Genomic DNA, 57,671 nt, shown 5'->3' on the forward strand with positions numbered 1-57,671 from the left:
ATCCGCCCTACGGGGCCCTCGTCGACCTGGCCCGGGACCTGATCGACGGAAAGACCGACGTGTACGGCGCCGCCGACCGGCTGCGGTCCTGGCAGATCTGAGCGCACCGGACGGCGAGGCTCTCCGGGGCCGCCGGCCGAGGGGCGGGAGGAACAGGGCCGGCGGCCGTTTCGCGCAGGAGAGTCGCTCTCCCGCGCGGGGCCCTGGAGGAGGGGCCCACCCCAGTCCACTACGGCTCGCCGCGCGCCGGGAACGTGTGTGTCACGCCGACGCGTGCACGTCTTTCACACGGGGCGCGGGAACCACGCGCAGGCGGGCGAAAAGCGGCGCCGGACGAACATGACGACATCACATCCGAGAGAAATGCGGGACGTCCCGAACAACGGAATTCGGGCGGCGAAATCGACGCCCCCTTATCGACATTCTTTCAACAGTGGCCGGGAATCTCCGGCGGCTTGTTGCGTGCGACTCGGTTGTGCGAGGGTGAACCACTCGTGCGGGGGGCCGGGGCGGGTATGCCCCGCGTTTCGCCGGCGGAGGCGAACGCGCGCTCCCCGCCGCGCCGAACAGGTACGTACCAAAGGAAGCCGCTCAGTGCTCACCCCCCCTCCCCCTCGCCCTCCCTATCCCCCGCCCGGCGGGGGACCCGGAGAATCCGACGAGTCCCTCGCCGCGGGAGTGCGCGGCGGCACGGACAGCGAAGTCGGCCAGTCCACCGCGCTGCTGATCGCGCGGCACTGGCAACCGGTGCACGCGTACGCGGTGATCTGCCTGGCCTCCTCCACGGACGTCGCCTCCATGGTCACCACGGCCGCGTTCCACCAGGTTTTCGACCGGCTGAAACTGGGCGAGCCGGGCACCGCGCTGCGCCCCCGGCTGCTGGTGACCGTGCGGGACACGATCCGGCTGTGGGCCGCCGACGAGGGGCTGTCCGGTGTCCTGCCCGACCTGCGCAAGCCGGCCGGCGCCCGCGGGATGCGCGCCGCCAAGTCCATGACCCCGGAGAACCGGGTGCTCACCGAACGCGCCTTCCACGGACTGCCCCCGGTGGCCCGCTGCGTCCTGTGGCACGTCGAGGTCGAGGCCGAACCGATCACCGTGGCCGCGGGCCTGCTCGGCATGGACACCGACATGGTCGCCGCCGCGCACGAGCAGGCCCGGGAGAAGCTCCGCGAGGGCTGTGTGCGCGCCCACCGGGAACTCGCGCCCAGCAAGGACTGCCGCTTCCACAACCGGCTCCTCGACGTCCCCATGCGCCGCGGCGGCGACCTCCTGCCGGACGTCCGCCAGCACCTGGACGCCTGCCGCTACTGCCGGTCCGCTGCGGAGCAACTCGGCCATTTCGAAGGCGACTTGGGCGTGCTGCTGGCCGAGGCGGTGCTCGGCTGGGGCGCCCGCCGCTACGCCGAGTCACGTCCCGGCCGCGCCGACGGGCAGTCCGTACGCCTCAGGGGTTCCGCCCGGCACCGCGGCGGGCGGTCGCGCGGGAGCCGTCGTGCCACCCTGCTCGACCGCATACCGTCCGCGCGCCGGCGCGGACCGGGCGGCCCCTCGCCGCGGGCGCTGATGACGGGCGTCGGCCTCGCCTCGGCCGGACTGCTCACCACCCTGCTCGCCACCGGCACGTGGTCGGACGACGGCGGCGCCGGCCCGGCCGCCTCCACCAGCGCCACGGGCGGCGGCGCGGCCTCCGGCACCGACTCCCGGTCCGCGCCCACCGTGACGCCCTCGGTCCCGGACACCGCCCAGCTGCCGACCGCGCCGAGCCGGGCCAGGCTGCGCAACGCCGCCGCCGACCTGTGCCTGGACATCCGGGACGAGGTGACGGCGGGCGCTGCCCTCGAACTGGCGGCCTGCACCTCCGAGGCGACCCAGCGGTGGTCGTACGGGAACGACGGGCAACTGCGCAGCGCCGCCGATCCCGAGCTGTGCGTGGACTCGCACGCGGACGCCGGTGTGGTCATCCTCGGCGCGTGCGCCGAGGCCGGTGACGCCCGCGCCGCCGACGTCCGCTACGACCTCACCGTGCAGGGGGAGCTGTTGCCCCGCTGGGACGAGACGCTCGCCCTCGCCTCCACCGGCGAGGACCCGGGCGCCGACGTCGTCGTCAAGGTCCGCGACCACTCCACCGGGCAACGCTGGCTGACCGACGCCGTCACGGCCAGCCCCGGCTCCCTGGAGATCACCGGCAGGGAGACCCTGCCGGCACAGCCCGTCGACCTGGCCGACCGCAGCGCGTGACGCACCGACGGCCCCTCGGGCGGGCCGTCATCCGGCGTCCTCGACGAGGTCGTCCGGGCCGGCGGTGGCCGGGGTGGCGTGGCCGGAGAGGGCCAGCGTGAGGTCGAGTTCGGCGAGCAGGCAGCGGATCACGTGCTCGACGCCGGCCTGTCCGTCCAGGCCGAGGCCGTAGACGTACGGCCGTCCCAGCAGCACCGCGCGGGCGCCGAGGGCGAGCGCCTTGAAGACGTCGTCGCCGGTGCGCACCCCGCTGTCGAACAGCACCGTCAGCCGGTCGCCGACCGCCGACGCGACGCGGGGCAGCGCGTCGGCGGCCGCGATCGCGCCGGCCACCTGACGGCCGCCGTGGTTGGAGACCACCACGCCGTCCACCCCGGCGTCCGCCGCCAGCAGGGCGTCGTCCGGGTGCAGCACGCCCTTCAGGACGATCGGCCCGTCCCACTGCTCCCGCAGGAACGCCAGGTCCGGCCAGGTCTTGCCCGGGTCCGCGAACAGGCTCACGAAGTGCAGCACGGCCGCGTTCGGGTCCTCGTGCACCGGCTTGGCCAGGCCCGCCCGGAAGGCCGGGTCGGTGAAGTAGTTGGCGGTGCCCACGCCGTGCAGGAACGGCAGGTACGCCTGGTCGAGGTCGCGCGGCCGCCACGCCAGCAGCGGGGTGTCGAGGGTGACGACGAGCACCGTGAAGCCGGCCGCCCTCGCCCGGCCCAGGAAGCTGCGGGTCACCTCGCGGTCCTTGGACCAGTACAGCTGGAACCAGCGCTCGGCGTCGCCCATCGCCTCCGCCACCTGCTCGATCGGCGTGCTGGACGCCGACGACAGCACGAACGGCACCCCCTGCGCGGCCGCCGCGCGGGCCGCCGCCCGCTCGGCCTCCGGATGCATGATCGACAGCACGCCGACCGGGGCCAGGGCCAGCGGGGCGGGCAGCGAGCGGCCCAGCACCTCGACCGACAGATCCCGCTCGGCCACGTCCCGCAGCATCCGCGGGACGATCCGGCGGCGCCTCAGGGCCGCCCGGTTGGCGAGGGCCGTACTGCCGTCGCCCGCGCTGCCCGCAACGTACCCGACCGGTCCCGGCCCGAGCCGCTGCTCGGTCAGCTCCTCCAGCCGGGTCAGGTCGGTGGGCAGCCGGGGGACCGCGCCCGTCATGCCGTTCAGGTAGATCTCGTACTGGAAGTCCGCCCAGTGCTTCGCCATCCGTCCCTGCCGCCCCTCGTCGTCGCGTCGTCGAGCCCGTGCCGCAGGCGACCCTACCGGCCGGTAGCGCGCTCAGCGGCCCGCGGCCGACTCCCGCAGGATCCGGGCCAGTTCGCGGGGCCGCGAGAACATCGGCCAGTGCCCGGTGTCCATCCGCACCAGCTCCCAGCGGTCGCCGGCGAGCAGCGGCGCCACGGCGGGCATCGGCTCGTCGCCGTCCAGCAGGCACTTGACGTACGTCGTCGGCAGGTCGGCCGGTGAGCCCTGCACCGCCGCCGCCTCGACGAGGGTGGCGCCCGGGTGCGGGGTCGCGCCGTCGACGATCCGGCGGATCTGCTCATCCGTCAGGCCCTGGCCCGCGAAGTCGTCCGCGGCGAGCGGGGGCCAGAAGCCGTCGTGGGCGGCGATCGCCTCCCGCACGGGACCGCTCGGCCAGCCCGACAGGAACGATTCCCCGTCGACCGGCACGTTCGCGTCGACCAGCACCATCCGGCGCAGCCGGTCACCGATCCGCTCCGCGGCCAGTGCGACCGGGATCCCGGAGTAGCTGTGCCCGACCAGCACGACGTCCCGCAGACCGAGCCGCCCGACCTCGTCGACGACGTCCCGGACGTGCGTCTCCAGTCCCGCCGGGACCCCCTGCTTCTCGGCGAGCCCGGAGAGCGTCAGCGGATGGGCGTCGTCCCCCGCGGCGCGCAGCTCGGCCGCCACCTCGTCCCACGCCCACGCACCGAGCCACGACCCCGCCACCAACACGAAATGAGTCATGTCCGCAAGGTAGCCGGGGGGTCCGACAACGGCCCCTCGCCAACTCCCGTGCCGGTTTCCGGTGATCGGCGGCACCGGCACCTCCACGGCCCTGGCCGGCCGCGGCCCGTCGGGCCCGTACACCGCGCGGGGCTCCGGGAACAGCCGCAGCAGGGCCAGGTACAGCACGGCGGCGACGCCCAGCGACAGGGACAGGCCGATGTCGACGCCGTTCGCCAGATCGCCGAGCGGACCGACGAAGTGTCCCGGGACGTCGGTGAACAGCACGCCACGACGGCGGACACCCACCAGGCGGTCGTGCCGCGCCAGTTCCAGCCGTGCGCGAACCAGTAACGGCTGCCGCGCTGACGGCGGTTGAAGACCTGGAGCGCCTCCGGGTCGTACCAGCCGCGCCGGGTGTGAAAGCCGAGCATTCATCACGACCATCCAGGGCGTCGTACAGGTGATGATCACCGTGGCGAACGTGGAGATCGACCGGACGAGGTCCAGGCCGAAGCGGCCGGCGACAATGAACGCGATCGACACCGCGCCGACCAGCAGGGTCGCCCGCACGCGCGACAGCCGCGGGAACACCGGCGAGAAGTCCAGGCCCGTGCCGTACAACGACGTCGTGCCGGTCGACATGCCGCCGATCAGGGCCAGCAGGCACACCGGCAGGAAGAACCAGGCCGGCGAAATCGCCGGCAGCCCGCCCACGAAGTCGGGGGCGGCGGGATCGACGTACTCGGGGGCCTGGGTCGCGATGACGCTCGCGGTCGACAGGCCGAAGAGGAACGGCAGCAGGGTCGCGACCTGGGAGAGGAACACGGCGCCGACCACCCGGCGGCGCGGGGTGGGCGCGGGGATGGAGCGCGACCAGTCACCGAGGAACGCCCAGAACGACACGGGGTCGGACAGCACGATCAGGGCCGAGCCGATGAAGGACGGCCAGAACAGGGACCGGGTCGCCCGTCCGCGGAGTCGGTGAAGACACCCGCGTACGAGGGATCGAAGTCACCCGCGAAGGCCACCGCGCCCAGCAGGAACAGCACGGTCGCCGAGGTGACCGCGACCTTGTTGACGAACAGCATGAACCGGAACCCGTACACGCAGACCACGAGCACCAGCCCGGCGAACAGCGCGTAGGCGACGGCGTACGACAGATCGCCGCGGCTGAGGCCGAAGAGCCGGTGGGCGCCGCCGACCAGGGCGTCACCGGAACTCCACACCGAGAGGGAGAAGAAGGCGACGGCGGTCAGCAGGGAGAGGAAGGAGCCGGCGACCCGTCCGTGCACACCGAGGTGCGCCGACGAGGAGACGGCGTTGTCGGTGCCGGTGACCGGGCCGAAGACCGCCATCGGGCACAGGATCAGCGCGCCCGCGACCACGCCGAGGACGGTGGCCGCGAGGCCCTGCCGGAAGGACAGTCCGAACAGGATCGGGAAGGCGCCCAGGACGCAGGTGGAGAAGGTGTTCGCGCCGCCGAAGGCCAGCCGGAACAGGTCGAACGGGGTCGCGGTGCGTTCCGTGTCGGGGATGCGGTCGACACCGTGCGTCTCGGCCTCGGTGAGGGACGCGGAGGGCGACGGCGGGGTGGGGGCCGGGGTGGACGGCGAGGTCGACGAAGGCTTCGGCGGGCGGACGACGGGGGAGCGCGCGGGAGCGCGCGGCGGGCTGAACGGCCGCTGCCGCGGCGGGGTGGGCGGCGCGTGCGGACGGCGTCCGGAACGGGGTCCGGCGAATGTACGGCACCGGGCGAGACCCCGGCCAGAGGACGATTCCTCCTTTCTCAGCGGCCCGGATGGAGGAAACGACCACCGTCGGGTGTTCCCGCGGGGCGGACGGAAGGAGGCCACGGAGTGGGATGCGGCAGGAAAGCGGAATGTTTCCGGACGATTAACGACCCTATGGAAACCGGTCAGCCAGGCGGGCCGCAGGATCATGAAGCGCTTGCTTACGGGGTTGGAACGTTCGAACTCCGTGACTTCACGCCACTGATTCAATACGCAAGGTTACTGAAAGCGGTGGGGTCGATGTGAGTTTCGGCGACGGACTCGGCAGGATCGGCGTCGCCGCGTCGGGCACCGATCGCGCCGGACCGGCACACCCCCGAATCAAGCGGAAGGATGCACACAATGCGGAACACCGCGCGCTGGGCAGCGACCCTCGGCCTCACGGCCACCGCCGTCTGCGGACCCCTGACCGGGTCCGCGCTCGCCGCTCCCGCCGCCCCGGCCTCGCTGTACGCCCCGTCGGCCCTGGTGCTGACGCTGGGCCACGGCGAGAGCGCCGCCGCCGTCACCCCGGCCCGTGCCGTCACCCTCAGCTGCGCGCCGACGCCCTCCGGCACGCACCCCAACGCCGCCATGGCCTGCGCCGAACTGCGCGCCGCCGACGGCGACCTCGAGGCCCTGACGGTCGCCGGCGACGCCTGGTGCACCAAGCAGTACGACCCCGTCGTCGTCACCGTCGACGGCGTGTGGCAGGGCAAGCGCGTCTCCTACGAGCGCCTCTTCTCCAACGAGTGCGTGAAGAACTCCTCCGGGAGCAGCCTCTTCGCGTTCTGAGACCGGGATCGCGTGGCTTCCGTGGACGCCGCGAGAGGCTCGTGACGTGGGGAGTGCGAGCCACTGACACGGGACCACCGCGATCTCGCACCAGGGGCCGGCCGGGCGGAGTGGGGCCGCCCGCCGGCCCCTGGGATCACCTCGTCAGAGCGCCGGGCGGCAGTGAGCCGTCCGGCGCGGTGTCAGGCCCGGTCGCGGTGGCTGGTGTCGCACCACGGATAGCGGCGGCTGCGCCGACAGGTGCACAGGGCGACCCGGAAGCGGTCCGAGGTGACCGTGGAGCCGTCCTCCAGCTCCACTTCCACCGGCCCCTCCACGAGCAGCGGGCCCCGGCGCTGGACGGTGATCCTGCGGGCTTCGCCGGCGGGGGAGTGCGGCTCGGCGGGCCGGGGCGGTCCGGTGGTGGAGTCCGGGCTGGTGGTGCAGTCCGGTCCGGCGGCGGAAGACCGCCGCTCGGCGCCGGAGCGCGGCTCAGCAGGGGAGTTCGGCACGGACGACCACCAGTTCCTCGTTGTCCTCGTCGGCGGAGAGCAGCCCCTGCTCGCGCAGCCAGTCCTCGCGTGAGCGCATGACCGGTCCGAAGGGTATGCGGCGGCGCCGGGTCACCGAGGCCTTCAGGCCGGTCGCGCGCAGATGCGCGAGGGTGCGGTCCGGGTCGCTGAGCGCGGAGTGCACCACCAGCAGCACCCCGCCGGGCCGCAGCAGCTCCGGCGCCTCCCGGCAGATCCGGTCCAGGACCAGTCGGCCGTCCCCGCCCGCGTCCCAGGCCCGGGCCGGACCGCGCGGCTCCCGGCCGGCCGCCGGGGCCGGCACGTACGGCGGATTCGTCAGGATCAGGTCGAAGGACTGTCCCTGCACGGGCTCGAAGAGGTTGCCGTGCCGTACGCGCACCGGCAGCCGGGCCCGCCACGCGTTCCAGCGCGCCGCGCACACCGCCCGCCGTGACACGTCGACGGCGGTGACCCGCCCGCCGCGGCGGGCGGCCTCCAGGGCGAGCGCGCCGGAGCCCGTGCCCACGTCGAGAACCTCCGCGCCCGGTGGGAGCGGTTCATCGGACAGCGCCCCGGCCAGCAGGTCGGTGTCCTCCTGAGGGGCGTAGACGCCCGGAAGTACCAGCGGATTCACTCTGACCAATTACCCCGACATTCAGGATATATGAGCCATTTCGGCGGACAGGGGAGCGTGCAGGGAGGTCCGGCCCGCCCGCCAGGAAGTGAGCAGACGTGCGGCGAGACGGTCCTCCAGCAGGCCGGTGACGTCGATGCCGAAGACGATGTCGGGAGCCAGGTGCGGCTCCTCGTCCAGCAGACCGCCGATGACCTCGTGCCGGACGATCTGCTCGTGGACCGCGTCGGCCTCGACGTGCTCGTCGTAGAAGTACGCGGCGGCCGGGCCGGCGTCCGTGCGGCGCATCGCCTCGGCGAGCCGTCGGGAACCGGGGGAGGAGGTGATCTCGACCGCCGCGAAGTGACCCACGAGCGCTCCGCGCAGGGAACGGTGCAGGCCGAGCAGGGACATCAGGTTGACCGTGGCCAGGACCTCGGCGCACCCGGCGTCGAGATAGCGGCCGTAGGTGGTGTCCAGGCCCAGGTCCGTCATCAGGTTCGCGAAGAGGCGGGCGTGGACCCGGTCGGGGCGGCCGCCGCCGTACTCGTCGAACTCCACGGCCGCCATGGCCGCCTTCGCCCGGCCCCACAGCCGGGGCAGCACCCACGCGTGCGGGTCGGCCTCCTTCAGGTGGTACAGCGAGCGCTGCGCGGCGTACTCGCGCAGGTGCCACAGCTCGCCCTCGTCGCGCAGGAAGTGCGAGACGCCGGTGCCCTCGACGGGCTCGACGAGCAGGTCCGCGAGCGCCTCGTCGAGGCTGTCGTGGACGGGGGTGTCGGCGCGCAGGGCGGTAAGGAAACGATCCTCCAGCGCCGCCCGGGTCCGCAGCAGGTCCGGGTCCCACTCGCGGTCCGGGCTCACCCCGGCGAAACCGCGGTAGTGCAGTTCGTAGCAGAGGTACAGGGCCAGCTGGAGGTCGTCACCGTACGCGGACGCGCCCGCGACCGCCTCGGCGGGCGGCAGCGGGCCCGTGCCCAGCAGGTAGTCGCGGACGGCCCCGGAGAGCGGGCCCCGGGCAGCCGGCAGACGTGGTCCTTCGTTGGGTCCTTCGAGCGCCATGCGACCCGTGTACCCCGTGGTCAGCGGGACATCCCCGTGTGGTCGAGGGGCTGGTGGCGGCGGTGGGGCGGAGCGGACGCAGGGCTCCCCGGGTTATGGCACGGGCTTGCGGGGTGCGTGACGGGGGGCGTGTGACGGGGTGCCCGTCTCGTGGGCGGTCGTGCGGGCGCGGCAGGCGTCGCCGGTGGTGAGGCAGGTCCGGGTGGTCGCTGGGGCCGGTGCGGGCGTGAGCGCGTGGTCGTCGGCGGCGGGGGCGCGTGGTCGGCGGGACATACGGCGGGAGGGCGTGCGTGGTCGTCGGGATAGGCGCGGTGGCGCGTGCGTGGTCGGCGCGATGCGTGCCGGGGGACGCTTGCTCGTCGGGGCGCGGGGCGGGATCGCGTCGTCCGGTGCGCGGCCGGGGCCGGGCGATCGCGGGTGGACCGCCCGGCCGGGGCCCGGTCGTCAGTCGCCCTTCGACTGTTCCTGGGCGTGGGTGTTGGGGGTGATGGCCTCGCCGGCCTCGCCGTCGTGACGTCGCTCGTCCCGCGGGGCGTCGGTGCGGCGCTCGGCTTCCTCGATCTCCCGCAGTACCTCTTCGAGCGCGGTCCCGGGGCGGTCCTCGGGGTGCTTGGCGTCGCCGGACATGGAGCTCCTTTCCCTGTGGGGCAGTGGTCAGTTCTTCCCGGAGGCGATGCGCAGGGGGACCGGCTCCGGGGGCGCGCTCTCCTCGGCGAGCCGGGTGACCTCCGCCCACCAGGACGCGCCGTCCTCGATGTGGCGCAGCATGATGCCCTCGCGGATCGCCCACGGGCAGAGGGTGACCGTCTGCAGTCCGATCAGCTTCATCGCGGTGTGCCCGACCACCGCGCCCGCCAGGCTCTGCGCGGAGCGCGGCGCGGAGATGCCGGGCAGCCGGGCGCGTTCGGCGGCGGGCAGGGCGGCCAGCCGTTCGACGGCCCGGCCCAGGTCACGGCTGTCCAGCGTGCGGTCGACGAACGGGCCGTGGCGTCCGGGCGGCGCCCCGCACAACCGAGCCAGCTGCTGGAACGTCCGGGAAGTGGCCACGGCGGTGCGCGGGCCCTCCCAGCGGATCCGGGCGGCCACGTCCCGCAACTGGTGGCGCACCTTGCGCCGCAGCGCGCGGACGCTCTCCGGGGACGGCGGATCCTGCTCCGCGAAGAACTCGTGGGTCAGCCGGCCGGCCCCGAGCGGCAGCGAGGCCACGAAGTCCGGCAGCCGGCCCCGCCCGAACGCGACCTCGAACGAGCCGCCCCCGATGTCCAGGAGGGCGAGCGGCCCCGAGCGCCAGCCCATCCAGCGCCGGGCGCCGAGGAAGGTCAGCTCGGCCTCCACCTCGCCCGGCAGGGTGCACAGCGGCACACCCGTCCGGGAGCGGACCGTGCGCAGCACCTCCTGACGGTTCGGTGCGCTGCGCACCACGGCGGTGGCGAACGCCAGCGGGCTCGTCGCCCCCCACCGGGTCGCGGTGCGGCTCGCGGCGGCGACCGCGTCGACGAGCCGCTCGACGGACTCGTCGGGGATGGGCTCACCCGGCTTGACCTGCGTGGACAGCCGCAACCGCCACTTGGCCGTGTGCACGGGCAGCGGTACGCCGTCCTCCGCGTCCGCCACCACGAGCCGCACCGTGTTCGACCCCACGTCCAGCACGCTGATTCTCATAACCGGCGAGTACCCAGGCGCGCACCGTCATGCCCACGCCGGGGCGTACGCCGCCTACGTCCGAGCACCGAGCCACGAGGGGACGGCGCGGTGCGAGGGCGCCGCCCGGACCGGGCGCCCCGTCAGGCCAGCTGCCGGCGCACCAGCTCGTGCAGCCGGCCGCCCGTGTCGGCGAGGAGCCGGGCGGGCGGGCCCTGCTCGGCGACCTTTCCGTTCTCCATGACCACGACCCGGTCGGCGTCCATCACGGTCGACAGCCGGTGGGCGATGACGATGCGGGTGGCGTTGAGCTTGCGGGTGCTCTCGATGACCGTGCGCTGCGTCGCGTTGTCGAGGGCGCTGGTCGCCTCGTCGAAGAAGAGGATGCGCGGCCGGCGGATCAGCGCCTGGGCGATCATCAGCCGCTGGCGCTGGCCGCCCGAGACGGACCCGCTCCCGGAGACGATCGTGTGCAGCCCCATCGGCATCCGCTTGATGTCCTCCGCGAGCCCCGCCAGCTCGGCCGCCGCCATCGCCTCCTCCGGCGTGTACGACCCGGTGCCGCAGATGACGTCCAGGAGGGAGCCGGTGAACGGCTGGGCGTGCTGCAGGACGACCCCGCACTGGCGGCGCACCGCCGACTGGTCGAGGGCCGCCAGGTCCTGGCCGTCGTACAGCACGCTCCCGGAGACCGGCTTGTCGAAGCCGATGAGCAGCCTGAGCAGCGTGGACTTGCCGCAGCCGCTCGGGCCGACGATCGCCACGAACTCGCCCGGGCGCACCTCGAAGGAGACGTCGTCCAGGACGAGCGGCCCGTCGTCGGAGTAGCGGAACGACAGCCGGCGGGCCTCGACCGCGCCGGACAGCGGGCCCGGCCGGGTGCTCGCCGCCCGCACCTCGGGGGTCGCCTCCAGCACCGGGCGGATCTCCTCGAACAGCGGCAGCGCCGCCACCGCCGACACGAACGCGCCGGTCAGCGAGGTCACCGAGGTGAGGAGCATGGTCATCGAGGTGTTGAAGGTCAGGAAGTCCGCCGCCGACAGCGCCCCGCGCGCCGGACCGGCCAGCAACATGAACATCAGCAGGGAGCACAGCGGCAGGTACACCGCCCCGAGCACCGCGTTGAGGTTCTTGATCCGGCCGAGCCGCTGCTGCAGCTCCCGGCTGCGGGCGAACCGGGCGGCCCAGGCCGCGTACGCGTAGTTCTCCGCGGCCGCGATCCGCAGCTTCGGCAGGCCCCGCAGGGTCTGGAACGCCTGGTTGTTCAGCTTGTTGGAGAGCGTCACCAGCCGCCGTTGCCAGCGCACCTGCCACAGTCCCAGCCCGAGGAACACCGCGGCGATGACGACCAGCATCCCGACCGCCGCCATCGCCATCGGGACGCTGTACCACAACAGCAGCCCCAGGTTCATGGCGCCGATCGTCACCGACTGCGCGACCGACGGGCCGATGCCCGCCAGCAGGCGGCGGATCGCGCTGATGCCCATGGCGGCGCTGGCCAGTTCACCGGTCGAGCGCTCGGCGAAGAACTTCGTCGGCAGCCTGAGCAGCCGGTCCCACACGGCCGGCTGGAGCGTCGCCTCGATCCGGCCCTCCAGCCGCAGGATGGTCAGGTTCTGCAGCAGCAGGAACGCCGCCGCGACCACGCTGCTGACCATCACCGCCAGACAGACCTGCACGATCAGGTCCTGCTGGGCCCGGGGCACGTACTCGCCGAGCACCTTGCCGGTGGCGATCGGCACCAGCGCCCCGATCGCCACCGTGACCAGCCCGCTGAGCAGCAGATGCGTCAGGTCCCCGGCGGTGCCGCGCATGCTGAACCGCAGCAGCCCGAGCGGGCTCAGCCCGCGCTCGGGCAACGGGCGGTAGAACATCACCGCCCGCGGCTCGAACTCCTCCGCGTTGGCCTTCTCGACCGGTGTCTCCCGCCCGGTCGCGGGATGGACGGCGACATAGCCGCCGCGCCGCCACAGCAGCGCGACCGGCGCCCCGGACAGCGCCCGGTGGCCGACCAGCGGGCCGACGTCGTCCCGCCACCAGCGGCCGTCCAGGCGTACCGCGCGGGTGCGCACCCGGGAGGCGAGGGCCACCTGCTCGACCGGGTCGAGGCGGTCGTTGCCGGCGCCCATCCGCGTGGGCTCGACGAGGGTGATTCCGGCGGCCTCCGCGACCAGCTTGCAGGCGGCGAAGGTGGCGTCCGCGTCGGCGGCCGTGGTGCGCTGTCCGCCCTTCTTGCCGATCGACGCCAGCAGGGTCCGGTCGGCCTGGGCGCGGACCGCCTCACCGGCCTTGATCCCGGCGGCCGTGCGGGTCTCGTGGGTGCGCTCCAGCTGCTCGATCCAGCGGTCCAGCGTGGTCAGCAGGCGGTACTGCTGGTCGACCATGGACTGCCACACCGCGGGGTCCATCAGCAGGTCGGCGGCCGCCTCCGCGCCGTACAGCGAGCCGTACTGGACGCTGCCGGGCGGCACCTGCATCCAGAACACGTCGTCGTCCGTGACGCCCGCGGCGGCCTCGCCGGCCATCGGTGCCTGGAAGAGGACCGACAGACCGCGGCCGACGCCGAGCGCGAGGGCGTACTCCAGCGGGCTCGTCGTGGGCGGCACGTACTGGGGGTTGCCGTACTCGTCGTAGGACCAGGTCTGGGTGCTCGCGGGCTGGTACAGCTCGCGCAGGTTGACGCGGTGGACCAAGCAGTCCCGCACCGGGCGTGCCACCAGGGTGTGCTGCGGTCCGGCGACCGGGCCGAGGAGCAGGGAGCCCGCTTCGAGGCGGCCCAGGTGGTGCCAGTGGCCCTGCTGTTCGGCGTCCACCGCGAACAGGTCCAGCGCTCCGGCCGCGACCAGCCAGAGCACCTGGGGACCTTCGAGGTCGAGGCGGCTGAAGCCCGCGCAGTCGATGCGCGTGCCCGTCTGCCCCAGCGCGCCCAGGACGAGATCGCCTTCCTGCATGGCCGTCACCGCTCCCTGACCAGTGCCGCGTACGCGCCGCCGCGCGCGACGAGGTCCTCGTGCCGCCCGCGTTCCACGACCGTGCCGTGCTGCAGGACGACGATCTCGTCGCTGTCGCGCACCGTGCTGAGCCGGTGGGCGATCACCACGCACGCACAGCCGCGCCGGCGCAGGTTGTCCATGACCACCAGCTCGGTCTCCGCGTCCAGCGCGCTGGTGACCTCGTCGAGGACGAGGATGCTGGGCCGGCGCACCAGCGCGCGGGCGATCTCCAGGCGCTGGCGCTGCCCGCCGGAGAAGTTGCGGCCGTCCTGCTCGACCCGGCTGTGGATGCCGCCGGGCCGTCGCATGACGACGTCGTACAGCGCCGCGTCCCGCAGGGCGTCCACCACGGCGTCGTCCGGGATCGACGGGTCCCACAGCGCCACGTTGTCGCGGACCGTGCCCTCGAAGAGGAACACCTCCTGGTCGACGAAGGAGACGGAGGCCGCGAGCGCCCCGCGCGGGATGTCCTCCAGGCGCTGCCCGTCGATGCGGATCACGCCCTCCCACGGCGTGTACAGGCCCGAGATCAGCCGGGAGACCGTCGACTTGCCGCTGCCCGAGCCGCCGACCAGCGCCACCTGCTGCCCCGGTCCGACGGTCAGGTCGAAGCCGGTCAGCAGCGGCTTGTCCAGCGGGCTGTAGCCGAAGGTGATGTTCTGGAGTTCGACGTGGCCGCGCAGCCGGCGCGTGGAGTCGGCGCCCGTGCGGCGGTCGTAGAGCGGGTCGGCGCGGAAGTTCTCCACGTCCTTCAGCCGGGCCACGTCCGCCGCGAAGTCCTGGATGCGGCCCGCGACGCCGTTGAGCCGGGTCAGGGGAGCGGTGAAACGGGTGACCAGCGCCTGGAAGGCGACCAGCAGACCCACCGAGATGTGGCCCTCGATCGCGCGCATCCCGCCGATCCACAGGATCAGCGCGCTGTTCAGCGTGGCGAGCGTCGGCGCCACCACGCCCAGCCAGGCGCTCGGCACCCCCAGCCGCTGCTGCTCCTCCAGCGTGGTGGCGTGCTGCCCGGCCCACTTGCGGAAGTAGCCGTCCTCCCCGCCGGTCGCCTTCATCGTCTCGATCAGCTGCAGACCGGTGTACGCCGTGTTGGTCAGCCGCGCGTTGTCCGCGCGCAGCTTCGCCGTACGGGTGGCGCGCAGCCGGATGACGATCCGCATGGCGACGACGTTCAGCAGGGCGACGCCGACGCCGACGAAGGTCAGCTGCGGGTCGTAGGTGTAAAGGAGGAACGCGTACAGGACGACGACCACCGCGTCCACGCCCGCCGAGGCGAGGTCGCGGGCCAGGGTCTCGGCGACGGCGTCGTTCGACTGCAGGCGCTGCACCAGGTCGGCCGGGCTGCGCTGGGAGAAGAAGGTCACCGGCAGCCGCAGCAGATGGCGCAGGAAGCGGGCGCTGGAGAGGGTCGAGGAGATGATGCGGCCGTGGTGGAGGTTGGCCTGCTGGAGCCAGGTCAGCGCGACCGTGAGCAGCACGCAGGCGCCCATGGACGCGAACAGCACGTCCAGCAGCGAGGTCTGACCGCCGATCAGGAACATGTCGATGTAGGTCCGGCTCAGTGCCGGGACCGCCGCGCCCACCAGGACCAGCAGCAGGCTCGCCAGGACGGCGGCCGGCAGGGTGCCCGCGGTGCCGCGCAGCCGGGCGGGCATCGCGCCCAGCACGCCCGGGCGGCGCCCGCCCCGCTCGAAGCCCTCGCCCGGCTCCAGCACGAGCACGACGCCGGTGAAGCTGCCGTCGAAGTCCTCCATCGGTACGAAGCGCCGGCCCTTGCCGGGGTCGTTGACGAAGACGCCCCGGCGGCCGAAGCGGCGGCCCAGCCCTTCGTAGACGACGTAGTGGTTGAACTCCCAGAAGAGGATGGCGGGAGCCTTCACCTCGGCGAGGGCGGCCAGGTCCATCTGCATGCCCTTGGCGGTCAGGCCGTAACTGCGCGCCGCCTTCAGCAGGTTGCTCGCCCGCGAGCCGTCCCGGGAGACACCGCACGCGATCCGCAGTTCCTCCAGCGGGACGTGCCGGCCGTGGTGCCCGAGGACCATGGCGAGGGAGGCGGCTCCGCACTCCACGGCCTCCATCTGCAGGACCGTCGGCGTACGGACGGTTTTCGCCCGGGCCCTGGGGACCGTGCGCCGGGGTGGCGCGGCACGGCGTCTGCCACGGGTTTGCTGAGCGGTGGTCACGGCAGCAGCCAATCGACGGGACGCTGGTCGGCCAGCCGGATCGAGCCGGTGGCCATGGTCATGGAGGTGAGGGCGTACGGCGGTCCGTCCGCGGAGGACCACCGGTAGCCGCTCTTCGTCGACGGGGAGGTGTCGAGGCGGACGAGGACGGCCACCGGGCGGCCCTTCTCCGTGAACTGCTGGCCCAGCTGGCTGTCGCCGAGGAACGCGGAGATCTGCTGTGCCGACTGGGCCGTGCGGTCCACCGACTTCACATGGCCGCGCAGGACGCCGTACCGCTGGGACGGCACGGTCTGCACGGTCAGGTCGACGGCCGCGTTCCGCGGGATGGAGGCGGCGTTCTCGGCCGGGACGTACACCGTCGCGTACAGCGGGTCGTCGGCGTGGGCGACCTTCTCCACGGCGGCGACGTTCGCGCCGGTGGAGATGATCTGCCCGATGGTGGCGGCGAGCGCGGTGATCCGGCCCGCGGCGACCGTGCGCACCACGGTGTCACCGTCGGCTGTACGCACCTTCAGTACGGGGGAGCCTGCGGGCAGCCGCTCGCCCTCCTCGGCGAGGACCGCGGTGACCTGTCCCGCGGCCGGGCTCTGCAGGATGTAGCTGCCCTCGCCGTGGGTGAGGACGGCCGGAGCGCTCACCGTGGAGGCGACCGAGCCGTTCACCGCCCACACGGATGCGGCCGCGAGGGCGACCACGGTCACGGAGAGCACCAGCCAGCCCTGGGGACGGGCGAAGCGCACCGGCAGGTCGAGTTCCTCCGGCGACTGGAGCTTGGCGAGGGCCTGTTGGCGGAACTGCAAGGGACTTCCCTCACCGGTCGGAACACGTGTCGGGGGGGGGTCGGAGCGTGCGTCCGAGGCGTTCACGGCATCCGAGAGTCCCGGAGCCAGGTGCCGGCTCCGGGACTCAAGGGGGTCACAAAGGCGCGATCAGAGACCGGCGACCAGGTTGGTGACCGGGGCGGTGTTCAGGCCGGTGACACCCTCGACGGTGCCGACGGCCGTGTCGACCAGGCCGGAAACCGGGGCGATGCCGTCCACCAGGCCGGTGACGGTGCCGATGGCGTGCACGGACAGGCCGCCGGAGACGTTGTCGAGGTCGGCGTCGGCGATCTCGACGGTCTCAACCTGGGGGGTGGAGTTCATGGTGGAACTTCCCTTCATATGGATAACTCATAAGGGGGGAGCGGCCCCCTCTGGGGACAGATGACGGCCGCGACCGCGGGTGCCGGGCACCGTTTCCGGGAACCCTCGTGGCCCCTGCGGTGCGATGGATCAAAGCAGGTCCGGCGCCGACGCAGCCAATCAACCACCTGTCCCACCTGGGAAGTTGCGTCACAGGAGCGTCGAACCGTGCAGGAGTGACCACGTCTTGCCGGCCACTTCTTCACACCTCGGGCGGGATCCGCTCGGTGAGCGGCCCGAGCCGTCGTGGCGAAATGCGACACTCCCGCCCCAATGACGTGGCGGGGGGCGCGCGGTTGTGCAGAAGCCCTGATCGCCGTGACCCGCTTGGGCAATCGATGTGCAGATTTCCTGAAGCAGTGATTCCGCTCTCTGGTCGGAACGGTCCGTCGCCGACTTGTTACCGTCGGTAATTCGGGTGAGGGTGGGCGCGTGCGGTTCGGCCTCGGCGGTGGTTTCAGCCCAGGATCGCGTAGACCGTGCTCGCCCGAGCCGCGAGTTCGCCCGACCGCTCGGCCGTCATCGTGATGTCCGCGAACGCCATCCGGCGGCCCAGCTTCGTCAGCACCGCTTCGATCAGGACATCCGAACCGGTCACCGCCCGCTGGAACGAGGTGGACTGCTGCACCGTCGTCATCGGCACGAAGGCCCCCCGGGCGGCCGACACGGCGATCACGGTGGCGGTGTCCGCGGCCGCCATCAGAGCCTGCCCCGACAGCCCCCCGCCCTCCCGCGCCAGCTCCTGCGACCAGGGGAGACGGAGCGACGCGCGGTCGTCGCCGAGGCTTTCGACGGACAGGCCCAGCGCGAGCACCCAGGGTGCGAAGTTGTCGGAAAGGATCTTGTCGGCCTCGGTGATCGTCATCGTCATATGGGCGATTGTTCCCCCCGCCGCGAGCTCGGACGCGGGTCATGGCCGATTCCGTGGTGTGCAAAGGAAGTTGGCAAACGCGATTGAACGCACCACGCGCCCCCTGCGTACCCATGGCCAACCAGGCGCCGCTGTACGGAGCTGCCGACCCCCGGCAGCCAGACCCCGTCCCCCAGGAGGTCGAGTTTTTTGAGTCACAAGCGAGTTACGAAGCGTAAGGCCATTATCGCGGTCGGCGGTGTGGCGGCGCTCGGAGCGGCGGCCATCCTGCTTCCCCAGGCCAACGCCTCCCAGGACGGCGGCTCCAACGACGCCGCCTCGGTGAAGACCCTCAAGGCGGGCGACGCCTCGGACCTCGCCTCGCAGCTCCAGGAACTGCTCGGTGACGCCTTCGCCGGCTCGTACTACGACTCCGGCCAGCAGCAGCTGGTGGTCAACGTCATCGATGTCTCCGGTGACAAGAACAACGTCATCGTCCAGGCCAAGAAGGCCGGCGCCAAGATCCGCGAGGTCGAGAACAGCACGGCCGAACTCGACGCGGCGGCGCAGACGCTCAAGGCCGAGGCGACCATCCCGGGCACCTCGTGGGCGGTCGACCCGCGGACGAACAAGATCCTCGTCACCGCCGACTCCACGGTCACCGGCAGCAAGTGGGACCAGCTGGAGTCCACCGTCCAGAGCCTCGGCGCGGACACGGCGACCATCAAGAAGTCGGCCGGCACCTTCAAGACCTTCGCCTCCGGCGGCGACGCCATCTTCGGCGGCGGAGCGCGCTGCTCCCTCGGCTTCAACGTCACCGCGGGCGACGGTGCCCCGGCCTTCCTGACGGCGGGTCACTGCGGGGTCGCGGCCGAGGCGTGGTCGGACGCGGAGGACGGCGAGCCCATCGCCACCGTGGACCAGGCGACCTTCCCCGGCGAGGGCGACTTCGCGCTCGTGAAGTACGACGACCCCGCCACCGTCGCTCCGAGCGAGGTCGACCTGGGCGACCAGACTGTCCAGATCACCGAGGCCGCCGAGGCGACGGTCGGCACCGAGGTGTTCCGGATGGGCAGCACCACAGGGCTCGCCAACGGCCAGGTCCTCGGTCTCGACGCCACCGTCAACTACCCCGAGGGCACCGTCACCGGCCTCATCCAGACCGACGTGTGCGCCGAACCCGGCGACAGCGGTGGCTCGCTGTTCACCCAGGACGGCCTCGCGATAGGCCTGACCTCGGGCGGCAGCGGTGACTGCACCGTCGGCGGCGAGACCTTCTTCCAGCCGGTGACCACCGCCCTGGAGGCGGTCGGCGCGACCCTCGGCGACGCCGGGGCCGGCGCCGGTGGCGAGGCCGGGGCTGGTGAGGAGGCCGGCGACGCCGGGGCCGGCGCCGGTGAGGAGGCCGGCGGCGAGGACGCCGGGGCAGGCGCCGGTGAGGAGGCCGGCGGCCAGGAGGCCGGCCAGGAGGCCGGCGGCCAGGAGGCCGGGCAGGAGGCCGGTGGTGAGGAAGCCGGGGCCGGCGCCGAAGACCAGTCCGGGCTGACCGAGACCCACTGACCCCGGCCGCCCCCGCAGACCCACCGACTCGGCCTCACCCAGCGGTTCCGGCCGGTCGGTGGAACGGTCCGGCCCTCCGGCGGGAGGGCCGGACCGCCGCGTTTCCGGGGCCGTCCCTTCGCCGCCCGCCCGTCCCCGTCCATTCCGCCTTCCGCCGAGCGGCTTCCGCGGACCGGCATCCGCCAAGGCCTCCGCCGAGCGGCTTTTGACGAGGGGCTTCTGTGAAGGGGCTCGCGCCGAGCGGCTCCCGTCGTCCGGCTTCCGTCGCCCCCCGTCAGTCGTCCCCCCGCGCCCGCAGCAACAGCAGCGCCACGTCGTCGATCCGCTCCTCCGCGGCCGTGTAGTGCCCCACGAGTGCGTCGGCCAGCTCCTCCAGCGGCCGGTCGCCGGCCTCGCAGAGCCGTTGCCCCAGCTCGACGACCGCGTCCTCGATGTCCACGCCCGGGGACTCGATCAGCCCGTCCGTGTAGAGGGCGAGAACACAGCCGGGGGAGAGGTCGACCTCCGTGGTCGCGTACGTCGCCTCGCCGTCGATGCCCAGCAGCGGGCCGCCCGCGAGGTCGAGGACGCGCACCTGTCCGTCCGGCCGGCGCAGCAGCGGCGGCGGATGCCCGGCCCGCGCCATGACCGCCCGTCCCCGGGCCGGGTCCAGCCGCAGGTAGAGGCAGCTGGCGAACAGCTCGGTCCCCAGGTCGATCAGCAGCCGGTTGGTGCTGCGCATGACCTCCGCCGGCTCCTGGCCCACCGTCGTGTACGCGCGCACCGCGGTCCGGATCTGCCCCATCAGCCCGGCCGCCGTCACGTTGTGGCCCTGCACGTCCCCGATCACCGCCGCCGGCAGCGGCTGCGAGGGCACCAGGTCGTAGAAGTCGCCGCCGATCTCCATCCCCCGGGTGGCGGGCAGATAGCGGGCGGTCGCCTCGATCCCGGGCATCAGCGGCAGCGAGGGCGGCAGCAGGGCCGCCTGGAGTCCGTGGGCGAGCTGGTGCTTGGCGTCGTAGAGCAGCGCCCGGTCCATGGCCTGCGCGATCAGCCCGGCCAGACTGGTCAGCACCGCCCGCTCGTGCGTGGAGAAGGCGCGCGGCTCGGCGTAGGCCAGCACACAGACGCCCACCGGGCGGCCGGAGGCGATCAGCGGCAGATACGCCCAGGCCTCGAAGCCGTCGGGAGTGGCGTGCCGCCGGTCCGGATAGAGGCGCTCGAGCTGCTGCCGCGAGTCGAAGAACGCCGGCACCCCGTGCGCGACGGCGTGCGTGCCGGGTGTCGAGGCCGTCAGCGGCATCCCGTCGAACTGCTCCACCACACCGGGATCCGCATAGCCATGGTGTCCCAGCACATACAGCCGTCCCGCTCGGGCACCGAGCAGCGCCAGGGCCCGGCTGCCCACGGCCGGGGCGATCTCGTCCGCCACCAGGCGCACCACGTCCTGCACGCTCACCGTCTCCGTGAGCGCCCCGGCCATGCTCAGCGCCTGGGACATCGACACGAGCCGGGTCGGCGCGTCCCCCGGCCCGCGCCCCGCCGGATGCGTCCGCGACACCCCGCGCGCCCGGCTGACCCGCACACTGAGCCCGTTGACGGACGGATACAGCCGGAACGACAGCCAGTCGGAGGGCGGGCGCAGCGCCACGAACGACGTGGCGACCTGGCTCAGGAGCGCGGCCCGGTACCGCTCCTCGTACGCGGGGTCGTTGAGCCAGGGCACCGACGCCCACAGCTGGGTGCCCAGCAGGTCGCTCACCGGAACGCCCAGCAGCTCGGCCGCGGAGGCGTTGGCGAAGGTCACCCGTCCGTACAGGTCCAGCGAACACAGGCCGTACGGCAGCCGGGCCACCATCCGCGCCGCCTCCACCGTGCCGAGGGTGTCGGCGCCGGCCCCGATCGGTCCGGTGGCCGGCGGGTCGGTCTCGGCGCGCACCGGACGGTGCTCCGCCGCGGCCCGCTCCAGCCGCCGCGCGAGCCGCTCACAACCCGACTCCAGCTGCTCGCGCTCCCCGTCGGACAGCTCCGGCGGATGGGAGCCGGGCCAGGTCACGAAGACCGCGCCGTACACCCGCGACTCGGTCGCCACCGGCAGCGCCGCCAGCGCGAAGGGGTACGGCAGGACGACGGCGATCCGCGGGAACCGGCGGGCCATGTCCTCCTCGCCGCCCACCCACACCAGCCGTCGCTCGCGCGCCGCCTCGGCGACCGGGACCTGAGCGCTGAGACCCACCCGCTCCCAGGGTGCCACGAACGACCGGGGCAGCCCCGCCGTCACCGCCATGTCCAGCACCGGCTGGTCACCCAGCCGCAGGTAGACCGCGCCGGAGTGCGCCCCGACGGCGTCCATCATCGCCGTCAGCGAGAGCGACAGCAGCGGATGGCCCACCGGGGTCCCGACGGCCGTCGACGGTCGGCCGGACCTCTGTCCGTCGGACACGGCGACCACCTCCTCGCCCGGCCGCGCGGTCCCAGGAACCAAATCTGCCCCCTCACGGCCCGCGGCGCACGGCGAGCGGCGAGCGGCGAGCGGCGAGCGGCGAGCGGCGAGCGGCGAGCGGCGAGCGGCGAGCGGCGAGCGGCGAGCGGCGAGCGGCGGCGTGTACCCCGTCGACGACAGGCCATGCCCCCTGACTCGATGCGCGCGACGGGGTACAGGCGCCGCACGTGCGCCCCCGCGCATCCCGATGGCCGGTTCTTCGCGCTCAGAAACGGTCCCGGGACCCAACAATGGGCACGCTCCCACCGCCGCGAAACCGGCGGGACAGTTGATTCGAAGGGACGGGCAGTGATCCGGGTACTTCTGGTGCACGACGGGTGTCTGGTGCGATCGGTCCTCGCGCAGTGGCTGTCCGGACAGCCCGACCTGCGGGTGGACGACACACCGTGGCGCAGCGCGCCGGGCCGCGTCCGGTCGCTGCGACCCGACGTGTGCGCGGCCGACCTGGACTGCGCGGACTCGTACGGCATCCCGCCGCTGGGCGATCTGCGCGGCGCCGGACAGACGGCCCCGCGCCTTCTCGTCCTTGCCGCTGCGAACAGGCCTGGCCTGCTGAAACGGGCCCTGGAGGTGGGGGCGCTCGGCTACGTCGACAAGGCCGGGGCGCCGGAGCAGCTGCTGCACGGCATCCGGAGGGTCGCCTTGGGGGAACGTTTCGTCAGCGAGTCGCTGGGCTTCGGCTTCCTCAAGGCCGCCGAAATGCCGCTGACGAGACGGGAACTGAGCGTGTTATCCCTCGCGGCCGAGGGCGCCTCGGTCGCGGAGATCGCCGGAAGCCTGCACCTGTCCCACGGGACGGTGCGCAACTACATGGCGGCCATCACCCGCAAGACCGGGGCCCGCAACCGGATCGACGCCATCCGTATCTCACAGGGGCAGGGCTGGCTGTGAGGAGGGTTCCCAGCGGCCGACCAGCTCGCGGTAGAGCGGGGACCGCCGCAGCACCTCCGCGTGCGTCCCGTACGCCGTGCGCGGGCCGTCCATGACCAGCACATGGCCGGCGCGCCGGGCCGAGCTGATCCGGTGGGCCACGACCACCAGCGTGCCGCCCGGCCGCCCGGTGAAGGCCCGCTCGGCCCGCTCCTCCGCCGCCGGGTCCAGGTGACAGGTGGCCTCGTCCAGCAGGGCGAGCGGGGCGTGGGAGAGGTAGGCGCGGGTGAGCGCGATCAGCTGCCGCTCGCCGGCGGACAGCGCGGCCGGGTCCACGACGGCGTCCGGCCCGCCGAGTCCGTCGAGCAGCGGGGCGAGCCCCACGGCCTCGGCCGCGGCGAGCAGCTCGGCCTCCGGCACGGGGTCCGCCCGCAGGTACCCGAGGTTCTCGGCGAGCGTGCCGCCGAAGACGTACGCCTCCTGCGGGATGAGCACCCGCCACGCCGTTGCCCGCGGCACCGGCCGCCCCCACACCCGTACCTCCCCCCGCGACGGCTCCAGCACCCCGGCGACCAGCCCGGCGAGCGTGGACTTGCCGCTCCCGCTCGGCCCGACGACCGCCAGATGGCCCCCGACCGGAAGATCGAGGCTCAGCCCGTCGACGACGGGCACGGAAGCGGGGCCGTAGGCGAAGGTGACGGCGGCGAGGGAGAGGGCGCAGGGCGCGGGCTCTCCCGGGGGCGCGGGGACCGTGCGTCTCCCCGGGGCGGGCGGCTGGTGCCGTCCGCCGGTCTCCGTCGGCCGGGGCAGCCCGACCGGGTGCTGTCCCCCGGTGCCCGGCGGGAGGCCGGGCCGCTCGGGGGGCGGGCTCAGGCGCCGTAGGACCACTGTCAGCCGGGAGCCGCTCGTGCCGAGGCCGTGGATGAGGTTGTCCAGGGCCGGGAGGAGGGACTGGGTGACGTAGGCGAGGGAGCCGACCAGCGCGCCGGGGCTGGTGCCGTGGGCCAGGAGCCAGGGGCCGCCGGCGAGGAGCAGGACGACGGGCAGGTGCCCGCCGATCGCCAGGCACGCCACCCGGGCGACGCCCCAGCGGGCCAGCGAGCGGGCCGCCCGCAGCTCGGCGTCGGCCAGCTCGCCGAGGTCCCCGGCGATCCGTTCCTCCGCCCCCGCTGCGGTGACGTCCCGCAGCCCCGGGCAGACGGCGCCCAGACCGCTCGCGAGGGCCTCGTCGGCGGTCAGGAACGCCTCCTGACGTCGCGCCAGCGGGCGCAGGGTCGCCGCGAAGAGACCCACCCCGGCGGCGAGCGGCGGCAGGACGACCAGCAGCAGGGCCGGGGCGAGCGAGAACAGGCCGACCAGCGCGCCGGCGGACGTGAAGAGGAACGACCGGGAGACCATCACCAGGCCCGCGAAGGTGTCCCGGGCGATCTCCACCTGCTGGGTGAGGCCGGACAGCGCCCCGTCGTCCCCCTCCCTTACCCCTCGTTCCACCACCCGGGTGACGAGCCGGTCCCGCAGCGGCTCCACCAGCGCCGCGACCGCCCGGTACACCCGCCCGGTCCCGTACGCGCCGACCAGCACCCCGACCCCGGCCACCGCCAGCCAGCCGAGCCCGACCCCGGCCCGCCCGGACAGGAAACCGTCGTCCAGCGCCCGCGCCAGGGCGTACCCGAGCAGGAAGGTCTGCGCGGCCTCGAGGACGGACCAGCCCGCCAGCCGGATTAGGACGCGAGGACGGGCCCGCAGGAACCGGACCGCCCGGTACCGAAGCCGGTCCCCGCCAGTGGTCTCGCCGTTCGCGGCCTTCCGCGGCTCCGGGTCGCGTTCGCTTCCGGCCTGCTTCTCCGTACCGTCGTCGGGGCGAGGCCGGTCCCCGCCCCCGGCGTCACCGTTCCCGGCCTTCTGCGGCACCACCCGGTCGCGCTCGTTCCCGGCCTGCGCCCCCGTACGGTCCTCGGGGTGAGGCCGGTCCTGGTGGCAGGAGTCGGCGTACTCGCCCTCCCGCAGCACCCGGTCGCCCCCGCCCCGGGCCCTCATCCGCTCACCGCCTCGGACTCGGCGGGGGCGGGGTCCTCGGTCGCGCCGAAGACCGCTCGGTACTCCCGCTCCCGCCACAGTCGCGTGTGGGGGCCCACCGCCCGTACGCGTCCCGCGTCCAGCCACGCGACCCTGTCGGCGCGGGCCGCCGTGGTCGCTCGGTGGGCGACCACGAGACGGGTGCAGGTGGCGGCGGTGCCGAAGACGGCCTCGGTGACCTGGTGCTCGGTGACGGTGTCGAGGCTGGAGAGGGCGTCGTCGAGGACGAGGAGGCGGCCTCCGTGGGCGAAGGCCCGGGCGAGGCCGAGGCGCTGGGCCTCGCCGCCCGAGTGCGGGGCCTCGGCACACGGGGTGGCGTACCCGGCGGGCAGGCGGCGGACGAAGTCGTCCGCGCGGGCCGTGCGGGCGGCCTCCCGGACCCGGGCGGCGCCGGGGCGGGGCAGACCGAGGCCGATGGTGTCCTCGACGGTCGTGCCGAGGAGGACGGGGCGGTCGAAGGCGTGGGCGACCGCCGTGCGCAGCTCGGCCCGGGACAGGTCCGGCAGCGGCACGCCGTCGAGCAGGACCTCACCGGCGTCCGGGTCGGTGAGCCGGCCGGCCAGCGCGGCCAGCAGCGACTTGCCCGCGCCCGAGCGGCCCACGACGGCGAGCGTCGTCCCACCGGGCACGACGAGGTCGACGCCGTCGAGCACGGTGCGCCCACCGCGCCGGGCGGTCACCCCGCGCAGCTCCAGGCGTCCCGGTCCGTCCGGCGGGAGGCGGCGTGCGCCGTACCCCAAAGCAGGCTGGGCCATGACCTCGCCCAGGCGGCCGGCCGCCGTACGGGCACGGACCAGACCGGAGAGCCGGCCGACCAGCACGCCGACGCCGCCGGCGAGGACGGCGTAGCGGGACGCGGCGAGGACGTCACCGGGGGAGAGACGGTGCCGGGCGAGGAGGAGACCCGCCACGGCGACGACCCCGAGGTGCAGCAGCGGCGCCACGGCGACGGCCTGCGCCGCCGCCCGCCCCTGGACGTGCCACATGCGCCGGCCCGCCCGGCCCAGTTCGGGCAGCGGCCGCAGCACGCGGGCCGTGTCCCGGTCCGCCGTACCGGCCGCGCGGATGGTGCGGGCGCCGGCGACCGCCTCGGCGAGCGCGGCCGCGATCCGCCCCTGCACCCGCTGGTAGTCCGCCACGCTGGACGAGGTGTCACGGGCGAGGCGGCGCAGCAGCAGGACCAGGACGGGGGCGCCGGTGAGGAACACGGCCGCGAGCCACGGGTCGATCAGGACCAGCGCCACCAGCCCGCCGACGGGTCCGGCGAGCGCGGCCAGCAGCGCGGCGCGGGCGGCGGGCGCGGTGCCGGCCTGGGCGGCGTTGCCGACGAGGCGGGCGACGAGGTCGCCGGAGCCGAAACGGAGGGTGACGCGCGGGCCCACGGCCAGCACGTGGCCGGTCACCCGGCGGCGCAGGAAGGCGGTGCTGCGGGCGTCGACGGTGCCCCCGAGCACGGTCTCGCACGCGTCGAGCAGGGTCAGCAGCACCACGAGGCCCGCGCAGTACAGCACCCAGCGCGTCGCCGGCTCGTGGGCGAGCAGCAGGTCGAGGGCGCGGCCCAGGGCGGTGGGCAGCAGCAGCCCGGCGCCGGTCGCCGCCGCGGTCACCAGGCACAGGGCCACACAGCGCGACCCGCTGTGCCGGGCCGCCGCGCCGAGCAGCTCACGGGTGGTCCGCTCCACGGGGACGTCCTTCCTCGGCAGGACGGACCCCGGGCGGCCCCTCCCTCGCGGGGGGAGCCGCCCGGGGCGTCGATCAGGCGGTGCCCGTCAGAGACAGAGCAGGACGCTCGCCGCGCTGATGCAGGAGAGCAGGCTGACGGTGCTGTTGCCGCCGCCCCCGGTGAGCTCGTCGGATTCCATCGTCTGCAGGTCGAGCAGGGCCATCGTGATGTCCTTTCGTCCGTTCGGATGTCTCGTCCCGTGGGGACGGGGTTGGGTCACGACTCCGTCAGTCGCGGAGCCGCGTCATGTGGGCCGCCGGTGCGGCGGCGGGAGGAACGGCAGGTGGGCGTCGGCGCCCTCGTCGAGGGCCGCGGCGAGCGCGAGCAGACACCCCGCCGTTCCGGTGGCGAGGTCCATGGACAGCCGCATCATCTGGTGGCCGGGGAAGGCGAGCTGGCCCTGGTAGGGCATCGCGAACCAGCCCAGCCCCGCGATCTGCCGCTCCAGCCGGTCCCGGGTCGCGCCCGGCGCGGTGGTGCGGGCCAGGTGCAGGATCATGCCGGCGCGGCCCTGGAAGAGACCGGGCTGCGCGTAGAAGCGCGAGGTGGCGGCGGTGACGATCCCGGCCCGGGCCCGCTCGAACTCCTCCGGGGCGTGCGGGTCGTGGGCCAGGTACTCGTCGAGCACCGTCCCGACCCCGACGCTGCCGTCGCCGAGGTACGGCAGCCTCCGCCAGCCCTCGTCGACCTCCAGCGCGCCGCCCTCGCGCTCCACGCAGCACTCCAGGTCCCGGCGGAGCGCGCCCGCCGCGGCCTCCAGCAGCGCGCGCTCGCCCGTCGCCTCGTACTGCCGCAGCAGGAACAGCGCCGGTCCGCTCGCGCCCCGCAGCAGGCCGGCCCGTCGCTTGGGCGCGGCAGCGGCCGGTTCCCCGAGGCGCCGTACGAGGATGGCGGCGGCCTCGGCGGCCCGCTCGCGCAGCTCCGCCTCTCCGGTCGTGCGGGCGAGGTGCCCGAGGACCAGGCCGAGGCCGGCCAGGCCGCCGTTCAGGTCGGAGGAGAGGTTCTGCCAGCGTTCGCGCAGGATGCCGTCGACCAGGTCCAGGGCGCGTTGCCGGTGGCCGAGCAGCTCCAGGACGTGGGCGACTCCCGCGAGGCCGTCGTACAGCCCGAGCGGGGTGCCCGTCGGGGCGGGGGCCGTGTGGCTCAGGAGCCAGCGTTCGCCCTCGTCGTAGCGGTCACTGCCGGTGGCCGCGAGCGCGTACAGCACACCCGCCGCGCCGTGGGCGAGGCCGAGACCGCCGCCGTCGGAGAACTGGGCGACGTCCCCGGGGAAGAGCCGGTCGTCGCGTTCCGGGGTCGCCGAGGCGAGGATCGCCTTGACCATCGAGTCCCGGCTGTGCGGCCAGTCGCCGGGCTCCACCCGGGAGGCCGGGGCCGACGGGACCGTCCCCGACGGCGGGCCGCCCCCGTCCGGGACCGGCCCGCCGTCGGGGACGGCCCGGGTGATCTCCGCGACCGCCTCGTCCAGGAACTCCCGCGGCACGTCCGGGAACTGCTCCGCGATCACCTCGGCGAGATGGGCCGCCTTGCCCCGGTCGACCACGAACAACGTGGTGACCGGCAGGAACAGGGCGAGCCGCAGACAGGCCAGCGCGTACCGGTCGACGTCGGCGCCCCGGCGGTCCGGCGGGGCGAAGAAGCCGGGGTGCGCCACCACCTGGCGGCCGTTCTCCTCGGCCGGTGCGGCCGCCTCGAAGTCGATGAGGAACACCGACTCCTCGTCGGGCGCGACCATGATGTTGAAGACGTGCAGGTCGTTGAAGACGATCCCGCGCGCGTGCACCTTCTCCACCGCCCGCTCCACCGCCCGGTGGATACGCACCGCCCACGCCGTGTACGCGGCGACGGCCGCGGGATCGGGGTCGGGGGCGAGCAGCGGGTGCCGTTCGGCGAAGAACGAGTTGAGGGGCCGCCCCTCGACGAAGTCCATGACCAGGAAGCGGTGGTCGCCGAGCGTGAACCAGTCCCGGACCTCGGGCACCACCCCGGTGCCCGCCACCGCCTCCAGCGCGCGCTTCTCGCGCTCCAGCCGGGCGATCGCGTCCGCCCCGTCGGAGGCCAGCCCGGCGTGCGGGCGCCCCTCCTTGAGCACGACCCGGCGCCCGTCGCGCACGTCGGTGCCCGCGTACACCCCGCCGCCGTTGGAGAAGTGCAGCGCCTTCTCGATGCGGTACGGCAGGTCGCCCACGGTCGTGGTGTTGCGGGCCGCCAGCTGCGGCTCCAGGAACGCGGGGAGCGTCACCCAAGCGGGCACCTGGAAGGAGGGGGCCCGCCGGTCCGGCACCAGTCGCCCGTCACCGTCGCGCACCGCCGGCACGAGCGAGCCGCGCTCGTCGACGACGAACATCCGCGCGAACGCGCCGTAGCGGACGTACAGCGGACCGTCCTCCCAGCGCAGATCGGTGAGGATGTACGGCCCCTCGAAGCCCCGCAGCAGGGCGCCGAGCTGGCGCAGGACCGTGTGCAGCTGCTCCTCGTCGGCCGGGTAGACGGTGACGAACTTTCCGCTGGAGTCGCGGGCGGCGTACTTGGTGTTGCGCAGGTGCACCAGGTGCGGGCCCGGCACGAACTTGAACGGGATGCGGCGCGGGACGCAGTAGTCCCACACGATCGCCGCGATCTCCTCCGCGTTCGCCCGGGTGGCCGAAGCGTGGATCTTCCAGCCCTGGGCCGGCCCCGGCGCCGGCGTTCCGTCCGCGCCGAGCGGTGTCAGCGTCAGCCAGTCACCGATCCGTGCCGCCTCCCAGCCCTCGGGCACCGCCCGGCGCGCCACCGCGTACAGCGGCGCCGCCTCCCGGTCGCCCTTGAGCCGGTCGGGCGTCTCGTAGAAGTGCGCGTCCGCCAGCGCGTACACCTCGTACCGCTTGTCCATGCGTCCCCCTCCGTGGCCCGGCCACGAGACTTCCAGCGGGGCGCGGGGCACCGACAGTCACGCCTGTCACGAGATCGCCGTGCGGAACGCATGCGTAAAGACATGTTCGGGCCGTTTCGAGCCGGGCCCGCGACTTCCTTCCGGCCTCCGTCGAACAGGCACAGGGGCTGCGCGAACGTCTCATAAGCGCTGTAATACGGACGTGGTCAGTCAGGGTGCTGCGGAGCGCGGAACGAGAACGCTGCGGGCCGAAGCCGCCCTCGGAACGATCGCGACCGATCCCGCCTCGCCCGATCGGGTGAGGCGCGTCCTCGAACAGGCGCTGGTCTTCGCGGGCGCCACCCTCGCCGCCGTCTACACGCCCGGCGACGAGGGCTCCCTGCTGTGCCTCGTCGACTCGGCCGGCGTCCCGAGGACCCTCTACGGGCTGCGCGAGAGCTACCCCGCCGACGGGCACTCCCCGGCCGCCGACGCCCACCGCGGCGGGCGGCCCGTGTGGCTCGGGCCGGACGACCTCACCGACTCGGCCGACTCGCGGTGGGTGCCCGCCCAGGACCTCCACCTCGCGGCACTGCCCGTGCGCGCCGGCGCCGGCGGCTGCCTGCTCGCCGTCAGCGAGAGCCCCGGCGGCTTCACCGCCGACGACCGCGCGTGCCTGGAGCTCGTCGCCGGGGCCGTCGCCCTGCCCGTCCCCGCCGCCCCCGCCGAGGGCGAGGAACTGCCCTCCGACGCCTTCAGCCTCGTCGTGGACACCGGCCGCGTCGAGGTCGGCGACACGATCCTGGAGCTGTTCGGCCTGCGCAGGGACGGGTTCGACGGCCGGGTGGAGACCCTGCTCGGCCTCACCGTTCCGGAGGACCTGCCGTCGCTGATGTCCGTGGTCGAGGCCGACCACCTGACGTCCGGTGAGCGCGAGCTGGAGTTCCGCGTGCTGCGGCGGGAAGGCCCGCCCCGGTGGCTGCGGCTGCGCGGCCGCTTCCAGCCCGGCGGTGAGGGCCACCCGATGCGCCTCGTCGGTACCGTCGCCGACGCCTCCACCGTGCGCTCCGACGTCACCGACGTGGCCCGCGTCCAGCGCCTGGCCGCCGCGCTCGCCACCGCCGGCACCGTCCGCGACGTCAGCCAGGCCGTCGTCTCCTCCCTGCGCGCACCCCTGCGGGCCGACCGGATCGCCCTCGCCGAACTGGAGAACGACCGTCTCGTCGTCACCGTCCTCGACCCGCCGGATCCCGACGCGTGGCCCGAGCTGTGGCGGCTGGAGTGGCGCACCGAGTGGCCCGACGCCCCCGTGCGCGCCATGCCCACCCTCGCCGCCGCCCTGCGCGAGGGCCGCGCCCAGATCTGGCCCGCCGGGACCGCCCTGGAGCCCGCCCTCGCCGACGTCGGCCCGGGCGGCCTCGCCGTGCTGCCGCTGCCCGGCGCGGGCCGCATGGCCGGCGCCTGCCTCATCGGCTGGGACGCCCCGCACGACTTCGGTCCCGACGAACGCGCCCTGCTCACCGCCTCCGCCGGCCTGGTCGGGCAGGCCCTGATGCGCGCCCACGCCTTCGACGCCGAACACGAACTCGTGGGCATGCTCCAGCGCCAGTTGCTCCCCCGCCGGCTGCCGAAACTCCCCGGCGCGGTCGCCGTCGCCCGCTACCTGCCCGCCACCGCGGGCCTGGAGGTCGGCGGCGACTGGTACGACGTGATCCCGCTGCCCGACCACCACGTCGCCCTCGTCATCGGTGACGTCCAGGGCCACAGCACCGCCGCCGCCACCCTCATGGGCCAGATGCGCACCGCCCTGCGCGCCTACGCCGCCGAGGGCCATCCGCCGGACGTGGTCGTCGCCCACGCCAACCGGCTCCTGGTGGACATGGAGACCGACCTCTTCGCCACCTGCTGCTACGTCGAGCTCGACATGGAGGCCGGCACCGCCTGGTGCGTCCGGGCCGGTCACCCGCCGCCCGTCCTGCGTCACCCGGACGGCTCGACCGACATCGCCGAGTCCGACGGCGGCCCCCCGCTCGGCGTGCTCACCCAGGCCGACTTCCCGATGACCCCGCTGCGGCTGTTGCCCGGCACCGTCCTCGCCCTGACCACGGACGGCCTCGTGGAGTCCGCCGACTCGGACATCGACACGGGCCTGGAGCGGCTCGCCCACGGCCTGTCCGTCTCCGACCCCGGCCATCTGGGCCTGGTCGCCGACTTCCTCCTGGGCAGTGCCCACCGCGGCGACGACGTGGCCCTGCTCCTGCTGCGCTACGACGGGATGGCGGTACGGCCCCTGCGCGAGGGCTGGACGGTGTGGCGGGTGCCCGAGGCGGCCCGGCAGGCCCGCCGCTTCAGCCGGCGCACCCTGCGCGCCTGGGGCATTCCCGACGACGCGATGGACGCCGCCCTGCTCGTCGTCTCCGAACTCGTCACCAACGCCCTCGTGCACACCGACGGCCGGGTCCGCCTGGACCTCACCCTGATCAACCACCGGCTGCGCGTCGCCGTCACCGACGCCTCGCCCCGCACCCCCGTCAAACCCACCAGCCTCGGCTGGGAGGCCACCGGAGGCCGCGGCATCCTCCTCGTGGAGGCCGTGTCCGACACATGGGGAACGGTGCCGGTGAGCGGCGGCAAACAGGTCTGGAGCGAGCTGCCGCTGGCGGAGTGAGCCGTGGACACGCCGGGTGTCCGAGGGCGCGGACAGGGTACCCGGCGTCCATGGACACCATTGCCACTGCCTACCTGGCGGCCACCGGGTCCGCGCTGGCCTCCGTCGCCTTCGTCGTCCTCGGCGTCGCCCTCGTGGGTGGCCTGATCTGGGCCTTCCGCCTCGGCTTCCGGGTACGCAGGCGCGAACCCGCGCCGCCGCGACCCCAGGAACAGCCGCGGATGCCCGCGTCCGGCCCCTCCCGCGAGAGCCATCAGGTGCGCGAGCCCAACGAGATGCCGCAGTCGTCGGACGGCACCCGCCTCACCCCGCACGAGCTGCGGCCCACCGGCGGGCGGGACAGCGACGACCAGAGCCGCCCGCGCTGGGAGCCCGGATCCAGCGGCTCGTTCGGCAGCGGCGGCCCCGGTGTCCGCTGACCGTGACCGAGAAAGGTGATGACCCGCCGTGACCTCGCACACCGAGGAGCGACCCGCTCCCGCCCGTAAACCCGAGACGGGCTGGGCAAGGGCCCGCCGACTGAGCCGCGGGGACCCCGCGCTGCGCACCTGCATACCGGCCGTGGAGGCCCCCGGCGGCATCGCCGGGACGGGTCCCGGTCCGGAGGGGAACATCGTCAGGGGTGATGACTGAGGACTCAGGACCGGGTCCTGAGGACTGAGCACTGAGCTGTGGAGGCCCGGCGGTCTTCACGGCCTTGGCGGCCGATACCGGGCCGGATCCGACACGGCCCGGGCACGTCATAGGAGCGCAGGCGCACACGAGCGCACGAGCGGGGCCATCCGAGCGAGGAGCACGCGAGCGGAGAGGCGCACGAGCGCAGAGGCGGGGGGGGGGGGCCCCGGGCCCGGCGCCCCGGCCCCCCCCCCCCCCCCCCCGGGCGGCGGGGGGGGGGGCGGCCGGGGGGGGCGGCCCCCGCGGCCCCCCCCCCCCCCCCCCCCCCCCCCCCCCCCCCCGGCCGCGCCCCCCCCCCCCCCCCCCCCCCCCCCCCCCCCCCCCCCCCCCCCCCCAGACGGGGCGGGCCGGGGCGGGCCGCGTCGGGGTCCGCCGACCGTCAGGCCCTCCGGCACCCGCAGGTTCGTCCCCGGCGGGTGCGGCAAGGTACAGATCCACACATGAACCTCCTCGTCACCGGAGCCGCCGGCTTCGTCGGCTCCAGCTACGTCCGCGGTCTCCTCGCCGACGACTCCGCAGGAACAGCCGCCGTCACCGTCCTGGACAAGCTCACCTACGCCGGCACGCTCACCAACCTGCCGGTCGGCCACCCCCGCCTGGAGTTCGTGCACGGCGACATCTGCGACGCCGCCCTCGTCGACAAGCTGATGTCCGGCGCCGACCAGGTGGTGCACTTCGCCGCCGAATCCCACGTCGACCGCTCCATCGAGGGCGCGGGCGCGTTCGTCCGCACCAACGTCCTCGGCACCCAGACCCTGCTGGACGCGGCCCTGCGCCACGGCGTCGGCCCCTTCGTGCACGTCTCGACCGACGAGGTCTACGGCTCCCTCGAGACCGGCGCCTGGCCCGAGGACCACCCGCTGCGCCCCAGCTCGCCGTACTCCGCCTCGAAGGCGTCCTCCGACCTGATCGCGCTCTCCTACCACCGCACGCACGGCCTGGACGTCCGTGTCACCCGCTGCTCCAACAACTACGGCCCGCACCAGTTCCCCGAGAAGATCGTCCCGTTGTTCGTGACGAACCTCCTCGACGGCGAGACGGTCCCGCTCTACGGCGACGGCCGCAACGTCCGTGACTGGCTGCACGTCGAGGACCACTGCCTCGGTGTCGACCTGGTCCGTACGAAGGGCCGCCCCGGAGAGGTCTACAACCTCGGCGGCGGCACCGAACTGACCAACCGGGAGCTGACCGGCCTGCTCCTGGCGGCCTGCGACGCCGACTGGGACCGCGTCGAGTACGTCGAGGACCGCAAGGGCCACGACCTGCGCTACTGCGTCGACTGGACCAAGGCCCGCACCGAGCTCGGCTACCGGCCCCGCCACGACTTCGCGTCCGGCCTCGCCGAGACCGTCGCCTGGTACCGGGAGCACCGCGACTGGTGGGAGCCGCTGAAGCGGGGCGCGCGGCTGCGGTGAGGCGGCTGGTCACGCGGCGGGCGCGAGGCCCGGCCCGTACCACCGGTCCGCCCCGCGGAGCGATGCGGAGGACGCCGCCCGCCCGCGCCCCCCGCCCGGGCCACACGCCCCACCGCCGCGACGGCACCCGTCCCGCGCGGGGACGCCAGGAGGGCGCACGGTCGCCGCCGTAGGCTGGGGGTGTGCGCCTCCTGATCATGTCCGACACCCATCTGCCCAAGCGCGCCAAGGCCCTGCCCGCCCCGCTGCTCGACGAACTCCCGCTCGCCGACGTCGTGATCCACGCCGGGGACTGGGTCGACACGGCCACCCTCGACCTGCTGGAGAGCCGCAGCCGCCGGCTGCTCGCCGTGTACGGCAACAACGACGGCCCCGACCTGCGCGCCCGGCTCCCCGAGGTCGCGTACGCCGAACTCGGCGGACTGCGCTTCGGCGTCGTCCACGAGACGGGGCCCGCCCAGGGCCGCGAGGCCCGCTGCGCCGCCCGCTTCCCCGACCTGGACGTCCTGGTGTTCGGCCACAGCCACATCCCCTGGGACACCACCGCCCCCGGCGGGCCGCGCCTGCTCAACCCCGGCTCCCCGACCGACCGCCGCCGTCAGCCGCACTGCACCTATCTGACGGCCGCGGTGACCGACGGCCGCCTCACGGACGTCGTCCTGCACCGCCTCCCGCCCCGCTGAACTCCGGGCTGAAGTCCCGGAGCGCACCGTCGGCCACGCGGCCGTCCGCCACCCCCGTACGACCGCCGCGTCCTCGGTCTCACGCTCGTCGGCACCACGCACAGCCCGCCGCCCGCTGCCGCTCGGCCCGCCCGCCCGGGGCACCTCGCCGGCTTCCCCCCGCCCTCCGGACCCGCGCCACCGGCCTCACCGACCACCCCGGCCCGGGGACCGGCGCTCACGGAGTGGGGTGGATGTCCCCCGCCGTGGCCGTCAGCGGCGCCCCGCTGCCGCCCCAGCGCAACGCGACGATCTCGGCGGCCACGGACACCGCCACCTCCTCGGGTGTCCGGGCACCCAGGTCGAGCCCCACGGGCGAGCGCAGCCGGGACAGTTCACCGTCGGTGACCCCCGCCTCGACCAGCCGCCGCCGGCGGTCCTCGTGGGTACGGCGGCTGCCCATCGCCCCGACGTACGCGGCCGGCCGGCGCAGCGCCACCTCCAGCAGCGGCACGTCGAACTTCGGGTCGTGGGTCAGCACACAGATCACCGTGCGCCCGTCGGTGTCCGTGTCGCGCAGATAGCGGTGCGGCCACCCCACGACCACCTCGACGCCCGGCGGGAACCGCTCGGCCGTGGCGAACACGGGCCGCGCGTCGCAGACGGTGACCCGGTAGCCCAGGAAGTCCCCGATGCGGGCCACGGCGGCCGCGTAGTCGATCGCCCCGAACACCAGCATCCGCGGCGGCGGCGCGAAGGAGTGCAGGAACACCGCGACGGCGTCCTCCCGCCGCTCGCCGCGCGGCCCGTAGTGCCGTACGCCCGTGGCGCCGAGCGCGAGTTCGCCGCGCGCGTCGGCGGTGACCGCCGCGTCCAGGCCGCTCGCGCCCAGCGTGCCGGAGGTGTGGTCCGGCCAGACGGCGAGCGTGGCGCCGCGCGGCGCGGGCCCGTCCGTCACCGTCGCCACGGTCACCGGCTCACCCGCCGCCACCGACCGCGCGACCGCGCCGAACGACGGGTCGAGGGCGGGCGTCACCGGCCGCACCAGCAGGGTGATCTCGCCACCGCAGGTCAGACCGACGGCGAACGCGTCCTCGTCGCCGTACCCGAAGGTCACCAGCCGGGCCTCGCCGCCGGCCACCACCTCCTGGGCCAGCTCGAAGACCGCGCCTTCCACACAGCCACCGGACACACTGCCCACGACCCGGCCGTCCGGGCCCACCGCCATCACCGCGCCCGGAGCGCGCGGCGCGCTGCGACGGACGGCGACAACGGTGGCGAGCCCGAACGGCGCACCGGCCGCGTACCACCCGTTCAGCACCGGGAGAACGTCCCGCACGTCCCGCTCCTCTCCGTCCGCCACCGGCTGCGCGTCCGCGCGGCGAGCAGCCGGGTACCCCGCGCCGTGCGGGACGTGTCCCGCGGGGCGTCCCACGGGGTGTCCCACGGACGGGCGCCGGACCCGGCGGCCGCGCCGTCCCTCGCCCATGGGCTCCCTTCCGATCCTTACCCCGGTCGGGCCCTGCCGGCGCCGTCCCCCACCCGTCGTGGACTCCCGCCCGTCGTGCCCCCTTCCGGTCCGCACACCGGCCGGACCAGGCGGCCGCCGCCGACTTGCCACATGCTGGATCCATGGGGTGGTCCGGACAGCGGAAGGTGCCCCGTCCGCGCACCGGCGCCCGGACGCCCTCGGGGGGAGCCCCGACTCCGGCAAGAGCAAGGGCGGTGAGGATCGTCATGAAGGGCTACGTCTTCCACGGCCCGGGACAGTCCGCCTGGGAGGAGATCCCGGACCCGGTGATCAAGGACGCCGGCGACGCCATCGTCCGTGTCGACGCCGTCACCATCTGCGGCACGGACCTGCACATCCTCAAGGGCGACCTGCCGGAGGTGCGCCCCGGCACGGTGCTGGGACACGAGGCGGTCGGCGAGATCGTCGAGGTCGGCGGCGAGGTGCACGCCGTGCGGCCGGGGGACCGGGTCCTGGTCTCCTGCATCAGCGCCTGCGGCCGCTGCCGCTACTGCTGGGAGAAGGCGTACGGCCAGTGCCGTGGCGGCGGCGGGTGGATCCTCGGCCACCTGGTCGACGGCACGCAGGCCGAGTACGTCCGTGTGCCCTTCGCAGACCTGTCGCTGCACGCCCTGCCCGGTGGTCTGGACGCCAAGGACGCCGTCCTGCTGGCCGACATCTTCCCGACCGGCTACGAGGTGGGCGTGCTCAACGGCCACGTGCATCCCGGGGACACCGTCGCCGTCGTCGGGGCGGGCCCCGTCGGCCTGGCCGCCATCGCCACCGCCCAGCTGTACGCGCCCGGACGCGTCGTCGCCGTCGATGTCGCCGCCGCCCGGCTGGACGCGGCCAGGGAGCTCGGCGCCGACGCCGTGGTCGACGCCCGGGAGGAGCCCGAGCAACTCGTCACCGACCTCACCGACGGACTCGGCGCCGACGTGGTCATCGAGGCGGTCGGCGTGCCGGAGACCTTCGAGCTGTGCACGCGCATGGTGCGGCCCGGCGGGCACGTCGCCAACGTCGGCGTGCACGGCAGGCCCGTGACCCTGCACCTCGAGGACCTGTGGATCAGGAACGTCACGATCACGACCGGACTGGTCGACACCTACTCCACCCCCACCCTGCTGCGGATGGCCGCCGCCGGGCGACTGCCCACCTCGTCCCTGGTCACGCACGTCTTCCCGCTGGAACGCATGGAGGAGGCCTACGACGTCTTCTCACATGCGGCCGACACCGGGGCGCTCAAGGTGGTGCTCGGTGAGGAGCGGCACGACGTGGTCGCCGTCCGCGCGGCCTGACGAGCACCGAGATTAAATCGTTTCACTCCATCTGAACGGCGTCGCTTCCCAGGTATTGACCTGTTGTGAGGCGGAACCCTAACCTCCGGGCCATCCGTCTGAAACCTTTCATGAAACCGGTGGTGCACCGTGGCCTGGGACATCTCGCGTCGAAGACTCCTCCAGCTCGGTGGCGCCGCGACCGCCTCGGTCGTGCTGACCGGTCCCCGGGCCCTCGCCGCCGGGCCCCCCGGGACCGCCGGGCAGCCCCCCAGGCCGACCGGGATGCTCGCCGACCTGCTGCCGCGGTCCCTCGGGACGAGCGCCGGACGGCAACCCCGGTTCAGCTGGATGGTGCCCGACTTCGGCGCCGGTACCGTCCAGCGGGCGTACCAGCTGCAACTGGCCACCACCCCGGGCGGCTTCGAGACGGACCAGCTGGTCTGGGACTCGGGCAAGCGGCTCTCCGCCGACTCCGTCGCCGTGCCGTACGGCGGGCCCGCGCTGAAGCCCCGCACGGCCTACTGGTGGCGGGTCAGCAGCTGGGGGGAGCGGCGCTCGGCCTGGTCGGAGCCCGCCCTGCTGGCCACCTCGGTCGAGGACGAGTGGGAGGCCGAGCCGATCTGGACACCGGCCGGCCCCACCATGACCGACGGCACCCTCGCCGTCCGCTTGAGGATCACCACGGTGGCCGCGGGCCTGTGGTTCCGGGCCACGAACGCCGCCAACAACTACCTGTGGCAACTGCGCGCGGGCAGCACGGCCGGGGTGCTGCGCAAGCACGTCTGCGTCAACGGGACCTACACCGTCCTCGGCGAGACCACGCTGCCCTTCCCGGTCGCCACCGGCGCGTGGATCGACCTGTCGATCACCATGACCGGTCCGACCTTCGTCACCACCGTCGACGGCGCGGTCGTCGACACCACCGTCCACACCCGCTACACCGGGGGCAACGTCGGCCTGCGCAACGGCCTGACCGAGTCCCAGGTGTACGACCGGGTCGGGTTCACGGCGGCCGACGGCACCGTGCTGCTGGCCGACGACTTCGCCTCCGACAAGGGCACCTTCTCCGCCGGCACCGTCTCCGGCGGCGTCCTCACCTTCCCGGCCGGCGCCACCTCACTGTCGTCGTACGGCGCCGACGACACCTGGGCCCTGCTGCGCCACGAGTACGACCTCGACGACAAGGAGGTCGCCGCCGCCGTCCTCTACGTCGCCGCCACCTCACCCACGCCCGCCCGGCAGTACGTGGCCAAGGTGTGGAGCAACGGCAGCGTGGCCGGCTTCGCCTCCGTGCGTTCCGGCACCGGGGTGGCGTACCAGGCGTTCGACGTCACCGGCACCCTGCGCCGCGGCGAGGCCAACGCCCTGGCCGCGCTCTGCCACACCACCTCGTCGCAGAAGTTCCTGGCCCAGCTGGAGATCACCTACGCCGACGGCACCCGCCGGACGGTCGGCTCCGGCAGCGGCTGGAAGGCGCGCCGCCAGGCCGGGATGCTGCCCGCCCGGGGCAGCGCGGGCAGCACCTACTACGCCGTGCCGCAGGAGTACTGGGACCTGCGCCACGAGCCGGCCGGCTGGACCGAGCCCGGCTTCGACGACGGCGACTGGTACGCCCCCGCGTCCCGGGCGGCCATCGACGGACTGGTCCCGGCGCTGATCGAGCCGGTGCGGCTGCACGACGTACAGCCCTCCTCGGTGACGAAGACGGCCGACGGCCGCTGGCTGGTGGACCTCGGCCGCGAGATCGTCGGCGGACTGGCCCTGAGGATCACCGGCACCGCGGGCGACACCGTCGAGGTGCGCCTCGGCGAGGAACTGAACGCCGACGGCACGGTCCGTCACCAACTGCGCGCCACCAACACCTACCGTGAGGTGTGGACGCTGCGCGACGGTGCCCAGCGCTTCGAGCACTGGGGCTACCGCGGCTTCCGCTGGGCGGAGCTGCGCACCTCGCTCGACCTGTCCGCCGACGGCGTCGTGATCACCGGCCGGGCCTGGAAGCTGGACTGGGACGACTCCCAGAGCTCCTTCCGCAGCTCCGACCCCGACCTCGACCGGGTCTGGGACCTGTGCCGCTACTCCATCGAGGCCACCCGCGGCGACCTCTACACCGACACCCCGACCCGCGAGCGGGGCCCCTACGAGGGTGACGCGCTGATCAACCAGCTCTCCGAGTACGGCGTCCAGCGCTCCTACGCCCTCGCCCGCTGGTCCAACGACTACCTGGTCCGCCAGGGCACCTGGCCCACCGAGTACCGGCTGATGTGCGCCCTGTCGGCCTGGGAGGACTACCTCGCCACCGGCGACGACCGGCAGCTCGCCAAGGACTACGACCTGCTGGTCGCCAAGAACCTCACCGCCCACCTGGACTCCCGGGGCCTGGTCCGCAAGGCCCCCGGCAGCACCAGCCAGGACCTCGGCGACCTGGTCGACTGGCCGGCCGCCAGCCGTGACGGCTACGTCTTCACCACCGTCAACACCGTCGTCAACGCCTTCCAGTACGCGGCCTTCGACGCCCTCGCCCGGTGCGCCCGCGCCCTCGGCAGGGAGGAGGACGCGGACCTGCTGCGCGAGCGTGCCGACACCCTGGCCGGGGCGATGCGGGACACCCTGCTGGACAGCGCGGCGGGCACGTTCCGGGACGGCGTCGGCACCACGCACAGCTCCCAGCACGCCACCGCCTTCCCGGTGGCGCTCGGCGTCGCCGACCCGCTGGAGGAGCCCGTCCTGTCGCGGCTCGGCGACACGCTGGCCGCCGGCGGGACGAAGGTGAGCGTCTACGGATCACAGTTCCTGCTGGACGCGCTCTTCCGGCTCGGCCGCTCCGAGGCGGCACTGGCCCTGCTCACCTCCAGGGCCACCAACTCCTGGCTGCACATGCTGGACGACCTGAAGGCCACCGTCGTCACCGAGGCCTGGGACCCCGCGCTGAAGTCCAACATGACCTTCTCCCACGCCTGGGCGTCCGCACCGGCCAACGCCGTCTCCCGGCACGTGCTGGGCGTGCGGATCACGGCGGCGGGCGCGCGGGAGTTCCTGATCCGGCCGCGGACCGGCGGCCTCACCCGGGTGAACGGCACCGTGCCCTCGGTGCGCGGCCCGGTCTCGGTCTCCGTGGAGCGCTCCGGCACCGCCCACTCGACCCGCGTGACCGTACCGCCGAACTCCCGTGCCGTCGTGGAGGTGGAGATCGGGGACGCCGACCCCGCGGAGTACCGGGTCACCGCCACGGCACCGGGCGACCGCGGCCGGGTGGACGTGCGGCCCTTCACCGACCTCACGGGAACGGTGCTGCGCATCGGACCGGTCGGTTCCGGCACGACGGAGGTCACCCGCACGACCTCCTGACCCGGACGCGGTCACCGCGAACGCCCCGCGGGCGCCGAGAACGGCTCCCGCGGGGCGGTCGAGTGCCGGAGCGACTGCCTGGCGGCGGCCTCCGTCCCGTACGAAGCTGGAAGGGACGGTGGCGGAGTCCGTGGGCCGAGGCCCCGCACCGAGCCGAGGAGGACAGCGATGTCGCACACGACGCAATGGACCGTCCGTCTCCAGCTCGTCGAGGAGGACGACGGCACGACGAGGGCCGACGTGGTGCTGGAGACCGGCACCACGGAGCTCACCGGCCACGGGGCCGCGCACTGCCATCCGGCGGACAGGAACGTGCCGCAGATCGGCGACGAACTGGCGGCCGGGCGGGCCATGAACAACCTCGCCCAGCAGCTGCTGAACGCGGCCCAGCGCGACATCGAGAGCCGGGGCGCCTCCCGGCCGAGCACCGGTCGGGACGCCGGATGGCTCACCTGACGGTCCGACGGTCCGGACCCGTCGGACCGAGCGCCGAGCCGTCGCGCGTGACAGGTTGGACACAGCACTTCTGAGGAGAGGGCGGCGACCATGCGAGCTCACCTCGGTGACCGGCTCGTCATCGAAAGCCCGGCGACCGGTGCCGCGCGACGCGACGGAGAGATCGTCGGACTCCACCACGAGGACGGCACACCCCCCTACGACGTGCGCTGGTCGGACACGCACGACGTGACGCTCGTCTTCCCCGGGCCCGACGCGCACATCCGCCACGTCGGGCACGAACCACCCGGCACACCCGGCGGAGCATCCCGGCAGGACCCGGGGGAGGAGACGCGGGCCGGGCCCGGACAGGCCCCGTCGACCGGGTGGCCCAACCCCGGGGACATCGGCCGTCGTGTGGCCGTCGAGCGCGGCAGACACGGGCTCAGCCGCGAGGAGACCGCCCGCCGCGCCCGGATGTCGCCCGAGTATCTGGCGTACCTGGAGGAGAACCCCGCCGACCCGACCGCGGCGACTCTCGTCAGACTGGCCGACGCCCTCGGCACCACCGTCAGCGCGCTGCGCGGGGGAGGCGCCGATCTGCCACCCGGCCAGGGCCGGGCGCTGCCGCACCCGCGCCTGCTGGACCTCGACGCGCAGGAGTGCCGCGCCCTGCTGTCCACCCACGGTGTGGGGCGCGTCGCGGTGTCGACGTCCGACGGCAGCCCCGTGGTCGTCCCCGTCAACTACGAGGTCGTCGACGACGTGATCGCCTTCCGGACCGCGCCCGACTCGGTGCCCGCGGCGGCCGCGGGCAAGGAGGTCGCCTTCGAGATCGACCACGTCGACGACGCCATGAGCGAGGGCTGGAGCGTGCTGGCGGTGGGCCCCGCTCAGGTCGTCACCGAGCCCGACGCCGTGCGCCGGTTCACGCAGACCGCCCACACCACGCCGTGGGCGGGCGGTGAGCGCGAGATGTGGGTGGTGATCCGGCCCACGACCCTCACGGGCCGCCGCATCGTCCCGGCCGATCAGTAGGGCGGGACAGGGCGGGTCCTCAGGAGACGTGAAGGAACCAGGGCAGGTCCGGAGGAGACGTGGATGAAGTGGCTGGTCTCGCTGATCGGTGCCGGGCTCGTCCTGATCACCCTGCGGGACCTGTTCCACACCCTCTGGCACCCCACCCGCCACGGCGGCCTGAGCCGTCTCGTCATGACGTCGTTGTGGAGACTGTCCCAGCGCTTCCGCGCCCACCGGCGGGTGGTCGGGCTCGTCGGACCGCTCGCCATGGTGACGGTGGTGGGCATGTGGACCGGCACCGTCGTCATCGGCTGGGCCATCGTCTACTGGCCCCACATGCCGGAGGCGTTCACCTTCTCACCCGGTTCGGAGGCGGCGCGGGAGCCGGCGCTGCTCGACTCCGTGTACCTGTCGCTCGTCGTGGTGGCCACCCTGGGCCTCGGGGACATCGCCCCCGGCGAGGGCTGGCTCCGCCTGGTGTCACCGCTGGAGGGCCTGGTCGGCTTCGCCCTGCTGACGGCCACCGTCTCCTGGGTGCTGGAGATCTACCCGGCGCTGACCCGCAGGAGGGTCCTCGCCGTCCGGCTGGCGCTGCTGCGCGACGCCGACCCGACGACCGGCCGGCTCGAGTCCACCGCGGGGGCCCTGCTGTTGGACAGTCTGGCCACCGAAGTCGTCCGCGTGCGCATCGACTTCACCCAGTACGCCGAGGCGTACTACTTCCACGACGGGGACGACCACTCGTCCCTGGCGGTCATGGTCGGCCATGCCGCCACCCTGGCCGAGCGCGGACAGGTGGCGCGGCGCCCGGACGTGCGACTGGCCGGTGACCTGCTCGCCGGAGCACTGAAGGACCTCGCCGCCGTCCTCGACCAGCGCTTCCTGCACACGGGAGGTCCACCGACGGACGTCTTCGCCGCGTACGCCGCCGACCACGGCCGAGCGCAGCCCTGAGCGGTGGTGCGCTCCGGGCGGGCGGGGACGCGTGCGTCTCCTCCCCGGCATGCGCACGGGGTGGGCAGAACCCACACTGGTCTGGACGGAGTACCGGCCGGGGCGGGTCGAGCTCCCTGGGCTCTCCCCGCGCGGCCGGCGACGCGAAGGAGACGACCATGACCACTGCCCGGGACATCATGCACCCCGGTGCCGCCTGCATCCAGGAGAACGAGACGCTGGAGGCCGCGGCGCGCAGGATGAAGGAACTGGACGTCGGGGCCCTGCCGATCTGCGGACCCGACGACCGGCTGCACGGCATCATCACCGACCGCGACATCGTGGTGAAGTGCCTCGCCCGGGGCAAGGACCCGAGGACCATGACGGCGGGTCAGCTGGAGCAGGGCAAGCCGGTCACGATCGACGCCGCGGCCGATGCCGGCCAGGTCCTGCATGCCATGGAGGAGCACAGGATCCGCCGGCTGCCGGTCATCGACGACCATCGCCTCGTCGGCATGATCAGCGAGGCCGACCTGGCACGTCATCTGCCCGAGGGCCAGGTGGGCCACTTCGTCGAGGTCGTCTGCGCGGCTCCCTGACCGAGCGGATCCCGTCGAGGGCCCGGTGCGGAGGCCGGCCCGGTGGACGAGGGCGGGACGAGTGAACCCCTGAGCTGACTGATAGTCAACTTACTCAGGGGTCAGATGGTATTGACGGTGTCCGGAAAGGGTCGGACTGTAGTGGACATGCCGAATTTTCGGGCACGTCTGCTCTCTGTCCTGGTCATCCTCTGCGGATTCCTGACGGTGGCGGGTACCCCGACCGCCACCGCCACCGCCGTCCCCGACTCCCTCCCGTTCGACGGCACCGCCCTCACCGTGTCGGGCGGCCGTTTCGTCGACGCCACCGGCCGCGAGGTCGTGCTGCGCGGCTACAACGTGTCCGGTGAGACCAAGCTCGCGGAGAACAAGGGCCTGCCCTTCGCCTCGGTCGCCGACGCGAAGAAGTCGGCGACCGCCCTGCGCGCTCTCGGCGGCGGCAACTCCGTCCGTTTCCTGCTCTCGTGGGCCTACGCCGAACCGGTGCGCGGCCGGGTCGACACCGCCTACCTGGCCGCCGCCACCGACCAGATGCGCGCCTTCCTCGACGTCGGCATCCGCGTCTACCCCGACTTCCACCAGGACCTCTACTCCCGGTACCTCTTCGACCCCGACAGCTGGTACACCGGCGACGGCGCCCCCCAGTGGGCCGTGGAGCTGGGCGACTACCCCGACGAGTCCTGCGGCGTCTGCCTCTTCTGGGGGCAGAACATCACCCAGAACGGCGCGGTGCGGGCCGCCCAGCACGACTTCTGGCACAACGCCCACGGCCTCCAGGACTCCTTCCTCGCCATGGCCCAGCAAACCATGGCGTACGTCAGGCAGCACCTCACCCCCGAGCAGTTCGCGGGCGTCATCGGCTTCGACCCCTACAACGAGCCGTTCGCCGGCACCTACGACTCCGGCCAGACCAGCCGGACCTGGGAACGGGACCTGCTGTGGCCGTTCTACGTGAAGTTCCGGTCCCGGATGGACGCGGCCGGCTGGCAGGACAAGCCGGCCCTCGTCGAGCCGAACCTCTTCTGGAACGCCAACCTCGACTTCCAGAAGCACGAGGGCGGTCTCCTCGACGCCGGCACCCTCGGCTCCCGCTACGTCCTCAACACCCACTTCTACGACCAGAAGGCCATCTCCGGACTGTTCATGTGGGGCAAGGCCGCCGACGGCCAGTACGTCACCGACTTCGGCACGGTCCGCGACCGGGCGGCGGCGGCCGGGACGACCGCCGTGGTCAGCGAGTTCGGCCACCCCCTCGCGGGTACGGTCTCGGACAAGGCGCCGACCGTCCTCAAGGCCATGTACCAGGCCCTCGACTCCCGGGTGAAGGGCGCCGGCTGGTGGACCGACCCGGCCGCCTCCGGACCGGTCCTCTCCGGCAACCAGTGGCAGTGGGACATCTACCACGGCCGCCACCACGAGCTGATGAACGGCAACCCCGACAAGGTGCTCACCACCGGTGACGCCTGGAACGACGAGGACCTCTCCGCCGTACGCCTCGACGACGCCGGCAACGCGACGCTCCGTCAGGACGCCCGATTGCTCGACCGCGTCTACCCGAGCGCCACCAGTGGCACGACCCTCGCCTTCACCTACGAGGACCGCTCGCGCGACGGCTCGACCACCCTCACCTGGAATCCGGTGCCCGGTTCGCTGCCGAACGTGGCGCAGCTGGTCGGCTCCGGCCAGTACGGCCTGCTGGTGTGGCGCTCGAACGGCACCGCGGCCCCGACGGAACTGCACCTGCCCGCCTCCTTCCCGACCGCCTCCACCACCGTCGTCTCCGACCTGGGCACGGTCCACGGCCCGCCGGCGTACACGAGCACCACGAGGATCGCCGCGGCCCCCGAACCGGGCGGCACGGGCAGCCGACGCCTGCTGCTGAGCGCGCCGGACTCGGGCGCCGTGCACTACGCGTTGGTGACCAACGGGGCGACCGCGCCGTCCGCGTCCCTGCTGGCGGCGGCCCGGTCGGAACTGTCCGCGTGGGCCGCGCGGGAGCTGGGGTAGACCGACGGCGCCCCCGGGGTGCTCCCGGGGGCGCCGTCCGGGCCGTGTGCCCTGCGTTCCCCGGTCAGTTCCCGGGGCTCGTCCAGTCGGCGGCGACGTGTCCCAGCCGTACGCGCTGCGGATGGTCGCCCACCGCGACCGACGCGACCTTCCGGCCGGTGGCGAAGTCGATCGCCGTGACCTGGTCCGAGCCGCTCTCGGAGACGACACAGCTCTTGCCGTCGCCGCTGACCGTGGCCCAGTAGGGCTTGGAGACGGTGATCAGCGGGCCCTCCTGGAGGGTGGCGCGGTCGACGACGGTCGCGTAGTCGTCCATCGTGCCCGCCACGCACAGCTTGCTGCCGTCCGGCCTCATGGAGAGGCCGTGGTGGCGCGAGTCGTTGACGAACGTGGTGCGGTCGTCGCTGGTGGCCGGGTTCTTCGGCAGGGTCTTCGTCCGGGTGATCCTGTCGGTGGCGATGTCGTACTCGAAGAAGCCGTTGAAGAAGGAGACCTGGAAGTACAGCTTGGACTCGTCCGGGGAGAACACGGCCGGGCGCACGGCGTCCGAGTGGTCGGAGAGGCCGGCGGCGTCCAGGCGCTGCCGCATGTCGATGACCTTGACCTGCTGGAAGGTGGTGGCGTCGACGACGGTGATGCGCCGGTCGCCCTTCGTCCAGTCCAGCCAGGGCGCGTCCAGCGCGGTGTTCACCTCGCCGATCGACATGGTCCAGATGTACTTGCCGTCCTTGGTGAAGATGTTCTCGTGCGGCTTGTCGCCCGTGGAGTACGAGCCGAGCTGCTCGCCGGTGTCGATGTCCAGCACGTGCACGGTGTTCGACGTCGAGGCGGAGACCGCGACCCGGGTGCCGTCGGGGGAGACGGCCATGTGGTCCGAGCGGTAACCCGACACGGGGAAACGCCAGTTGACGGCGCCCGTGGTGAGGTCGATCGAGACGACGTCGGCGAAGCTGGGCCGGGAGACGACCACCGAGGTGCCGTCCGGCGTGGAGTACATGTCGTCGACGAACTGGTCGTGGCCCTCGCCGACGCTGTTGCGGATGGTCATGAAGGCGATCCACCGGATCGGGTCGGCGTTGATGTCCGCCATCCGCTCGTCCTTGTCGGGGATGACGTTGATCCGGCCGATCTTCGCGAAGTCGCCGGTGGACCTGATGACGTCGGCCGTGCCTTCCCAGTTGTTCCCGACGAACATCACCTCGCGCAGCGCGGCGGCGTCGGCGCCGGAGGCGGCCGTGGCGACGGCCGCGGGGGCGGTGACGGTCAGGACGAGGGCGGCGGCCACGGAGCATAGGTGCCTGGATCTGAAGGCAGCCATGAGTGCTCTCTCCTCTGCGGTGGGGGCGGGTGCGCGGGCAGGGGCAAGCAACGCCCGAATCTGAACACGGCTGCGTCCAGAGTGGACTTACTGGAAAGTAAGGAAGGGGTGCCGTTCACCACAAGACTGCGTACACGACAAAATCGACCGACACAGCGACGAGGGAGGGTCAGTGGCGGGCAGGCTGAAGGCGCCGACCGGCCGTTACGCCGGAAAGTCCGCCGAGGAGCGGCAGGCCGAGCGGCGTCGGAGATTCCTGGACGCGGCGCTGCAGCTGTTCGGCGAGACCCCCGGATACCGGGGCACGACGGTCGCGGCGCTCAGCGAGGCGGCCGGTCTGTCGACCCGTCAGTTCTACGAGGAGTTCCGCACTCTGGAGGACGTCCTGGCGGCCCTGCACCTCCAGGTCAACGACTGGGCCGAAGAAGCCGTGGTGGCCGCCTTCGCGGCCGCCCGTGACCTGCCGCTGGCCGACCGGGTCACGGCGATCTTCCGCGCCTACGCCGCCAACGTCACCGCCGACCCGCGCCGCATCCGCATCACCTTCGTCGAGATCGTCGGCGTCAGCCCGCGCCTGGAGGAACAGCGCCTGGCCCGCCGGGCCCGCTGGATCGAGCTCATCTGCGCCGAGGCGACGGCGGCGGCCGCCCGCGGCGAGGCGGCCCCCCGCGACTACCGCCTCGCGGCGACCGCCTTCATCGGCAGCGTCAACGGCCTCCTCCACGACTGGAGCGCCGGCTGGGTGGACGCCACCCTCGACGAGGCCGTGGACGAACTGGTCCGGCAGCTGCTGGGCATCCTGCGGCCGCCGGGGTGGGAACCGGGCCGCTCCTGACCCGCGCCCGCGCGCGGGAGGCTCACCCCGTCAGCCGCGCCTTCCAGATCTCCTCGCTGGGCCAGTGGTGGGCCCACTCGGCGGTGACCTCGGGGTAGTCGCGGGGACGGGGGCCCGGAGTTCGACGAGGTCCTCGACGGTGAAGCCCTCGGAACGCAGCAGGCGCAGCATCTCACCGTGGGGGAGGCTGAACTCCCGGGAGCCGTCCGCGTCCAGTCCGCGCAGCCCGAACTGCGGGCGCAGCAGGGTCGGGCCTGAGCACCCGCGCGGCCTCCGGGATCCACCGGTGGGGGTCGCACCACAGTGAGGCACCGTACTCACTGACGGCCAGGTCGAAGGTGCCGTCGTCGAGGGGGAGACGCTCGGCGTCGCCCAGGACGAGCGGGAACGGGAGACCGAACTCCGCCTGCATCGCGCGGGCGGTGGCCAGCTGCCGCTCCGAGATGTCGACCCCGACCGGGCGCGCCCCCGCCCGGGCCGGCCGTGCGCAGACGTAGGCGGTGCCGCAGCCGGGCTCGACCACGTCCGTCCCGGTCAGGTCCCCGGGCAGCACCGAGAGCTCCGACTCCGCGGTGCCCCACAGACCCCAGCGCGGCTCCGGCTGCGACCAGTGGGCGCGGGCGAGCGGCCCGTGGACGGCGGCCGCCTCCTCGTCCCGGAGCGCCGGTTGAGGTCCACATGGTCGGCCGGGGCCGGGTGATCGGTCATACGGGCCATTGCAGCGCCGCCCGTGCGCGCCGACAACCGGATTGCGCCCCGGCCGGCCCGTCACGCCATCCGTGCCACCGCCTCCACCACCCGCCCCACCCCGTCCTCCGCCCGCACCCGCGCCCCCAACTCCCGGGCCCGGGCCCGGAAACCGTCCTCGCGGGTCACCCGCAGGAGCGCCGGGGCCAGCGTCTCGGCGGTCAGCCGCCGCAACGGGACGACCCGCGGCGCCAGCCCCAGGGTCACCAGCCGGTCCGCCCAGAATCCCTCGTCGAACTGGACCGGCACCGGTACGGCGGGCACGCCCGCCCGGACCCCGGCCGCCGTGGTGCCCGCGCCGCAGTGGTGCACCACCGCGGCCGTCTCCGGGAAGAGCAGGGAGTGGGGAACCTCGTCGACGGTCAGCATGTCGTCGCCGTCGGCCGCGAGACCGGCCCAGCCCCGCTGGATCACCCCGCGCAGCCCGGCCCGCCGGAGCGCGCGCACGATCTCCGTGCCCAGCCGCCGCGGATCGGGCACGGTCGCGCTGCCCAGACCGACGAAGACCGGCGGCGGCCCGGCGTCCAGGAAGTCCCGCACGGCCGGCGGCAGCCGGGTGTCGCGGTCGTACGGCCACCAGTAGCCGGTGATGCCGAGTTCCGGCCGCCAGTCACGGGGCCGGGGGACGAGATGGGTGCTGAAGCCGTGCAGCACGGGCCGGTCCCGGCGGACGCGCGGCCCGGTGCCGAAGCGACGGGCGGGCAGCCCCAGCCGGGCCCGGACCGCCGGCAGGGCCGGGGCGAAGACCCGCTGCACGGCCAGCTCCACACCGTGCCCGGCGAGCCGGTTGCCGACCGGCCCCCAGGAGCCGCCCCCGAGCATCGGCGGCGCGAACTCCCGGGTGGGCGCGAGGGGCTGGAGGCAGAGGCCGAGGCTCGGCAGGGACAGCCCCTCGGCGATGCTGTGCCCGAGCGGCGCCACCGACGCGGAGAGCAGGAGGAGGTCGCTCGCGTGGGCGGCGGCCACCAGGTCGTCGGTCATCCGGCCCACCACCGCCCGCGCCATCCGCGCCACCCGCAGCAGCTTGCCCGCGCCGGTGGAACTGCGGTGCAGCCCCCGGCCGCGCTCCGACTCCAGCTCCGCCCGCGGGTCGACCGGCAACGCGTGGAAGTCCATCCCCGAGCCGGTCACCAGCGGGGCGAAGCGCGCGTGGGTGACCAGGGTGACCTCGTGGCCCGCGCGCACGAGTGCGTGCCCCAGTCCGGTGAAGGGGGCGACATCGCCCCGGGAGCCCGCCGTCATGATCGCCACTCGCACGACGGACAGTATGGAGGCGCCGGACCGGCACCCGGGTGAAGGACCGGGTAAAAAGAGCCAGTTCACTCCTGTCCCAGCCGTTGACTTCACCCACGGACGGCTCTACTTTCGGCGCGCAGCACGTTCGGAAGACCGATCCCCGTCCGAAATATCGGACCGTCGTGTCTCACACCCCCCGGAAGCCGCTGAGTCACGGACACCGAAGGACGCGGGCCCCGCCCGATCGAAGGAGCCGCATGTACCCCCCACCCCCGCGCCGCCCCGACCTCGTCAGACGTTGCCGAAGCGCCGCCGCACGCGCCCTCGCCCTGCTGCTGACCGCGACCGCCGCGCTCCTGTTCGTCCAGGCCGCGCCGGCCCAGGCCGCGACCGCGCGTCAGATACCCGTCCCCACCGCGCCGATGGGCTGGGCGTCCTGGAACAGCTTCGCCGCGAAGATCGACCACAACGTCATCAAGCAGCAGGTCGACGCCTTCGTCGCGGCGGGCCTGCCCGCGGCCGGCTACCAGTACGTCAACATCGACGAGGGCTGGTGGCAGGGCACCCGTGACAGCGCGGGCAACATCACCGTCGACGAGTCCGAGTGGCCCGGCGGCATGAGCGCCATCGCCGACTACATCCACAGCAAGGGCCTCAAGGCCGGTATCTACACCGACGCCGGCAAGGACGGCTGCGGCTACTACTTCCCGACCGGCCGCCCCGCCGCGCCGGGCAGCGGCAGCGAGGGCCACTACGAGCAGGACATGCTCCAGTTCTCGAAGTGGGGCTTCGACTTCGTCAAGGTCGACTGGTGCGGCGGCGACGCCGAGGGCCTCGACGCGGCGACGACGTACAAGGCGATCAGCGACGCCGTCGCCAGGGCCACCGCCACCACCGGCCGCCCGCTGACCCTCTCGATCTGCAACTGGGGCTACCAGAACACCTGGAACTGGGCCCCCGGCCTCGCGCCGATGTTCCGCACCAGCACCGACATCGTCTACTGGGGCAACAAGCCCTCGATGACGAACCTGCTGTCCAACTTCGACCAGGGCCTGCACCCGACCGCCCAGCACACCGGCTACTACAACGACCCCGACATGCTGATGGTCGGCATGGACGGCTTCACCGCCGCCCAGAACCGCACCCACATGAATCTGTGGGCCATCTCCGGCACCCCGCTCCTCGCCGGCAACAACCTGGCGACCATGACCGCCGAGACCGCCGCCATCCTGAAGAACCCCGAAGTCATCGCCGTCGACCAGGACCCGCGCGGCCTCCAGGGCGTGAAGGTCGCCGAGGACACCACCGGGGCGCAGGTGTACGGCAAGGTCCTCGCCGGCACCGGCAAGCGCGCCGTCGTCCTGCTCAACCGCACCTCCTCCGCGCGGAACATCACCGTCCGCTGGTCCGACCTGGGCCTGACGAACGCCTCCGCGACCGTCCGCGACCTGTGGGCCCGCGCCGACGTCGGGACGTACGGCACGAGTTACACCGCGAACGTCCCCGCGGGCGGCTCCGTGATGCTCACCGTCACCGGCGGTACCGAGGCCTCGGGCAGCACCTACACGGGCACGTCGAGCTTCTCCGGCGTGGCGGCCGGGAGCACCGGCCTGAAGGTCGTCGACGTCGCCTACACCAACACCGCCTCCACCGCCCGCACCGCGACCCTGAAGGTCAACGGCCAGACGGCGACGACGGTGTCCTTCCCGCCGACCGGCTCCGCGCAGGGCACGATCACCCTCCAGGTCGCCCTGTCCAAGGGCTCCTCGAACACGATCGCCTTCACCGGTGCCCCGGCGCTCGCCGACATCACCGTCCGCCCCCTGCCCGGCACCAACGGCACCCTGGTCGTCGGCAAGCAGTCCGGCCGCTGCCTCGACATCTACAACAGCACCCTCACCAACGGCACCCAGGCCGAGCTGTGGGACTGCAACGGCGGCTCCAACCAGGCCTGGACGTACACCTCCCGCAAGGAACTCGTGGTGTACGGCAACAAGTGCCTGGACGCCTACAACCTCGGGACCACCAACGGCACCAAGGTCGTCATCTGGGACTGCAACGGCCAGGACAACCAGAAGTGGAACGTCACCGCGGACGGCACGCTCACCAACGTCCACTCCGGTCTCTGCCTCGACGCCCACGGCGCCGGCACCGCCAACCGCACCCCGATGGTGCTGTGGACGTGCGGCGGCGCCGACAACCAGAGGTGGACCCTGACCTGACGACCGGAAACCGCCCGGTCCGGGCCGGGGCGACCGGTCGCTGAGAACCCTGGCCCGGGGCGGCCCCAGGCCGCCCCGGGCCGCCGTGCGGGGGAGGCCGCGCCGCTCCCGGCGTGACCCCCCTCCTACTCGTCCCAGGCCTGGATCATCGTCTGATCGACGATCTTGCCGTCGCGCAGCGAGACCATCGACTCGGCCAGGACGCGCACCCCGTCCGGGTACTCGCACGACTCGCAGAACGCGGCGCGATCGCCCTGCACGACACAGTCCTCCAGCCGGTGCGTCATGTCCCGGCTGTAGACGTCGTCGAGCATCTCGGCTATCTCGTCCCGGCCGTGCAGGACCTTCGGGTGGCTCGGCTGGGTGTTGTGGTCGACGATCCGCAGCTGCGCGTCGTCGGCGTAGAGCGACAACAGCGTCGCCGACGTGTGTCCTTCCACGCCTCTGCGCAGCGTCTCGGTGTCGAAGACGGAGCCTGCCGCAGTGCCCATGGTGACCTCCTCGCAGGGCCGCGGACCCGAAGGAGACGGGGCCGCCGGGCCCTCACCTTCGAGACTCCTCCGCCCCACCGGGCTCGGCAAGCGCACCGGACCGCCTGCGCCTGTCGGGTGAGCGGCCCCCCGCACCCGTGTCCGTGGGACCGCCGGCCGCGTTGCTGAAGGCATGATCTCCACTCGACGCATCGTCGCCGCCGCCGCTCTCGCCGTCGGGGTCACGGGCCTCGCCGCGCCCCTGGCGAACGCGGCCGAAGCCCCGGACGCCGGCAAGCTGAACCCGATCGCCCTGCTGGACTCGCTCGCCGCGAGCGAGATCCCCGCCGAGCACCGGCACCAGCTCCCGCCGGTCTCCCGGCAGCTCTCCGAGGTGAAGAAGGTCCACGAGCTCGGCAAGCTGAACGAGCTGCACCAGGTCACCGACCTCGCCGCCCCCGTCACGCAGCTGCTGCCCGCCATCGAGACCTGACCGTCCTCGCGCCACCGTCGAGGGGGCCGCCCGGCCGTCCGGGCGGCCCCCTCGACGGTGCCGGCGGCTCACTCGGCCGTGGCGAGGAACTGGGTCGCCGCCAGCTCCGCGTACAGCGGATCGGCCGCTACGAGCTCACGGTGCGTACCCACCGCGCGGACCCGGCCCGCGTCCATCACGACGATCCGGTCGGCGGAGGTGACCGTCGACAGCCGGTGGGCGACGACGAGCACGGTGGTCGTCCGGGCCACGTCGGCGACGGTGTCGCGCAGGGCCGCCTCGTTCACCGCGTCCAGCTGGGACGTCGCCTCGTCGAGCAGCAGCAGGCGCGGACTGCGCAGCAGCGCGCGGGCGATGGCCACCCGCTGACGCTCCCCGCCGGACAGCTTGGTCCCGCGATGCCCGACCAGCGTCTCCAGTCCCTGCGGCAGCCGCGCGACCAGATCGTCGAGCCGGGTCGTCTTCAGCACCCGCCGCACGGTGGCGTCGTCGGCCTCCGGACTGCCCAGCAGCAGGTTGTCGCGCAGGGTGCCCGACAACACCGGCGCGTCCTGCTCGACGTAGCCGATGGCGGCCCGCAGACGGGGCAGCTCCCAGTCGGTGAGGGCGCGGCCGTCGAGGGTGATCGTGCCGGACTCGGGGTCGTAGAACCGCTCGACGAGGGAGAACACCGTGGTCTTGCCGGCGCCGGAGGGGCCGACGAACGCGGTCATGCCCCGGGCCGGGACGTCGAACGTCACCCCGTGGTGGACGTACGGCAGGTCCTCGGCGTACCGGAAGCGGACGTCGGTGAACGCGAGCGAGGCCGGTTCGGCGGTGGACGACGGCAGCGGCTCGGGCCGGGCCGCCGGTTCGGCGGGCAGCCGCAGCGCCTCCTGGATCCGGCCGAGGGCCGCCGAGCCGGTCTGGTACTGGGTGATCGCGCCGACGACCTGCTGGATCGGCGACATCAGATAGAAGACGTACAGCAGGAACGCCACCAGCGTCGCGATGTCGATCGCGCCCGTCGCGACCCGCGCACCACCCACCGCCAGCACCGTGATGAAAGCGGTCTGCATCGCCAGGCCGGCCGTGTTGCCCGCCGCCGCCGACCACTTGGCGGCCCGCACGCTCTGCCGCCACGACTCCTCCGCCGCCGCGTGCAGCGCCCGCTCCTCGCGCTCCTCGGCACCCGACGCCTTCACCGTGCGCAGCGCGCCGAGCACCCGTTCCAGCGAGGCGCCCATCACGCCGACCGCGTCCTGCGCCCGGCGGCTGGCCCGGTTGATGCGGGGCACGATCACCCCGAGGACCACGCCCGCGCCCAGGATCACCGCCAGCGTGACCGAGAGCAGCACCGGGTCCACCACCCCCATCAGCACCACCGTCGCCACGAGCGTCAGCCCGCCGGTGCCGAGCCCCACCAGGGAGTCGGTGGTGACCTCCCGCAGCAGGGTCGTGTCCGAGGTGATGCGCGCCATCAGGTCACCGGGCTCGCTGCGGTCCACCGCCGTGATCCGCAGCCGCAGCAGATACGACGACAGCGCCCGCCGCGCGCCCAGCACCACCGACTCCGCCGTGCGCCGCAGCACGTAGGAACCCACCGCGCCCACCGCCGCGTTGGCGATCACGAGCGCCGACATCGCGAGCAATGCGCCCGTGATCGGGCGGTCCGCGGCGAGGTCGTCGATCAACCCCCGCGCCACCAGCGGCAGGAGCAGCCCGGTGGCCCCGGTGACCAGGGAGAGCAGCGCCCCCGCCAGCAGGGCCCGGCGGTGCGGTCGTACGTAACCGAGCAGCAGGCGCCACGGGGGTGGGACGGCGGCCGATTCTGCGTTGCTCACGGGGCTCCTCCGGACGGTTTCGGGGTGGCGCCGTTCAGGCTACGTGGGCAGGCCCCGTGCGTGGCCGGAAGGAAGCGTTCCGGGCGGTGACCTGCCCTGTTGCGCGTGCCGTTACCGATCGGTGGCGCGTAGGGTCGGGGCAGGGACAGATCGCCGCGACGAAAGGGCAGCACCATGGCGCAGGAAGTGCGCGCAGTGATCGCGCCGGGCAAGGACGAGCCGGTGCGGGTGGAGACGATCGTGGTGCCGGACCCGGGGCCCGGGGAGGCCGTCGTACAGGTGCAGGCCTGCGGGGTCTGTCACACCGACCTGCACTACAAACAGGGCGGGATCAGCCAGGACTTCCCCTTCCTGCTCGGCCATGAGGCGGCGGGGGTGGTGGAGTCGGTCGGCGAGGGCGTCACCGACGTCGCCCCCGGCGACTTCGTGATCCTCAACTGGCGGGCGGTGTGCGGCCGGTGCCGGGCCTGTCTGCGGGGCCGGCCCTGGTACTGCTTCGACACGCACAACGCGCGGCAGAGGATGGCCCTGACCGACGGCACCGAGCTGTCACCGGCGCTGGGGATCGGGGCGTTCGCGGAGAAGACGCTGGTGGCGGCCGGGCAGTGCACGAAGGTCGACCCGTCGGTGTCGGCGCAGGTGGCGGGGCTGCTGGGCTGTGGAGTGATGGCCGGCATCGGCGCGGCGATCAACACGGGCCAGGTCGGCCGGGGCGACACCGTCGCCGTGATCGGCTGCGGCGGGGTGGGCGACGCGGCCGTCGCCGGGTCGCGCCTGGCGGGCGCGGCGAGGATCATCGCCGTGGACATCGACGACCGGAAGCTGGAGACGGCCCGCTCGATGGGGGCCACCCACACGGTCAACTCCACGGAGACCGACCCGGTGGAGGCGATCCGTGAGCTGACCGGAGGGTTCGGCGCGGACGTCGTCATCGAGGCCGTCGGCCGCCCCGAGACCTACCGGCAGGCCTTCTACGCCCGGGACCTGGCCGGGACCGTCGTCCTCGTCGGTGTGCCGACCCCGGAGATGAAGCTGGAGCTGCCGCTGCTGGACGTGTTCGGCCGAGGCGGCTCGCTGAAGTCGTCCTGGTACGGCGACTGCCTGCCTTCCCGTGACTTCCCCATGCTCATCGACCTGCATCTGCAGGGGCGCCTGGACCTCGCGGCGTTCGTGACCGAGACCATCCGGCTCGACGAGGTGGAGAAGGCGTTCGAACGCATGCACCACGGTGACGTGCTGCGCTCGGTGGTGGTGCTGTGATGGCCACCCGCATCGAACGCCTCGTCACCTCCGGACAGTTCAGCCTCGACGGCGGCACCTGGGACGTCGACAACAACGTCTGGATCGTCGGTGACGACCACGAGGTGATCGTGATCGACGCCGCCCACGACGCCGACGCCATCGCGGCCGCCGTCGGCGACCGTCGGCTGACGGCCATCGTGTGCACCCACGCCCACAACGACCACGTCGGCGCCGCGCCCGCCCTCGCGGACCTGACGGGCGCCACCATCTGGCTGCACCCCGACGACCTGCCGCTGTGGAAGCTGACCCACCCCGACCGCGAGCCCGACGCCCATCTGGCCGACGGCCAGGTCATCGAGGCCGCAGGCGCCGACCTGACCGTCCTGCACACCCCCGGACACGCGCCCGGCGCGGTCTGCCTGCACGACCCCGGACTCGGCGTGCTCTTCACCGGTGACACCCTCTTCCAGGGCGGCCCCGGCGCCACCGGCCGCTCCTACTCCCACTTCCCGACGATCATCACCTCGATCCGGGACCGGCTCCTGACCCTCCCACCCGAGACGAAGGTCCTCACCGGCCACGGCGACCCGACCACCGTCGGCGCCGAGGCACCCCACCTGGAGGAGTGGATCGCCCGGGGCCACTGAGACACCGGCCGCCCGGCCGCGCCCGGTCGCGAGGCCCGTGCACGACCGGCAGCGCACGACCGGCCGGGCCCGGGCGGGTGAACCGCCGGAAAAGGCGACAGGAGATGTCCGGCTTCCCCGCGATCCTCGATCACGGCATCGACGGAACACGCACAGGAGGTCGGACATGTCCGGTCCGCTGGAAGGCAAGGTCGCGCTGGTCGCCGGGGCGACCCGGGGCGCGGGACGGGGAATCGCCGTGGAACTGGGGGCGGCCGGCGCCACCGTCTACGTCACCGGGCGCACCACCCGCGACCGCCGCTCCGAGTACGACCGCCCGGAGACGATCGAGGACACCGCCGACCTGGTCACCGAGGCCGGCGGTCACGGCATCGCCGTGCCCACCGACCACCTCGAGCCCGACCAGGTCCGCACCCTCGTCGACCGGATCGCCGACGAGCGGGGCCGCCTCGACGTCCTCGTCAACGACATCTGGGGTGGCGAGCACCTCTTCCAGTGGGACACCCCCGTCTGGGAGCACGACCTCGACAAGGGGCTGCGGCTGCTGCGGCTCGCCGTCGAGACGCACGCCATCACCAGCCACCACGCCCTGCCGCTCCTCCTGCGCCGGCCCGGCGGCCTGGTCGTCGAGGTGACCGACGGCACCGCCGACTACAACCGCGACACCTACCGCAACAGCTTCTTCTACGACCTCGCCAAGGCGTCCGTCCTGCGCATGGCCTTCTCCCTCGGCCACGAACTCGGCCCCC

45 protein-coding genes and 1 pseudogene (2 of these 46 running past the window's edge) are annotated in these 57,671 nt (G+C 73.6%); 22 read left to right on the plus strand and 24 right to left on the minus strand.

Annotated features, from left to right (window positions below; genetic code table 11):
* Both ACIBBD_RS12375 and ACIBBD_RS12380 read left to right on the plus strand, forming a co-directional pair.
* Positions 1–101, plus strand: partial view of a toxin Doc gene (locus ACIBBD_RS12375; protein WP_399419289.1) — the 3' portion only. It extends 277 nt beyond the left edge of the window; 101 of the gene's 378 nt are visible here — the last part of the coding sequence; its start codon lies beyond the left edge, outside the window; it ends in the stop codon at positions 99–101.
* Positions 102–594: 493 nt separating this feature from the next.
* Positions 595–2,241 (plus strand): ricin-type beta-trefoil lectin domain protein, encoded by a 1,647-nt coding sequence (locus tag ACIBBD_RS12380; RefSeq protein WP_399419290.1) that lies wholly within the window; start codon positions 595–597, stop codon positions 2,239–2,241.
* A gap of 27 nt (positions 2,242–2,268) precedes the next feature.
* On the opposite strand, the gene ACIBBD_RS12385 is transcribed toward ACIBBD_RS12380, so the two are convergent.
* From ACIBBD_RS12385 to ACIBBD_RS12395, 3 genes and pseudogenes are all read right to left on the minus strand, one after another.
* Positions 2,269–3,438: a lactate 2-monooxygenase gene (locus ACIBBD_RS12385; protein ID WP_399419291.1), complete on the minus strand. Its 1,170-nt coding sequence runs from the start codon at positions 3,436–3,438 to the stop codon at positions 2,269–2,271.
* A gap of 72 nt (positions 3,439–3,510) precedes the next feature.
* Positions 3,511–4,206, minus strand: a complete 696-nt coding sequence (locus ACIBBD_RS12390) for an alpha/beta fold hydrolase (protein WP_399419292.1) — start codon at positions 4,204–4,206, stop codon at positions 3,511–3,513.
* Positions 4,203–5,723 (minus strand): annotated as a pseudogene (locus tag ACIBBD_RS12395) (purine-cytosine permease family protein). Before ACIBBD_RS12395 ends, ACIBBD_RS12390 begins: the two are co-directional and overlap by 4 nt.
* A 597-nt stretch (positions 5,724–6,320) precedes the next feature.
* On the opposite strand from ACIBBD_RS12395, the gene ACIBBD_RS12400 reads away from it, so the two are divergent.
* Complete coding sequence (locus tag ACIBBD_RS12400) at positions 6,321–6,752, plus strand: protease inhibitor (protein ID WP_399419293.1); 432 nt, start codon at positions 6,321–6,323, stop codon at positions 6,750–6,752.
* A gap of 182 nt (positions 6,753–6,934) precedes the next feature.
* On the opposite strand, the gene ACIBBD_RS12405 is transcribed toward ACIBBD_RS12400, so the two are convergent.
* From ACIBBD_RS12405 to ACIBBD_RS12450, 10 genes are all read right to left on the minus strand, one after another.
* Positions 6,935–7,099 carry a CDGSH iron-sulfur domain-containing protein gene (locus ACIBBD_RS12405; protein ID WP_399419485.1) on the minus strand — a complete coding sequence of 55 codons (165 nt, stop codon included), beginning with the start codon at positions 7,097–7,099 and terminating at the stop codon, positions 6,935–6,937.
* A gap of 124 nt (positions 7,100–7,223) precedes the next feature.
* Positions 7,224–7,877 carry a HemK2/MTQ2 family protein methyltransferase gene (locus ACIBBD_RS12410; protein ID WP_399419295.1) on the minus strand — a complete coding sequence of 218 codons (654 nt, stop codon included), beginning with the start codon at positions 7,875–7,877 and terminating at the stop codon, positions 7,224–7,226.
* Between the two features lie 21 nt (positions 7,878–7,898).
* Positions 7,899–8,918, minus strand: coding sequence for an iron-containing redox enzyme family protein (locus ACIBBD_RS12415; RefSeq protein WP_399419296.1), 1,020 nt, complete (start codon positions 8,916–8,918; stop codon positions 7,899–7,901).
* 444 nt (positions 8,919–9,362) lie between these two features.
* On the minus strand, positions 9,363–9,545 hold the full coding sequence (locus tag ACIBBD_RS12420) for a hypothetical protein (protein ID WP_399419297.1): 183 nt from the start codon (positions 9,543–9,545) through the stop codon (positions 9,363–9,365).
* 27 nt (positions 9,546–9,572) lie between these two features.
* Positions 9,573–10,580 (minus strand): Ppx/GppA family phosphatase, encoded by a 1,008-nt coding sequence (locus ACIBBD_RS12425; RefSeq protein WP_399419298.1) that lies wholly within the window; start codon positions 10,578–10,580, stop codon positions 9,573–9,575.
* Positions 10,581–10,702: 122 nt separating this feature from the next.
* Complete coding sequence (locus ACIBBD_RS12430) at positions 10,703–13,510, minus strand: NHLP bacteriocin export ABC transporter permease/ATPase subunit (protein ID WP_399419299.1); 2,808 nt, start codon at positions 13,508–13,510, stop codon at positions 10,703–10,705.
* Between the two features lie 5 nt (positions 13,511–13,515).
* The gene (locus ACIBBD_RS12435) at positions 13,516–15,738 is read right to left on the minus strand and encodes an NHLP family bacteriocin export ABC transporter peptidase/permease/ATPase subunit (RefSeq protein WP_399419300.1); all 2,223 of its coding nucleotides are present in this window, start codon (positions 15,736–15,738) and stop codon (positions 13,516–13,518) included.
* Positions 15,735–16,541 carry an HlyD family efflux transporter periplasmic adaptor subunit gene (locus ACIBBD_RS12440; RefSeq protein ID WP_399419301.1) on the minus strand — a complete coding sequence of 269 codons (807 nt, stop codon included), beginning with the start codon at positions 16,539–16,541 and terminating at the stop codon, positions 15,735–15,737. Before ACIBBD_RS12440 ends, ACIBBD_RS12435 begins: the two co-directional genes overlap by 4 nt.
* A 129-nt stretch (positions 16,542–16,670) precedes the next feature.
* The gene (locus tag ACIBBD_RS12445; RefSeq protein ID WP_399419302.1) at positions 16,671–16,886 is read right to left on the minus strand and encodes a type A2 lantipeptide; all 216 of its coding nucleotides are present in this window, start codon (positions 16,884–16,886) and stop codon (positions 16,671–16,673) included.
* A gap of 496 nt (positions 16,887–17,382) precedes the next feature.
* The gene (locus ACIBBD_RS12450) at positions 17,383–17,796 is read right to left on the minus strand and encodes a PaaI family thioesterase (RefSeq protein WP_399419303.1); all 414 of its coding nucleotides are present in this window, start codon (positions 17,794–17,796) and stop codon (positions 17,383–17,385) included.
* Positions 17,797–17,985: 189 nt separating this feature from the next.
* On the opposite strand from ACIBBD_RS12450, the gene ACIBBD_RS12455 reads away from it, so the two are divergent.
* On the plus strand, positions 17,986–19,335 hold the full coding sequence (locus ACIBBD_RS12455; protein WP_399419304.1) for a S1 family peptidase: 1,350 nt from the start codon (positions 17,986–17,988) through the stop codon (positions 19,333–19,335).
* Between the two features lie 274 nt (positions 19,336–19,609).
* On the opposite strand, the gene ACIBBD_RS12460 is transcribed toward ACIBBD_RS12455, so the two are convergent.
* Positions 19,610–21,766 (minus strand): SpoIIE family protein phosphatase, encoded by a 2,157-nt coding sequence (locus ACIBBD_RS12460; RefSeq protein ID WP_399419486.1) that lies wholly within the window; start codon positions 21,764–21,766, stop codon positions 19,610–19,612.
* Between the two features lie 339 nt (positions 21,767–22,105).
* On the opposite strand from ACIBBD_RS12460, the gene ACIBBD_RS12465 reads away from it, so the two are divergent.
* Positions 22,106–22,708 carry a LuxR C-terminal-related transcriptional regulator gene (locus ACIBBD_RS12465; protein WP_399419305.1) on the plus strand — a complete coding sequence of 201 codons (603 nt, stop codon included), beginning with the start codon at positions 22,106–22,108 and terminating at the stop codon, positions 22,706–22,708.
* Here the strand turns inward: ACIBBD_RS12465 and ACIBBD_RS12470 are convergent.
* From ACIBBD_RS12470 to lanKC, 4 genes are all read right to left on the minus strand, one after another.
* A complete protein-coding gene (locus tag ACIBBD_RS12470; protein WP_399419306.1) occupies positions 22,685–24,724 on the minus strand; it encodes an ATP-binding cassette domain-containing protein in 2,040 nt (679 codons plus the stop codon). The genes ACIBBD_RS12465 and ACIBBD_RS12470 overlap by 24 nt on opposite strands.
* Positions 24,721–26,445, minus strand: a complete 1,725-nt coding sequence (locus ACIBBD_RS12475; RefSeq protein WP_399419307.1) for an ABC transporter ATP-binding protein — start codon at positions 26,443–26,445, stop codon at positions 24,721–24,723. The genes ACIBBD_RS12470 and ACIBBD_RS12475 overlap by 4 nt, the downstream gene beginning before the upstream one ends.
* A gap of 87 nt (positions 26,446–26,532) precedes the next feature.
* Positions 26,533–26,649, minus strand: coding sequence for a SapB/AmfS family lanthipeptide (locus ACIBBD_RS12480; RefSeq protein ID WP_391999619.1), 117 nt, complete (start codon positions 26,647–26,649; stop codon positions 26,533–26,535).
* Positions 26,650–26,730: 81 nt separating this feature from the next.
* The gene (gene lanKC / locus ACIBBD_RS12485; protein ID WP_399419308.1) at positions 26,731–29,358 is read right to left on the minus strand and encodes a class III lanthionine synthetase LanKC; all 2,628 of its coding nucleotides are present in this window, start codon (positions 29,356–29,358) and stop codon (positions 26,731–26,733) included.
* A 202-nt stretch (positions 29,359–29,560) separates the two neighbouring features.
* Between lanKC and ACIBBD_RS12490 the strand changes: the two genes are divergently transcribed.
* The 4 genes from ACIBBD_RS12490 to ACIBBD_RS12505 all read left to right on the plus strand — a co-directional run bounded on the left by ACIBBD_RS12490 (position 29,561) and on the right by ACIBBD_RS12505 (position 34,778).
* Positions 29,561–32,005, plus strand: coding sequence for a SpoIIE family protein phosphatase (locus tag ACIBBD_RS12490; RefSeq protein ID WP_399419309.1), 2,445 nt, complete (start codon positions 29,561–29,563; stop codon positions 32,003–32,005).
* 50 nt (positions 32,006–32,055) lie between these two features.
* Positions 32,056–32,424, plus strand: a complete 369-nt coding sequence (locus ACIBBD_RS12495) for a DUF6479 family protein (protein ID WP_399419310.1) — start codon at positions 32,056–32,058, stop codon at positions 32,422–32,424.
* 696 nt (positions 32,425–33,120) lie between these two features.
* Complete coding sequence (gene rfbB / locus ACIBBD_RS12500) at positions 33,121–34,095, plus strand: dTDP-glucose 4,6-dehydratase (RefSeq protein ID WP_399419311.1); 975 nt, start codon at positions 33,121–33,123, stop codon at positions 34,093–34,095.
* A gap of 182 nt (positions 34,096–34,277) precedes the next feature.
* Entirely contained in the window at positions 34,278–34,778 is a 501-nt protein-coding gene (locus ACIBBD_RS12505) for a metallophosphoesterase family protein (RefSeq protein WP_399419312.1), read from the plus strand.
* Positions 34,779–34,995: 217 nt separating this feature from the next.
* On the opposite strand, the gene ACIBBD_RS12510 is transcribed toward ACIBBD_RS12505, so the two are convergent.
* Positions 34,996–36,096, minus strand: a complete 1,101-nt coding sequence (locus tag ACIBBD_RS12510) for an XdhC family protein (RefSeq protein WP_399419313.1) — start codon at positions 36,094–36,096, stop codon at positions 34,996–34,998.
* 398 nt (positions 36,097–36,494) lie between these two features.
* Between ACIBBD_RS12510 and ACIBBD_RS12515 the strand changes: the two genes are divergently transcribed.
* The 7 genes from ACIBBD_RS12515 (at position 36,495) to ACIBBD_RS12545 (ending at position 45,889) form a co-directional block, all read left to right on the plus strand.
* Complete coding sequence (locus tag ACIBBD_RS12515) at positions 36,495–37,565, plus strand: zinc-dependent alcohol dehydrogenase family protein (protein ID WP_399419487.1); 1,071 nt, start codon at positions 36,495–36,497, stop codon at positions 37,563–37,565.
* Between the two features lie 129 nt (positions 37,566–37,694).
* Positions 37,695–40,895 (plus strand): family 78 glycoside hydrolase catalytic domain, encoded by a 3,201-nt coding sequence (locus ACIBBD_RS12520; protein ID WP_399419314.1) that lies wholly within the window; start codon positions 37,695–37,697, stop codon positions 40,893–40,895.
* 168 nt (positions 40,896–41,063) lie between these two features.
* Complete coding sequence (locus tag ACIBBD_RS12525) at positions 41,064–41,351, plus strand: DUF1876 domain-containing protein (RefSeq protein ID WP_399419315.1); 288 nt, start codon at positions 41,064–41,066, stop codon at positions 41,349–41,351.
* Positions 41,352–41,441: 90 nt separating this feature from the next.
* Entirely contained in the window at positions 41,442–42,368 is a 927-nt protein-coding gene (locus ACIBBD_RS12530; protein ID WP_399419316.1) for a DUF1918 domain-containing protein, read from the plus strand.
* Positions 42,369–42,431: 63 nt separating this feature from the next.
* Positions 42,432–43,304, plus strand: a complete 873-nt coding sequence (locus ACIBBD_RS12535; protein ID WP_399419317.1) for a potassium channel family protein — start codon at positions 42,432–42,434, stop codon at positions 43,302–43,304.
* 158 nt (positions 43,305–43,462) lie between these two features.
* Positions 43,463–43,882 carry a CBS domain-containing protein gene (locus tag ACIBBD_RS12540; protein ID WP_399419318.1) on the plus strand — a complete coding sequence of 140 codons (420 nt, stop codon included), beginning with the start codon at positions 43,463–43,465 and terminating at the stop codon, positions 43,880–43,882.
* Positions 43,883–44,029: 147 nt separating this feature from the next.
* Positions 44,030–45,889 carry an endoglycosylceramidase gene (locus tag ACIBBD_RS12545; RefSeq protein WP_399419319.1) on the plus strand — a complete coding sequence of 620 codons (1,860 nt, stop codon included), beginning with the start codon at positions 44,030–44,032 and terminating at the stop codon, positions 45,887–45,889.
* A gap of 64 nt (positions 45,890–45,953) precedes the next feature.
* Here ACIBBD_RS12545 and ACIBBD_RS12550 read toward each other — a convergent pair whose 3' ends face one another.
* The gene (locus ACIBBD_RS12550; protein ID WP_399419320.1) at positions 45,954–47,207 is read right to left on the minus strand and encodes a YncE family protein; all 1,254 of its coding nucleotides are present in this window, start codon (positions 47,205–47,207) and stop codon (positions 45,954–45,956) included.
* 172 nt (positions 47,208–47,379) lie between these two features.
* On the opposite strand from ACIBBD_RS12550, the gene ACIBBD_RS12555 reads away from it, so the two are divergent.
* Positions 47,380–48,042, plus strand: coding sequence for a TetR/AcrR family transcriptional regulator (locus ACIBBD_RS12555; protein WP_399419321.1), 663 nt, complete (start codon positions 47,380–47,382; stop codon positions 48,040–48,042).
* Positions 48,043–48,214: 172 nt separating this feature from the next.
* On the opposite strand, the gene ACIBBD_RS12560 is transcribed toward ACIBBD_RS12555, so the two are convergent.
* Both ACIBBD_RS12560 and ACIBBD_RS12565 read right to left on the minus strand, forming a co-directional pair.
* Positions 48,215–48,595 carry a class I SAM-dependent methyltransferase gene (locus ACIBBD_RS12560; protein ID WP_399419322.1) on the minus strand — a complete coding sequence of 127 codons (381 nt, stop codon included), beginning with the start codon at positions 48,593–48,595 and terminating at the stop codon, positions 48,215–48,217.
* A gap of 215 nt (positions 48,596–48,810) precedes the next feature.
* Complete coding sequence (locus ACIBBD_RS12565) at positions 48,811–50,031, minus strand: glycosyltransferase (protein WP_399419488.1); 1,221 nt, start codon at positions 50,029–50,031, stop codon at positions 48,811–48,813.
* A gap of 251 nt (positions 50,032–50,282) precedes the next feature.
* Between ACIBBD_RS12565 and ACIBBD_RS12570 the strand changes: the two genes are divergently transcribed.
* Positions 50,283–52,247 (plus strand): ricin-type beta-trefoil lectin domain protein, encoded by a 1,965-nt coding sequence (locus ACIBBD_RS12570; protein ID WP_399419323.1) that lies wholly within the window; start codon positions 50,283–50,285, stop codon positions 52,245–52,247.
* A 125-nt stretch (positions 52,248–52,372) separates the two neighbouring features.
* Here the strand turns inward: ACIBBD_RS12570 and ACIBBD_RS12575 are convergent, their stop codons facing one another.
* On the minus strand, positions 52,373–52,738 hold the full coding sequence (locus ACIBBD_RS12575) for a nuclear transport factor 2 family protein (RefSeq protein ID WP_399419324.1): 366 nt from the start codon (positions 52,736–52,738) through the stop codon (positions 52,373–52,375).
* A 172-nt stretch (positions 52,739–52,910) separates the two neighbouring features.
* Here ACIBBD_RS12575 and ACIBBD_RS12580 point away from each other — a divergent pair, with 172 nt between their 5' ends.
* Positions 52,911–53,210: a hypothetical protein gene (locus ACIBBD_RS12580; RefSeq protein WP_399419325.1), complete on the plus strand. Its 300-nt coding sequence runs from the start codon at positions 52,911–52,913 to the stop codon at positions 53,208–53,210.
* Between the two features lie 68 nt (positions 53,211–53,278).
* Here the strand turns inward: ACIBBD_RS12580 and ACIBBD_RS12585 are convergent, their stop codons facing one another.
* Positions 53,279–55,033, minus strand: a complete 1,755-nt coding sequence (locus ACIBBD_RS12585) for an ABC transporter ATP-binding protein (RefSeq protein ID WP_399419326.1) — start codon at positions 55,031–55,033, stop codon at positions 53,279–53,281.
* Positions 55,034–55,207: 174 nt separating this feature from the next.
* Here ACIBBD_RS12585 and ACIBBD_RS12590 point away from each other — a divergent pair, with 174 nt between their 5' ends.
* The 3 genes from ACIBBD_RS12590 to ACIBBD_RS12600 form a co-directional block, all read left to right on the plus strand.
* Positions 55,208–56,293 carry an S-(hydroxymethyl)mycothiol dehydrogenase gene (locus ACIBBD_RS12590; protein ID WP_399419327.1) on the plus strand — a complete coding sequence of 362 codons (1,086 nt, stop codon included), beginning with the start codon at positions 55,208–55,210 and terminating at the stop codon, positions 56,291–56,293.
* Positions 56,293–56,922, plus strand: coding sequence for an MBL fold metallo-hydrolase (locus ACIBBD_RS12595; RefSeq protein ID WP_399419328.1), 630 nt, complete (start codon positions 56,293–56,295; stop codon positions 56,920–56,922). The genes ACIBBD_RS12590 and ACIBBD_RS12595 overlap by 1 nt, the downstream gene beginning before the upstream one ends.
* 166 nt (positions 56,923–57,088) lie before the next feature.
* Positions 57,089–57,671 carry the 5' portion of an SDR family oxidoreductase gene (locus ACIBBD_RS12600; RefSeq protein WP_399419329.1) on the plus strand. It continues 332 nt past the right edge of the window, so 583 of the gene's 915 nt are visible here — the first part of the coding sequence; it begins with the start codon at positions 57,089–57,091; its stop codon lies off the right edge, out of view.

It is taken from the genome of Streptomyces sp. NPDC051315 (genome assembly GCF_044455165.1).
Lineage (GTDB): Bacteria > Actinomycetota > Actinomycetes > Streptomycetales > Streptomycetaceae > Streptomyces.

What these genes read in the sequence shown, in the direction of transcription:
- ACIBBD_RS12470 (WP_399419306.1), bottom strand. Translation starts at nt 24,724, where the DNA reads ATGAGGGCCCGGGGCGGGGGCGACCGGGTGCTGCGGGAGGGCGAGTAC.
- lanKC (WP_399419308.1), bottom strand. Translation starts at nt 29,358, where the DNA reads ATGGACAAGCGGTACGAGGTGTACGCGCTGGCGGACGCGCACTTCTAC.
- ACIBBD_RS12525 (WP_399419315.1), top strand. Translation starts at nt 41,064, where the DNA reads ATGTCGCACACGACGCAATGGACCGTCCGTCTCCAGCTCGTCGAGGAG.
- ACIBBD_RS12540 (WP_399419318.1), top strand. Translation starts at nt 43,463, where the DNA reads ATGACCACTGCCCGGGACATCATGCACCCCGGTGCCGCCTGCATCCAG.
- ACIBBD_RS12570 (WP_399419323.1), top strand. Translation starts at nt 50,283, where the DNA reads ATGTACCCCCCACCCCCGCGCCGCCCCGACCTCGTCAGACGTTGCCGA.
- ACIBBD_RS12515 (WP_399419487.1), top strand. Translation starts at nt 36,495, where the DNA reads ATGAAGGGCTACGTCTTCCACGGCCCGGGACAGTCCGCCTGGGAGGAG.
- ACIBBD_RS12415 (WP_399419296.1), bottom strand. Translation starts at nt 8,918, where the DNA reads ATGGCGCTCGAAGGACCCAACGAAGGACCACGTCTGCCGGCTGCCCGG.
- ACIBBD_RS12480 (WP_391999619.1), bottom strand. Translation starts at nt 26,649, where the DNA reads ATGGCCCTGCTCGACCTGCAGACGATGGAATCCGACGAGCTCACCGGG.
- ACIBBD_RS12530 (WP_399419316.1), top strand. Translation starts at nt 41,442, where the DNA reads ATGCGAGCTCACCTCGGTGACCGGCTCGTCATCGAAAGCCCGGCGACC.
- ACIBBD_RS12430 (WP_399419299.1), bottom strand. Translation starts at nt 13,510, where the DNA reads ATGCAGGAAGGCGATCTCGTCCTGGGCGCGCTGGGGCAGACGGGCACG.
- ACIBBD_RS12535 (WP_399419317.1), top strand. Translation starts at nt 42,432, where the DNA reads ATGAAGTGGCTGGTCTCGCTGATCGGTGCCGGGCTCGTCCTGATCACC.
- ACIBBD_RS12580 (WP_399419325.1), top strand. Translation starts at nt 52,911, where the DNA reads ATGATCTCCACTCGACGCATCGTCGCCGCCGCCGCTCTCGCCGTCGGG.
- ACIBBD_RS12445 (WP_399419302.1), bottom strand. Translation starts at nt 16,886, where the DNA reads ATGAACTCCACCCCCCAGGTTGAGACCGTCGAGATCGCCGACGCCGAC.
- ACIBBD_RS12385 (WP_399419291.1), bottom strand. Translation starts at nt 3,438, where the DNA reads ATGGCGAAGCACTGGGCGGACTTCCAGTACGAGATCTACCTGAACGGC.
- ACIBBD_RS12390 (WP_399419292.1), bottom strand. Translation starts at nt 4,206, where the DNA reads ATGACTCATTTCGTGTTGGTGGCGGGGTCGTGGCTCGGTGCGTGGGCG.
- ACIBBD_RS12425 (WP_399419298.1), bottom strand. Translation starts at nt 10,580, where the DNA reads ATGAGAATCAGCGTGCTGGACGTGGGGTCGAACACGGTGCGGCTCGTG.
- ACIBBD_RS12450 (WP_399419303.1), bottom strand. Translation starts at nt 17,796, where the DNA reads ATGACGATGACGATCACCGAGGCCGACAAGATCCTTTCCGACAACTTC.
- ACIBBD_RS12575 (WP_399419324.1), bottom strand. Translation starts at nt 52,738, where the DNA reads ATGGGCACTGCGGCAGGCTCCGTCTTCGACACCGAGACGCTGCGCAGA.
- ACIBBD_RS12590 (WP_399419327.1), top strand. Translation starts at nt 55,208, where the DNA reads ATGGCGCAGGAAGTGCGCGCAGTGATCGCGCCGGGCAAGGACGAGCCG.
- ACIBBD_RS12545 (WP_399419319.1), top strand. Translation starts at nt 44,030, where the DNA reads ATGCCGAATTTTCGGGCACGTCTGCTCTCTGTCCTGGTCATCCTCTGC.
- ACIBBD_RS12550 (WP_399419320.1), bottom strand. Translation starts at nt 47,207, where the DNA reads ATGGCTGCCTTCAGATCCAGGCACCTATGCTCCGTGGCCGCCGCCCTC.
- ACIBBD_RS12565 (WP_399419488.1), bottom strand. Translation starts at nt 50,031, where the DNA reads ATGACGGCGGGCTCCCGGGGCGATGTCGCCCCCTTCACCGGACTGGGG.
- ACIBBD_RS12595 (WP_399419328.1), top strand. Translation starts at nt 56,293, where the DNA reads ATGGCCACCCGCATCGAACGCCTCGTCACCTCCGGACAGTTCAGCCTC.
- ACIBBD_RS12420 (WP_399419297.1), bottom strand. Translation starts at nt 9,545, where the DNA reads ATGTCCGGCGACGCCAAGCACCCCGAGGACCGCCCCGGGACCGCGCTC.
- rfbB (WP_399419311.1), top strand. Translation starts at nt 33,121, where the DNA reads ATGAACCTCCTCGTCACCGGAGCCGCCGGCTTCGTCGGCTCCAGCTAC.
- ACIBBD_RS12400 (WP_399419293.1), top strand. Translation starts at nt 6,321, where the DNA reads ATGCGGAACACCGCGCGCTGGGCAGCGACCCTCGGCCTCACGGCCACC.
- ACIBBD_RS12495 (WP_399419310.1), top strand. Translation starts at nt 32,056, where the DNA reads ATGGACACCATTGCCACTGCCTACCTGGCGGCCACCGGGTCCGCGCTG.